Source organism: Saccharopolyspora sp. NPDC050389 (genome assembly GCF_040655595.1).
Lineage (GTDB): Bacteria > Actinomycetota > Actinomycetes > Mycobacteriales > Pseudonocardiaceae > Saccharopolyspora.
Window position 1 is genome coordinate 1 of record NZ_JBFAKG010000057.1, and the last position, 57,084, is coordinate 57,084.

General features: G+C 68.5%; 53 protein-coding genes (1 of these 53 only partly in view). 30 read left to right on the top strand and 23 right to left on the bottom strand.

Annotation, left to right across the window (positions count from 1 at the left end; translation table 11 throughout):
* Nucleotides 1-178 precede the first annotated feature (178 nt).
* Complete coding sequence (locus tag AB0I53_RS31250; RefSeq protein WP_358610898.1) at nt 179-823, bottom strand: CoA transferase subunit B; 645 nt, start codon at nt 821-823, stop codon at nt 179-181.
* A gap of 9 nt (nt 824-832) precedes the next feature.
* Nucleotides 833-1,546 carry a CoA transferase subunit A gene (locus AB0I53_RS31255; RefSeq protein ID WP_358610900.1) on the bottom strand — a complete coding sequence of 238 codons (714 nt, stop codon included), beginning with the start codon at nt 1,544-1,546 and terminating at the stop codon, nt 833-835.
* Nucleotides 1,547-1,702: 156 nt separating this feature from the next.
* On the opposite strand from AB0I53_RS31255, the gene AB0I53_RS31260 reads away from it, so the two are divergent.
* On the top strand, nt 1,703-2,488 hold the full coding sequence (locus AB0I53_RS31260; RefSeq protein ID WP_358610903.1) for an IclR family transcriptional regulator: 786 nt from the start codon (nt 1,703-1,705) through the stop codon (nt 2,486-2,488).
* Between the two features lie 135 nt (nt 2,489-2,623).
* Here AB0I53_RS31260 and AB0I53_RS31265 read toward each other — a convergent pair whose 3' ends face one another.
* Nucleotides 2,624-3,106, bottom strand: a complete 483-nt coding sequence (locus AB0I53_RS31265; RefSeq protein WP_358610906.1) for a MarR family transcriptional regulator — start codon at nt 3,104-3,106, stop codon at nt 2,624-2,626.
* A 134-nt stretch (nt 3,107-3,240) separates the two neighbouring features.
* Between AB0I53_RS31265 and AB0I53_RS31270 the strand changes: the two genes are divergently transcribed.
* Both AB0I53_RS31270 and AB0I53_RS31275 read left to right on the top strand, forming a co-directional pair.
* Nucleotides 3,241-4,479, top strand: a complete 1,239-nt coding sequence (locus tag AB0I53_RS31270) for a glycosyltransferase (protein ID WP_358610909.1) — start codon at nt 3,241-3,243, stop codon at nt 4,477-4,479.
* 169 nt (nt 4,480-4,648) lie between these two features.
* Nucleotides 4,649-5,431 carry a MerR family transcriptional regulator gene (locus tag AB0I53_RS31275; RefSeq protein ID WP_358610912.1) on the top strand — a complete coding sequence of 261 codons (783 nt, stop codon included), beginning with the start codon at nt 4,649-4,651 and terminating at the stop codon, nt 5,429-5,431.
* A 145-nt stretch (nt 5,432-5,576) separates the two neighbouring features.
* On the opposite strand, the gene AB0I53_RS31280 is transcribed toward AB0I53_RS31275, so the two are convergent.
* Both AB0I53_RS31280 and AB0I53_RS31285 read right to left on the bottom strand, forming a co-directional pair.
* The gene (locus AB0I53_RS31280; RefSeq protein ID WP_358610915.1) at nt 5,577-6,182 is read right to left on the bottom strand and encodes an IS5 family transposase; all 606 of its coding nucleotides are present in this window, start codon (nt 6,180-6,182) and stop codon (nt 5,577-5,579) included.
* Between the two features lie 212 nt (nt 6,183-6,394).
* Complete coding sequence (locus AB0I53_RS31285) at nt 6,395-6,829, bottom strand: MarR family transcriptional regulator (RefSeq protein ID WP_358610918.1); 435 nt, start codon at nt 6,827-6,829, stop codon at nt 6,395-6,397.
* 101 nt (nt 6,830-6,930) lie between these two features.
* Here AB0I53_RS31285 and couN point away from each other — a divergent pair, with 101 nt between their 5' ends.
* From couN to AB0I53_RS31340, 11 genes are all read left to right on the top strand, one after another.
* On the top strand, nt 6,931-7,842 hold the full coding sequence (gene couN / locus AB0I53_RS31290; RefSeq protein WP_358610921.1) for a 4-hydroxyphenyl-beta-hydroxyacyl-CoA dehydrogenase: 912 nt from the start codon (nt 6,931-6,933) through the stop codon (nt 7,840-7,842).
* Entirely contained in the window at nt 7,839-8,735 is an 897-nt protein-coding gene (gene couO / locus AB0I53_RS31295; RefSeq protein ID WP_358610924.1) for a 4-hydroxyphenyl-beta-ketoacyl-CoA hydrolase, read from the top strand. Before couN ends, couO begins: the two co-directional genes overlap by 4 nt.
* Nucleotides 8,736-8,763: 28 nt before the next feature.
* Nucleotides 8,764-9,228: a p-hydroxycinnamoyl-CoA hydratase gene (gene couM / locus AB0I53_RS31300; protein ID WP_358610927.1), complete on the top strand. Its 465-nt coding sequence runs from the start codon at nt 8,764-8,766 to the stop codon at nt 9,226-9,228.
* Nucleotides 9,229-9,259: 31 nt separating this feature from the next.
* The gene (locus AB0I53_RS31305) at nt 9,260-10,483 is read left to right on the top strand and encodes a lipase family protein (protein ID WP_358610930.1); all 1,224 of its coding nucleotides are present in this window, start codon (nt 9,260-9,262) and stop codon (nt 10,481-10,483) included.
* Between the two features lie 46 nt (nt 10,484-10,529).
* Complete coding sequence (locus AB0I53_RS31310; RefSeq protein ID WP_358610933.1) at nt 10,530-12,038, top strand: long-chain fatty acid--CoA ligase; 1,509 nt, start codon at nt 10,530-10,532, stop codon at nt 12,036-12,038.
* 54 nt (nt 12,039-12,092) lie between these two features.
* On the top strand, nt 12,093-13,409 hold the full coding sequence (locus AB0I53_RS31315) for an MFS transporter (protein WP_358610936.1): 1,317 nt from the start codon (nt 12,093-12,095) through the stop codon (nt 13,407-13,409).
* A gap of 478 nt (nt 13,410-13,887) precedes the next feature.
* Nucleotides 13,888-15,099 (top strand): amidohydrolase family protein, encoded by a 1,212-nt coding sequence (locus AB0I53_RS31320; RefSeq protein WP_358610939.1) that lies wholly within the window; start codon nt 13,888-13,890, stop codon nt 15,097-15,099.
* 171 nt (nt 15,100-15,270) lie between these two features.
* Nucleotides 15,271-16,680, top strand: coding sequence for an MFS transporter (locus AB0I53_RS31325; RefSeq protein ID WP_358610942.1), 1,410 nt, complete (start codon nt 15,271-15,273; stop codon nt 16,678-16,680).
* Nucleotides 16,673-18,475: a M24 family metallopeptidase gene (locus AB0I53_RS31330; protein WP_358610945.1), complete on the top strand. Its 1,803-nt coding sequence runs from the start codon at nt 16,673-16,675 to the stop codon at nt 18,473-18,475. The genes AB0I53_RS31325 and AB0I53_RS31330 overlap by 8 nt, the downstream gene beginning before the upstream one ends.
* Nucleotides 18,476-18,521: 46 nt before the next feature.
* Nucleotides 18,522-19,544, top strand: a complete 1,023-nt coding sequence (locus tag AB0I53_RS31335) for a proline racemase family protein (protein ID WP_358610948.1) — start codon at nt 18,522-18,524, stop codon at nt 19,542-19,544.
* A gap of 348 nt (nt 19,545-19,892) precedes the next feature.
* Complete coding sequence (locus AB0I53_RS31340; RefSeq protein WP_358610951.1) at nt 19,893-20,570, top strand: hypothetical protein; 678 nt, start codon at nt 19,893-19,895, stop codon at nt 20,568-20,570.
* A gap of 132 nt (nt 20,571-20,702) precedes the next feature.
* Here the strand turns inward: AB0I53_RS31340 and AB0I53_RS31345 are convergent, their stop codons facing one another.
* Together AB0I53_RS31345 and AB0I53_RS31350 are read right to left on the bottom strand one after the other, a co-directional pair.
* A complete protein-coding gene (locus tag AB0I53_RS31345; protein ID WP_358610954.1) occupies nt 20,703-22,118 on the bottom strand; it encodes an MFS transporter in 1,416 nt (471 codons plus the stop codon).
* Nucleotides 22,115-22,984 (bottom strand): alpha/beta fold hydrolase, encoded by an 870-nt coding sequence (locus AB0I53_RS31350; protein ID WP_358610957.1) that lies wholly within the window; start codon nt 22,982-22,984, stop codon nt 22,115-22,117. The genes AB0I53_RS31345 and AB0I53_RS31350 overlap by 4 nt, the downstream gene beginning before the upstream one ends.
* Before the next feature lie 119 nt (nt 22,985-23,103).
* On the opposite strand from AB0I53_RS31350, the gene AB0I53_RS31355 reads away from it, so the two are divergent.
* Together AB0I53_RS31355 and AB0I53_RS31360 are read left to right on the top strand one after the other, a co-directional pair.
* Entirely contained in the window at nt 23,104-24,051 is a 948-nt protein-coding gene (locus AB0I53_RS31355) for a LysR family transcriptional regulator (RefSeq protein WP_358610960.1), read from the top strand.
* A 56-nt stretch (nt 24,052-24,107) separates the two neighbouring features.
* On the top strand, nt 24,108-24,992 hold the full coding sequence (locus tag AB0I53_RS31360) for an alpha/beta hydrolase (protein WP_358610963.1): 885 nt from the start codon (nt 24,108-24,110) through the stop codon (nt 24,990-24,992).
* Nucleotides 24,993-25,146: 154 nt separating this feature from the next.
* Here AB0I53_RS31360 and AB0I53_RS31365 read toward each other — a convergent pair whose 3' ends face one another.
* Nucleotides 25,147-26,238: a hypothetical protein gene (locus tag AB0I53_RS31365; RefSeq protein ID WP_358610966.1), complete on the bottom strand. Its 1,092-nt coding sequence runs from the start codon at nt 26,236-26,238 to the stop codon at nt 25,147-25,149.
* Between the two features lie 68 nt (nt 26,239-26,306).
* Between AB0I53_RS31365 and AB0I53_RS31370 the strand changes: the two genes are divergently transcribed.
* Both AB0I53_RS31370 and AB0I53_RS31375 read left to right on the top strand, forming a co-directional pair.
* Complete coding sequence (locus AB0I53_RS31370; RefSeq protein WP_358610969.1) at nt 26,307-27,137, top strand: FMN-binding negative transcriptional regulator; 831 nt, start codon at nt 26,307-26,309, stop codon at nt 27,135-27,137.
* On the top strand, nt 27,065-28,636 hold the full coding sequence (locus AB0I53_RS31375; protein ID WP_358610972.1) for an MFS transporter: 1,572 nt from the start codon (nt 27,065-27,067) through the stop codon (nt 28,634-28,636). The genes AB0I53_RS31370 and AB0I53_RS31375 overlap by 73 nt, the downstream gene beginning before the upstream one ends.
* A gap of 129 nt (nt 28,637-28,765) precedes the next feature.
* On the opposite strand, the gene uvrA is transcribed toward AB0I53_RS31375, so the two are convergent.
* Nucleotides 28,766-31,189: an excinuclease ABC subunit UvrA gene (uvrA, locus tag AB0I53_RS31380; RefSeq protein WP_358610975.1), complete on the bottom strand. Its 2,424-nt coding sequence runs from the start codon at nt 31,187-31,189 to the stop codon at nt 28,766-28,768.
* A 55-nt stretch (nt 31,190-31,244) separates the two neighbouring features.
* The gene (locus AB0I53_RS31385; protein WP_358610978.1) at nt 31,245-31,370 is read right to left on the bottom strand and encodes a hypothetical protein; all 126 of its coding nucleotides are present in this window, start codon (nt 31,368-31,370) and stop codon (nt 31,245-31,247) included.
* A 565-nt stretch (nt 31,371-31,935) separates the two neighbouring features.
* Here AB0I53_RS31385 and AB0I53_RS31390 point away from each other — a divergent pair.
* From AB0I53_RS31390 to AB0I53_RS31405, 4 genes are all read left to right on the top strand, one after another.
* The gene (locus tag AB0I53_RS31390; protein WP_358610981.1) at nt 31,936-33,081 is read left to right on the top strand and encodes an MFS transporter; all 1,146 of its coding nucleotides are present in this window, start codon (nt 31,936-31,938) and stop codon (nt 33,079-33,081) included.
* A 47-nt stretch (nt 33,082-33,128) separates the two neighbouring features.
* Complete coding sequence (locus AB0I53_RS31395) at nt 33,129-33,425, top strand: hypothetical protein (RefSeq protein WP_358610984.1); 297 nt, start codon at nt 33,129-33,131, stop codon at nt 33,423-33,425.
* A 64-nt stretch (nt 33,426-33,489) separates the two neighbouring features.
* Nucleotides 33,490-33,876 (top strand): Lrp/AsnC family transcriptional regulator, encoded by a 387-nt coding sequence (locus tag AB0I53_RS31400; RefSeq protein WP_358610987.1) that lies wholly within the window; start codon nt 33,490-33,492, stop codon nt 33,874-33,876.
* A complete protein-coding gene (locus AB0I53_RS31405; RefSeq protein ID WP_358610990.1) occupies nt 33,813-34,058 on the top strand; it encodes an Lrp/AsnC ligand binding domain-containing protein in 246 nt (81 codons plus the stop codon). The genes AB0I53_RS31400 and AB0I53_RS31405 overlap by 64 nt, the downstream gene beginning before the upstream one ends.
* A gap of 234 nt (nt 34,059-34,292) precedes the next feature.
* Here AB0I53_RS31405 and AB0I53_RS31410 read toward each other — a convergent pair whose 3' ends face one another.
* The 3 genes from AB0I53_RS31410 to AB0I53_RS31420 form a co-directional block, all read right to left on the bottom strand.
* The gene (locus AB0I53_RS31410) at nt 34,293-34,634 is read right to left on the bottom strand and encodes a LysM peptidoglycan-binding domain-containing protein (protein ID WP_358610993.1); all 342 of its coding nucleotides are present in this window, start codon (nt 34,632-34,634) and stop codon (nt 34,293-34,295) included.
* A 167-nt stretch (nt 34,635-34,801) separates the two neighbouring features.
* Entirely contained in the window at nt 34,802-34,978 is a 177-nt protein-coding gene (locus AB0I53_RS31415; RefSeq protein ID WP_358610996.1) for a hypothetical protein, read from the bottom strand.
* A 48-nt stretch (nt 34,979-35,026) separates the two neighbouring features.
* Nucleotides 35,027-35,983, bottom strand: a complete 957-nt coding sequence (locus AB0I53_RS31420) for a leishmanolysin-related zinc metalloendopeptidase (RefSeq protein ID WP_358610999.1) — start codon at nt 35,981-35,983, stop codon at nt 35,027-35,029.
* A 287-nt stretch (nt 35,984-36,270) separates the two neighbouring features.
* Between AB0I53_RS31420 and AB0I53_RS31425 the strand changes: the two genes are divergently transcribed.
* The 6 genes from AB0I53_RS31425 (at nt 36,271) to AB0I53_RS31450 (ending at nt 42,669) form a co-directional block, all read left to right on the top strand.
* Nucleotides 36,271-36,987 carry a response regulator transcription factor gene (locus tag AB0I53_RS31425; RefSeq protein WP_358611001.1) on the top strand — a complete coding sequence of 239 codons (717 nt, stop codon included), beginning with the start codon at nt 36,271-36,273 and terminating at the stop codon, nt 36,985-36,987.
* A gap of 73 nt (nt 36,988-37,060) precedes the next feature.
* Nucleotides 37,061-38,131 carry a serine protease gene (locus tag AB0I53_RS31430; RefSeq protein ID WP_358611004.1) on the top strand — a complete coding sequence of 357 codons (1,071 nt, stop codon included), beginning with the start codon at nt 37,061-37,063 and terminating at the stop codon, nt 38,129-38,131.
* Between the two features lie 41 nt (nt 38,132-38,172).
* A complete protein-coding gene (locus AB0I53_RS31435) occupies nt 38,173-39,147 on the top strand; it encodes a DNA/RNA non-specific endonuclease (protein WP_358611007.1) in 975 nt (324 codons plus the stop codon).
* Nucleotides 39,148-39,314: 167 nt separating this feature from the next.
* Complete coding sequence (locus tag AB0I53_RS31440; protein WP_358611009.1) at nt 39,315-40,079, top strand: hypothetical protein; 765 nt, start codon at nt 39,315-39,317, stop codon at nt 40,077-40,079.
* A 143-nt stretch (nt 40,080-40,222) separates the two neighbouring features.
* Nucleotides 40,223-41,542, top strand: a complete 1,320-nt coding sequence (locus tag AB0I53_RS31445; protein ID WP_358611011.1) for a hypothetical protein — start codon at nt 40,223-40,225, stop codon at nt 41,540-41,542.
* A 116-nt stretch (nt 41,543-41,658) separates the two neighbouring features.
* Nucleotides 41,659-42,669, top strand: coding sequence for a hypothetical protein (locus tag AB0I53_RS31450; RefSeq protein WP_358611013.1), 1,011 nt, complete (start codon nt 41,659-41,661; stop codon nt 42,667-42,669).
* A 95-nt stretch (nt 42,670-42,764) separates the two neighbouring features.
* Here the strand turns inward: AB0I53_RS31450 and AB0I53_RS31455 are convergent, their stop codons facing one another.
* From AB0I53_RS31455 to AB0I53_RS31495, 9 genes are all read right to left on the bottom strand, one after another.
* Nucleotides 42,765-43,445: a TetR/AcrR family transcriptional regulator gene (locus tag AB0I53_RS31455; RefSeq protein WP_358611016.1), complete on the bottom strand. Its 681-nt coding sequence runs from the start codon at nt 43,443-43,445 to the stop codon at nt 42,765-42,767.
* A gap of 111 nt (nt 43,446-43,556) precedes the next feature.
* Nucleotides 43,557-44,783, bottom strand: a complete 1,227-nt coding sequence (locus tag AB0I53_RS31460; RefSeq protein ID WP_358611068.1) for an acyl-CoA dehydrogenase family protein — start codon at nt 44,781-44,783, stop codon at nt 43,557-43,559.
* A gap of 142 nt (nt 44,784-44,925) precedes the next feature.
* Nucleotides 44,926-46,422, bottom strand: a complete 1,497-nt coding sequence (locus AB0I53_RS31465; RefSeq protein ID WP_358611019.1) for a long-chain fatty acid--CoA ligase — start codon at nt 46,420-46,422, stop codon at nt 44,926-44,928.
* Nucleotides 46,423-46,660: 238 nt separating this feature from the next.
* A complete protein-coding gene (locus AB0I53_RS31470; protein ID WP_358611022.1) occupies nt 46,661-47,644 on the bottom strand; it encodes an NADPH:quinone oxidoreductase family protein in 984 nt (327 codons plus the stop codon).
* A gap of 231 nt (nt 47,645-47,875) precedes the next feature.
* Nucleotides 47,876-49,042, bottom strand: a complete 1,167-nt coding sequence (locus AB0I53_RS31475) for an alpha-hydroxy-acid oxidizing protein (RefSeq protein WP_358611025.1) — start codon at nt 49,040-49,042, stop codon at nt 47,876-47,878.
* Nucleotides 49,043-49,091: 49 nt separating this feature from the next.
* Entirely contained in the window at nt 49,092-50,744 is a 1,653-nt protein-coding gene (locus AB0I53_RS31480) for an amidohydrolase (RefSeq protein WP_358611028.1), read from the bottom strand.
* A 4-nt stretch (nt 50,745-50,748) separates the two neighbouring features.
* Entirely contained in the window at nt 50,749-52,041 is a 1,293-nt protein-coding gene (locus AB0I53_RS31485) for an amidohydrolase (protein WP_358611031.1), read from the bottom strand.
* Nucleotides 52,038-53,399 (bottom strand): MFS transporter, encoded by a 1,362-nt coding sequence (locus AB0I53_RS31490; RefSeq protein ID WP_358611034.1) that lies wholly within the window; start codon nt 53,397-53,399, stop codon nt 52,038-52,040. The genes AB0I53_RS31485 and AB0I53_RS31490 overlap by 4 nt, the downstream gene beginning before the upstream one ends.
* Nucleotides 53,400-53,418: 19 nt before the next feature.
* Nucleotides 53,419-54,225, bottom strand: coding sequence for a class II aldolase/adducin family protein (locus AB0I53_RS31495; RefSeq protein ID WP_358611037.1), 807 nt, complete (start codon nt 54,223-54,225; stop codon nt 53,419-53,421).
* Between the two features lie 126 nt (nt 54,226-54,351).
* On the opposite strand from AB0I53_RS31495, the gene AB0I53_RS31500 reads away from it, so the two are divergent.
* On the top strand, nt 54,352-54,981 hold the full coding sequence (locus tag AB0I53_RS31500) for a TetR/AcrR family transcriptional regulator (RefSeq protein WP_358611040.1): 630 nt from the start codon (nt 54,352-54,354) through the stop codon (nt 54,979-54,981).
* 111 nt (nt 54,982-55,092) lie between these two features.
* Nucleotides 55,093-55,719 (top strand): maleylpyruvate isomerase family mycothiol-dependent enzyme, encoded by a 627-nt coding sequence (locus AB0I53_RS31505; protein ID WP_358611042.1) that lies wholly within the window; start codon nt 55,093-55,095, stop codon nt 55,717-55,719.
* Nucleotides 55,720-55,929: 210 nt separating this feature from the next.
* Here AB0I53_RS31505 and AB0I53_RS31510 read toward each other — a convergent pair whose 3' ends face one another.
* Nucleotides 55,930-57,084, bottom strand: partial view of an SLC13 family permease gene (locus AB0I53_RS31510; RefSeq protein ID WP_358611044.1) — the 3' portion only. The gene runs 195 nt beyond the window's last position; only the last 1,155 of its 1,350 coding nucleotides appear in the window; the start codon falls outside the window, past its right edge — the gene reads right to left on this strand; its stop codon occupies nt 55,930-55,932.

Below are 57,084 nucleotides of genomic sequence, written 5' to 3' on the forward strand. Positions count from 1 at the left end.
GATCGCGACCCCACCAAGCTGAGCACCGGAGAAGTCCTTGAGCGAGCCGAGCAACCGCCCCATCGGGGTCCGCGCTCCCGCCACGATCACAGAACCGCTGCCGCTCCGTGCACTGTTCACCGCTCTACTCCCCAATTCCGTCCACCGCGGCCAAGAACTGCTATGCCTGCCCGGAAAGTCACGCTGTCGCGACCGGCTGCTGGATCGGTGCCGCCGTCTTTTCCCGGACCTCGTCTTCGGTGACACCCGGGGCCACCGAGACCAGGCGGAGGCCGTCCGCGGTCACGTCGAGCACCGCCAGGTCCGTGACGATCCGGTCGACCACGCCCGCACCGGTCAGCGGCAGCGTGCACTGCTCGACGATCTTCGGGGTGCCGTCCTTGGCCACGTGGTCGGTGAGCACGACGATCTTGCGGGCACCGACGACCAGGTCCATGGCGCCGCCCATGCCCTTCACCAGGGCACCGGGGATCGTCCAGTTCGCCAGGTCACCGCCCTCGCTCACCTGGAGCGCGCCCAGGACGGCGATGTCGATGTGCCCGCCGCGCATCATCGCGAACGAGTCCGCCGAATCGAAGTAGCTCGCCCCGGGATTGATCGTGACGGTCTGCTTCCCGGCGTTGATGAGGTCGGCGTCTTCCTCGCCTTCGAAGGGGAACGGCCCCAGGCCCAGGATGCCGTTCTCGCTCTGCAGCGTCACCTGCACGCCGTCCGGGATGTGGTTGGCGACCAGCGTCGGGATGCCGATCCCGAGGTTGACGTAGTCGCCGTCGCGGAGTTCGGCGGCGGCGAGCGCCGCCATCTCGTCGCGAGTCCAGGTCATGGGTTGCTCCTAGTCGGCCGAGGCGGTGACGCGGGGACGCACCGTGCGCTTCTCGATGTCCTTGATGCGGGGCCGGGCGAGGACCAGGCGGTCGACGTAGATGCCCGGCGTCACCACCCGTTCCGGGTCGAGGTACTCCTCGCTCAGGTGCTCGGCCTCGACCGCCGTGACCTTCGCGCAGGTCGCGACGACCGGGTTGAAGTTCCGCGCGCTCGCCCGGTAGACGAGGTTGCCCGCGGGGTCCGCGGTGTGGGCGTGCACGAGCGCGAGGTCGGCGACGATCCCCCGCTCCTGGACGTAGGTCTGCCCGTCGAACTCCGCCAACGGCTTGCCATCGGCCACGGGAGTGCCGACGCCCGCGCGGGTGTAGAACGCGGCGATTCCCGCGCCGCCGGCCCGCATCCGCTCGGACAGCGTCCCCTGCGGCGCGAACTCCACGACGAGTTCCTTGTCCAGGTACTGCTGGGCGAACAGCTTGTTCTCGCCCACGTAGGACGCGATCACCTTGGCGACCTGGCGGTTTTCGAGCAGCAGCCCGAGCCCCTTGCCGTCAACACCCATGTTGTTGGAGACCAACGTCAGACCGGTGACCCCGCTGTCGCGGACGACCTCGATCAGGTCGCTCGGGATTCCGCACAGGCCGAAGCCGCCGACGGCGATCGTCATCCCGTCTTCGAGCACATCGGCCAGTGCCTCCGCCGCACTCGGGCGCAGCTTTGACAACTCATCACCTCTTCATCGGTCCGCTGGACGAACAGCAGCAGTAAAGAAGCAACCTCCTGTTCACCGCAACAAACAACGGCGAACGACCGCCGAAACGTTCATCGGGTGACCACCGCTCGACTCAGGCGTTCACTCAGTGGACGCTAGGATGTGGGCATGAGCGCCAGCCCGAACGCCCATTTGATCGGCCGGGTCGGCTCCGTGCTCCGGGCGCTGTCCGCCGCCAACGAGGCGGGGGCGGCCACCAGCGACCTCGCCCGGGCCACCGACCTCCCCCGGCCGACCGTGCACCGCCTGCTCAGCTCCCTGGCCGACGAGGGGTTCGTCGACCGCGACCGGCGCACCGGCCGGTGGTTCCTCGGCCCCGAGCTGTACCTGCTGGGGCAGACCGCCGCCACCCGCTACGACGTCACGCACCACGCCCGCGCGAGCGTGCACCGGCTGGCGGCCAAGACCGGCGAGAGCGCGTTCTTCTCGGCCCTGCGGGGCGAGGAAACGGTGTGCCTGCTCCGCGAGGACGGCGACTTCCCGATCCGGTCCTTCGTGCTCTACGAGGGTGCCCGGTTCCCGCTCGGCGTCGTCTCCGCCGGCCTGGTCATCCTCTCCTTCTTCGACGACGCTGAGATCGACGCCTACCTGGAGCGAACCGACCTGACCGGCCGGTGGGGCGAGGCGCACTCCCCCGAGGCGGTGCGCGCCCGCATCGCCCGGACCCGGCGCGACGGCTACGCCGTCAACCCCGGCCTGGTGGTCGAGGGCAGCTGGGGCATGGCGGCGGCGGTGTTCGACCGCGCCGGCCGACCCGCGTGGGCCCTGACGCTGACCGGCATCGAGACCCGATTCCGCCCGGACCGGCGACCGGAACTCGGCGCCCTCCTCCTGCACGAAGCCCACGCCCTCACCCGCACCCTGGACACCACCGACCGCAGCGCGGGGCTCTGATCAGAGCCTGCACCCTCAGCGACGTCCACATGAGACGATCACCGGCGAAAAACAGGGGACAGCAGGACAATCCGGCGACGAGGGCCGACTGCGCCAGACATCGTCGGCGCATGCGGCGAAGCGCCACTGGACGGCTTACCGACGGGAGTCGGGCGCGGCGGCTCGGAGCCTGGTGAGTTCGTCCGCGGTGTTGTCGCGGACGAGGTGGATGAAGCGCAGCACGACGTCGAGCTCCGCGTCGGTGAAGTCGGCGAGCTCGTCGCGGGTGCAGGCGGCCAGGCCGGCGTAATAGGCGCGGATGCGGTCGAGCCCCTCGGCGGTGGGCTCGATGAGGACCTTCCGCCGGTCTCCGGGATCGCGGACCCGCTCGATGCAGCCGGCCGCGTCGAGCCGGTCGATCATGCGCGATACCGAACCCGACGTCAGCCCCACGTGCTTGGCCAGCGCGGCCGCGGTCGCCGATCCGTGCTGGTTGAGCGCATGCAAGCAATCCAGATCGCTGAGCGCTACCCCCATCCGCCTGGCGACCTCGGCGTTGAGCTGGGACGTGACGTTTCCCCAGTCCGGCAGCGCCGCCAGCACCCTGTCGGTCGCCGTTTCGCCATCCACACCGGCCACCCCCTCTCCCTGCTTGCGCCCCGGACGCTAGCACCAGTAGCCTGCGCCACACAATTACTGTGTCACGCAGTCATTTTGCGGCACAGTGATTCTTTCGATGCCGGCTCGAGACGTCCGGGAAGCGGGGAGTTCAGGTGCGCGTGTTGCTGTCGACGATCGGGTCGCGAGGCGAAGTCCAGCCGGTGACGGCACTGGCGTTGCGGTTGAAGGCCTCCGATCAGGAAGTCCGCGTGTGCGTGCCCCCTGACTTCTGCGACTGGATCGAGGGCCTGGGGATCCCGGCGATACCCATCGGGCCGCGCATGCGCCCCACTTCGCCGAGCAGCTCGGGCAGGTGGAACCTGTCCTCGCCCGAGGGCCGACGTCAGGCGGCCGAGGACGCTGTCGGCGCGCAGTTCGCCACGCTCCCGGACGCCGCCCGGGGTTGCGACGTCGTGGTGGCGTGCGGGGCCGTGCAAGTCGCCGCGCGCTCGGTGGCCGAACTGCTGGGGATCGGTCACGTCCACGCCGAGTTCTGCCCGGCCGCCCTGCCGTCCCCGCACCACAATCCGGCCCCGTGGCCGGGCTGGCCGCAGGACGAGACGGGCGGCAGTCGCGAGTTGTGGATGGCCGACGCGCAGCGCTGGAACGACGTTTGGGGCGCCACGCTCAATGGCCACCGCGCCGCTGCGGGCCTGGCCCCGATCGAGGACGTGCGAAGCCACGTCCTCACCGATCGCGCTTGGCTGGCCGCGGACCCCGCGTTGGCGCCCTGGCCGCAGCCCGACGACCCGAACGTGATCCAGACGGGCGCGTGGATCCTGCCGGATGAACGCCCGCTCCCGGCCGAACTGGAATCCTTTCTCGACGCCGCCGAGCCTCCCGTCTACTTTGGACTGGGCAGTTACTCCGGCTTGGGCAACATGAGCCCGTCCGGAGAAAGCGTCAGCCAGGTGATGGTGGCGGCGGCCCGCGCGCTCGGTCGCCGCGCGATCATCTCCCGCGGGTGGGCCGACCTGGCGCTGGCAGACGACGGGGCCGACTGCATCTCGATCGGAGAGACCAACCACCGGGCGCTGTTCGGCCGGGTCGCCGCCATCGTGCACCACGGCGGCGCGGGCACCACCACGGCGGCCGCGCGAGCCGGAGTCCCCCAGGTCGTGCTCCCCCAGCAGTACGACCAGCGCTACTGGGCCCGGCGCGTCGACCAGCTAGGCATCGGGGTCACGCACCCTCGGCGCATAGCCGCCGACTCGCTGACCACCTCGCTCAGCCGTGCCCTGGAACCCACCGTCGCCAACCTCGCCCGCAGCCTCGCCACCACGATCCGCACCGACGGCACGCTCACCGCCGCACGACACCTGATGGACCCGGCCCGGTTGGTGTCGTTGTAGAACACCGCCAGCCGGCTGGCGACGAGGTTGGCGAGAGAAGCCTTGTCCTTCCTCGTCGCCTTCGCCGCTCTGGGCGCAGCTTGACTGTGCCCTTGGGGCATGGTGTGGACTGAGTAACGGACGCGTGGCGTGGGGCACCTGCGGCTGCAGACGACGGGGGAGGCAGAGAATGGCGTGGAGCACTCGGCAACTTGCCGATCTTGCGGGCTCGACGGTGAAGGCCATTCGGCATTACCACGAGATCGGGTTGCTGGATGTGCCCGAGCGCGCGGCCAACGGGTACAAGCAGTACAAGGTTCAGCATCTGATCCGACTGATGCAGATCAAGAGGTTGAGCGACTTGGGGGTGCCGCTGTCGCAGGTCGCAGCGATGGGACGGGCCGACGAGGAGCCGGACGAGGCGATCCGCGTGCTCGATGCCGAGTTGGAGGCGACGGTCGAACGAATCAACCGCGTGCGCGCGGAGCTGGCTGTCATCCTGCGTCATCGCGCACCGATGCATGTGCCACCCGAATTCGCTCCCCTCTCTCGAAAACTCTCCGACACGCAACAGTCCTTGCTCATGGTCTACTCGACGGTTTTCAGCGAGGAGGGCATGGAGGAATTCCGTCAGATGATCGCCGCGCGCGACGACACCGATGACGAGTTCGATGCCCTTCCCCCGGAAGCCGACGATGCCGCGGTCGACCGGCTTGCCGAGCGAATGCTGCCAGTGGTCCGCAGGCTCCGGGAAAAGCACCCGTGGGCGAAAGACCCGGCGGCGGATTCGCCACGAGGAGCGGAGCTGGCCGAAAACACGATGGCACACGCGGTGGCTGAGTTCTACAACCCAGCACAGCTACGAGTCCTGCAGCGCCTGAACATCCTCCTCGAACAGACAGCGGACACGAACGACGACACGCTCCGACACGGCGCTGCCTGCGACTCGCGCGCAGACGTGGACGAACAATGATGACCGGGACGGCTGGAACCTCGCTCGTCACCGAGGACGTGCCGTTGATGCTGTTCGACCCCGGAAACGGGCCCGCGAGCAGTGGGGTTCCCGCTCTGAGAGGGCATCTGATCCAGATTTGGGCGGTAATGTTCGATTTGGGTAATTAGATTCGCCAGGTTTGGGTGGATTCGACGACCAGGGCGCGACTCATTATGTTATTCATCGCCCAGTGGGCCATCGTGCGCGAACGCTGGGGCAGCGCCTCGTAGTCGCGCACGATCCGGCGGTGCGGCATCAGCCAACCTAGCGTGCGCTCCACCACCCATCGACGGGGCAACACGTGGAATCCCTTGGCGGTGGGGCGTTTGACGACTTCGGCCTGGACGCCCTGCTGAGCTCCATGGCGGACGACCGTGCCGTTGTAGCCACCATCCACCCACGCCATGGACACGCCCGGATGCGAAGCGGCGAGTTGATCCAGAACCTCTTGCCCACCAACGGAATCCTGCACCGATGCCGCAGTCACGATCACCACCAGCAGGCCCAACACGTCGGTAGCGATGTGCCGCTTGCGGCCCTTGATCTTCTTACCCGCGTCGATTCCTTGACTGGATTCACTGACGTTGCAGGAGGTTTTCACGCTCTGCGAGTCGCTGATCGCAGCTGCCGGAGTCGCCGCACGACCTCTCGCCGCACGAACCCGGTCACGCAGCAATTCATGCAACGCCTCGGTCGTGCCGTCGACCTCCCACTTTGGCGTAGTAGTCATACACCGTCTTACCGGGCGGGAAGTCGCCCACAGCCGTCTTTCGCCCAGCAGCCGAGTTCCCCGCAGCAGTGCGAAAGCACGGAAGTCAGCCGACGGATCCGGCTAGCGCCTGACGGTCGTTTCGCAATGGCTCCGCCAGGCTCATCCGACGGTGTCCGGCACCGCGGACGGCCACGTCCCAGACGTGCCCGCGCACCGCTCTGAAACGCCCGCTAAGGGAAGACGATCCGCCCCAGCGTTTCCCGCAGCTGTGCGACGACCTCGGCGGGCAGGTCTCCGAAGTACGCGCTGTGCACCTGGTCCACCAGCTCCTGCGCCTCGTCGCGCACCCGGTGCCCTTCCTCGGTGGCGGCGATCAGCCTGTTGCGGCGGTCCGCCGGGTCCGGCGTGCGCGCGACGAGGTCGCGCTCCTCCAGCTCGTCGATCAGTCCGACGATCTGGCTGGGGTCGAGCCCCATCGTCGCTGCGACGCTGCGCTGGTTGACGCCCGTCGACTGTTCGCAGGCCAGCACGAGCACCGAGTAGGAGCGCACCTTCAGGCCGAGCGGGACCAGCGCCTTGTTCACCGCGCCGAGCACCATTCCTCCTGCTCGGGAGAGCAGGAACCCGATGTCGTCCGCCAGCAACCGCGCCTGGGTCTCTGCCATGCGCCCTCCTCCGTGTCGCGCCGCAAGAGTAGCAGATCTCAATCATTGACTTTTTCAATGATGGATGCTTGCCTGTGATCCACCCGACAGGAGGAGCACCGATGGATCTGAGCGGCAAGGTCGCGATCGTCACCGGCAGCGGGCGGGGACTCGGACTCGCATACGGCGAAGAGCTCGCCCGCAACGGCGCCGCGGTGGTGATCAACGACGTCGACGAGGCCGCCGCGCACGCGGCCGTCGCCGGGATCGTCGCGGCGGGTGGCCGGGCCACGGCCGTCGTCGCCCCGGTCGGCACGGCCGAAACCGCCCGCAAGCTCGTGGCCGGCGCGGTCGAAGCGTTCGGCCGGCTGGACGTCCTGGTCACCAACGCCGGCATCTTGCGCGACAAGGTGCTGTGGAAGATGACCGACGAGGACTTCGACGCGGTGATCGACGTGCACCTTCGCGGCACCTTCACCTGCGTGCGTGAGGCCGTGCTGCGCTTCCGCGAGCAGGGCGGGAGCGGCCGGATCATCTGCATCGGCTCCCCCGCCGGCCAGCGGGGCAACTTCGGCCAGACCAACTACTCGGCGGCCAAGGCCGCCATCGTCGGCATGGTCCGCACCTGGGCCATGGAACTGCAGCGCGCCGGCATCACCGTCAACGCGGTCTGCCCGGTCGCGGCGACCGCGATGACCGAGACGATCCCGTTCCTCGCGCCGCACATCGAGTCGATGAAGCGCGGCGAGCCGCTGCCCGCCGTGATCCGCCGCGAGGTCGGCATGGGAACGCCCGAGGACGCCGCCGGGATCGTCTCCTTCCTCGCCTCCGAAGCCGCCGCCGGGATCACCGGCCAGGCGCTGTCGGTCGGCGGGGACCGGCTGGCGCTGTGGTCGCACCCACAGCTGACCGCCACCGCCTTCCACGACGGCGGGTGGTCCGCCGACGACATCGCCGGGTCGTGGGGCGAGGCGTTCGCGGGCTCGGTCGAGTCGGTCGGCGAGGAGTTCCCGGCGGAGCTGGTGGCGAAATGAGCCCGATCCGCTACGAGTGCCGCGTCGACTTCGACGCGGTCGAGGCCATCGACATCCACACCCACGTCGAGATCGACGCCTGCGGGCATCGATCGCTGGACGACGAGCTGATGGCCGCGTCCGAGAAGTACTTCAAATCCGGCGAGGAACGCACGCCCCGCATCGAATCCATCGCCGAGCACTACCGCGAGCGCGACATGGCCGCCGTCGTGTTCACCGTCGACGCCACCTCGGCCACCGGGCACGGACCGAACTCCGTCGAAGAGATCGCGGAGCTGGCCGCCGCCCACAACGACGTGCTGATCCCATTTGGCTCGGTCGATCCGTGGCGCGGCAAGGCGGCCGTCGACCGGGCTCGCGCGCTGGTCGAGGACTACGGCGTGCGGGGCTTCAAGTTCCATCCGAGCCTGCAGGGCTTCGATCCCGACGACCGGCGGTTCTACCCGCTGTACGAGGCCATCGCGGCGGCCGGCGTGCCCGCACTGTTCCACACTGGACAGACCGGCATCGGCGCCGGGCTGCCGGGAGGGCGCGGCATCAAGCTCCGCCGCTCCGACCCGATGCTCCTCGACGACGTCGCCGCCGACTTCCCGGACCTGACGATCGTCATGGCCCACCCGGCGGTGCCGTGGGTCGACGCGCAGATCTCCATCGCGACCCACAAGGCCAACGTCTACCTCGACCTGTCCGGCTGGTCCCCGAAGTACTTCCCGCCCCAGCTCGTCAGGGCGGCGAACTCGGTGCTGCGCGAGAAGGTGCTCTTCGGCTCCGACTTCCCGGTGATCCAGGTCGACCGCTGGCGCAGGGATTTCACCGCGCTCGACATCAAGCCCGAAGTGGCGCCGCTGATCTTCAAGGAGAACGCGCTGCGCGTCCTGGGCATCAAGCGCTGACCGTCCGCACCACATCGACAGGAGACCCATGTCCACCACTCGCGTCGCAACCCTCGCCGACCTCAAGCCCCTGGCGGGCAAGCCGCTGGGAACCAGCTCGTGGATCGAGGTGCCGCAGGAGCGGATCAGCACCTTCGCCGACGCCACCGACGACCACCAGTGGATCCACGTCGACCCCGAGCGCGCCCGGGCGGAAAGCCCGTTCGGCGGGCCGATCGCGCACGGATACCTGACGCTGGCGCTGATCATCCCGATGTGGGCCGAGGTGCTCGCGGTCGACAGCGTGACCATGGCGGTGAACTACGGGCTGAACAAGGTCCGGTTCACCAGCCCCGTGCCCGCCGGCGGCCGGGTGCGGCTGAACGCCGCGCTGAAGGAGGTCGAGGACCTGCCGAAGGGCGGCGTGCAGCTGACCGTCGACGGCCGGATCGAACTCGAAGGCGCCGAGCGGCCCGCCGTGGTGGCCGAGCCAGTCTACCGCTTCTTCGAATAGGGCCCCATCCCCGAGGAATAGGGAGAGAACCGTGCCATTCACACAACGGCGCATCGCCCAGGCGGCTATCGCGACCTCGTTGGCGGCGCTGGCCTTCACCGCGTGCATCAGCGCCGGCAGCGCGGCGCCGAAGGCGGATTCGCCATCGGCCAGGCCCGGGCCGGACGGGACCACCTTCTGGGACGTCTACGAGCAGCCTCCGGAAACGGCGAAGCCCGGCGACATCTACTGGATCCAGCCGCGGTCCGACGCGCCGAGCGGGGCCCGGGGCTGGAACGTCGTCTACGTCTCGGAGATCCAGCCCGGCGTCAAGAAGTACGTGTCCGGCGAGATCTACGTGCCGACGGGCGCGAGCAACGCCCCGCGCGACATGGTGCTCTGGAACCACGAGACGACCGGGTTGGCCGACAACTGCGCACCGTCCCGCCGGAGCCTGGGCGAGGGCGACCGGTCCCGAGTCCCGGCGATCCAGGACCTGCTCGGCCAAGGCCACGTCGTCGCGATGAGCGACTACCCCGGGCAGGCGCTGCCCGGCCCCTCGCACTACATGGCGGGCCAGGTCAACGCGCGGACGTCCCTGGACGTGCTGCGCGCCGTGCGGAACCTCCCCGAGCTCAACGCCTCCAACCGGTTCGTCGAGTACGGCTGGTCGCAGGGCGGCCAGACGACCATGCACGTCGAATCGATCGCGCGGACCTACGCCCCGGAGTTCGAGGGCCTGGGCGCCGCGCTCATCGCGCCCGCCGTCCGGATCCGCGAGCTGACCGGCAATTCCATGCAGCACCCGGAACTGGCCGGCTACGTCATCTCGACGCTGCCCGGGATCAAGGCCGCCTACCCGCACCTGCGCTACGGCGACTTCCTCACCTCCGAAGCCATGGAGCAGCTACCGGTGCTCGCCGACGGCTGCTTCGACATCTGGGACAGCGCGAGCACCTTGCGCGACCCGTACCAGCCGGGCGCGATGTCCCCCGACGGCCCCTGGTGGAAGGCCCTCACCGCGGTGGACGACTTCCGGCCCGCGGGCACGATGCCGTTCGCCGTCTACCAGGGATCGGCCGACACGACGACGCCCGCCGAGCTGACCGCCCGCGAACGCACGGCCCTGTGCCAGGCGGGGTCCTCAGTGGACTACCACGAGTTCGACGGGCTCGACCACGAATCCGTCGTCCCGGAGGCGGCCGCGAGTTTCCCGGGCTGGGCCGCGGACCGGTTCACCGGCGCGGCGGCACCGAGCAACTGTCCCCAGGGCTGATCCGCCGCGCCCGGTCCACGACAGCGACCCGAAGGAGACCCACCGCATGCGCAACGAAGGCACCGGCACCTGGCCGCACCGCCGCGCCCGTCTCTCCTCCGACAAGACCGCGATCACCTTCCGCGGGCGCGCCACGACCTACCGCGAACTCGACGACCGGGTCACCCGCCTGGCGCACGCGCTGCGCTCGCTCGGGGTCGACCGCGGCGACCGGGTCGCGCTGTTGAGCACGAACCACCCCGCCTACCTCGAGGCGCTGTTCGCCTCCGGCCTGATCGGCGCGATATTCGTGCCGCTCAACGCCCGGCTGACCGCGCCCGAAGTGGACTACGCGATGCGGGATTCGGGCGCCGCCGTGCTCGTCCATTCCCGGGAACTCGGCGAGATCGCGCGGTCGGCCGCCGGCGACGCGACCCGGGTCGTGCTCGACGGCCCTGGCCGGGACGCCCCCGGCTACGACGAGCTGATCGCGGCCGCCGACCCGTCCCGCATCGACGAGCCGGTCTCCCACGACGATCCGTGCTTCATCATGTACACCTCCGGCACCACCGGCCGTCCGAAGGGCGTGGTCCTCACCCACGGCAACATCGTGTTCTCCGTGATGAACGCCGTCATCGACCTCGACCTGGACAGCCACGAGGCGGCGCTGGTGTGCGCGCCGCTGTTTCACACCGCCGCCCTGGACGTCGTCGCATTGCCGACGCTGCTCAAGGGCGGCAACGTGGTCGTCGAGGAGGGCTTCGAGCCGGGCCGGATCCTCCAGGTGCTCGAACGCGAGCGGATCACTTACACCTTCGGCGTGCCGACGATGTTCGACGCACTCAGCACCCATCCCGATTGGGAGACGACCGATCTGAGCGCGATCCGGCGGGTGGTCGTCGCCGCGGCCCCCGTCCCGCCGCGCACCCTGCGCACCTACACCGAGCGCGGGATCAAGATCTGCCAGGGCTACGGCCTGACCGAGACCGGCCCGGGCGCGCTGATCCTCACCCCGGATGACGTCGAGCGGAAGCTCGGCACCGCGGGTGTTCCGCACTTCTTCACCGATGTCCGGATCGTCGACGCCGACGGCCGCGAGGTGGCGCCCGGCGAGCGCGGCGAGATCCAGATCTGCGGCCCGAACGTCATGCGCGGGTACTGGAACCGGCCGGACGCCACCGCCGACACCTTCACCGACGGGCGGTGGCTGCGCTCCGGCGACATCGGGGTCGCCGACGCCGACGGGTTCGTCGCCGTCGTGGACCGCCTCAAGGACCTGATCATCTCCGGCGGCGAGAACATCTACCCGGCCGAGGTCGAGGCGGCGATCCTCGAAATGCCGGGAGTCGCCGGCTGCGCGGTCTTCGGCGTGCCGCACGAGAAGTGGGGCGAGGTGGGCTGCGCCGCGGTCGCGCTGGAGGACGGCCACGAGCTCGACCACGCCCGGCTCGTCGAGTTCCTCGCGCCCCGGCTGGCCAAGTACAAGATCCCGCGGTCGCTCGTCGTGGTCGACGAGATCCCCCGCAACTCCACCGGGAAGATCCGCAAGGACCTCCTCCGGCGCCAGTTCGCCTGAACTCCCCCGCGCGACCCGAGATCCGTCACCGACGGACCTGACCGAAGGAACCCCATGCCTTCCCCTGCTGCGGCCGAGCACCTCTCGGCGCCCGAACGGGCGACGGAGGCGCGCCGGGTCGTGCTGTCGAGTTACCTCGGCAGCACCCTCGAGTACTACGACTTCCTGCTCTACGGAACCGCGGCCTCGCTCGTGTTCGGGCCGGTGTTCTTCTCCGGACTCCCGCCCGTCGTCGGCACGATCGCCTCGCTCGGCACGTTCGCGGCCGGCTACCTGGCCCGGCCCATCGGCGGTGTCCTCTTCGGACACTTCGGCGACCGGGCGGGCCGCAAGGCGATGCTCGTCCTGGCCATGACCGTCATGGGCGTGGCATCGGTCCTGATCGGCCTCGTGCCGCCCGCGTCGGTCATCGGCCCGTGGGGCGCGATCATCCTCGTCGCCCTGCGGGTGCTCCAGGGCATCGCCATCGGCGGCGAATGGGGCGGGGCCGCGCTGATGGCCCTCGAACACGCCGATCCGAGGCGCCGGGGCTACATGGCCGCGTTCACCAACGCCGGCGCCCCCACCGGCGCCGTGCTCGGCACGCTCGTGATGACGCTGTTCGCGCTGCTGCCCGAAGACGAGTTCATGTGGTGGGGCTGGCGAATCCCGTTCCTGCTCTCGGCCATCATGCTCGCGATCGGCCTCTTCGTGCGCACCAAGGTCTCGGAGAGCCCGATCTTCCGGGCCGCGGCCGAGCAGACCGGGAACGAGCCGGGCGTCCCGCCGATCGTCGAGGTGCTGCGGCGGCCAAAGGTCGTGGTGGTGGCAGCGTTCGCGTGCTTGTCCGGATTCGCCCTGCAGACCGCGTTCACCACCTTCGGCATCACCTACGCCGTCGAAAACGGCACGCCGCGGCCGGATGCCCTGTTCGGCTTCGCGATCGGCCAGTTCTTCGCCATCTTCTTCATCCTCGGCTACGCCCGGCTGTCCGACCGATTCGGCCGGCGCCCGGTGATGCTCTTCGGACTCGCGGCGATGATCGTCCTGGTGTTCCCGATCCTCGGACTGCTCGCGACGGGGAACTTCCCAGCCGTGGCCGCCGCCTTCACGCTGTACACGTTCTGCCACGGCGCCATGTACGGACCGATGGCGGCGTACATCTCCGAGCAGTTCGGCACCCGCACCCGCTACACGGGCGCCTCCCTCGGCTACCAGCTGGCAACCCTGCTCGGCGGCGGATTCACGCCGGTCATCCTGGCGACCCTGGCGGCGTCCACCGGCAACTCGATAGTCCCGGTGGGAGGGTTCATCATCGCCCTCGGAGCCCTCAGCGGCGTCACGCTGCTCATGACCCGCGAGACCAAGGACAACGACCTGACCGCGGTCTAGTCGAGCAACCGCCCTTGTGCTCGATGCCCGGTAAGAGCCGGGAGCCGGCTGCGGTGCCCGAGCACCGCCATCACGGACGGCGCCCGGCGTCGACGCGCATCCCACCCCATGTTCCGTCCATTAAAACGAACGACCGACCCCAGGCCGGGCGCACTCGCGACCACCTTGACACGGCGACCAAGGCCTGTTGAATCTCCAATAACTAGAAGACAAGACGTAAATCCATCGAGACCGTCCCGCCCGTCGATTGACATCCGGAAGACCGCGCCCTAACGTGAGATCGTTCACTTTGCCGAACGATCGAGGTTCGGCGCCGAACCGGATCCTTCGCGCTCGGCGCGATTCCCGTCGTCCCGGCCGCGCCAGCCGATCAGTCGACCGGATTCAGATCGCTCGGCGATTCGCCGCACGACCGCCTCGCCGCACCGGCGCGGCCTCAGCCGATGGATTACGGGGTAGATCAGCAGGGGGAGACTCGATGCCCAGCTCAGCACGGGACCTAACGTTCGAGAACGCCGTCATCTTCGATGGCTGGTCCGCCGACCTGGTCGAAGGTTCGATCCGGGTCGCCGACGGTGCCATCGCGGAGATCGGGCCGCGGGTGAGCCGGGCCGACCGGGTCATCGACGCCAAGGGCTCGACGGTGGTACCGGGCCTGATCGATGCGCACTTCCACGCCTACGGGGTATCCCTGAACAACCTGGAGTTCGAAAGCGGTCCGCTGAGTTTCCTCGCGCTGGTCGGAGCGCGCAGGCTGGAGGCGGCGCTGCGGCGCGGATTCACCACGGTTCGCGACGTCGCCGGTGGCGACATCGGGCTGGCCATGGCGATCGGCGCCGGGTTCGTCGCCGCGCCGCGCTACCTCTACACCGGGCCCGCGCTGAGCCAAACCGGCGGTCATGGCGACTGCCGACCGGCCGAACTCGACATCTGCATCCACGGTGGACACATGAGCGAGGTCGTCGACGGTGTGACGCCGCTGCGCGCTGCCGTTCGAGAACGGTTCCGGCAAGGCGCCCACGCCATCAAGATGATGACCTCAGGTGGCGTGGTCTCCCCCGCTGATCCGCTGCTGCCCGCGCAGTACTCCGCCGAGGAGATCGCGGCAGTGGCCGATGAGGCGGCCCGGCGGGGCAGTTACGTCGCGGCACACGCCTACTCGTCCGAGGCCGTCCGGCATTCCGTGGTCAACGGTGTGCGCTCGGTCGAGCACGGCAACCTGCTCGACGAGCCGACCGCATCGCTGATGGCCGAGCACGGGGCCTTCCTGGTGCCGACGCTGATCGCCTACGACGCGATGGCTCGTCGCGGTGCAGAGGTCGGCATCGCCGAGGTCGCCGTGGAGAAGAACCGGATGGTGCTCGAAGCCGGCGGCCTGGCGATCGAGCGTGCGCTCGCCGCCGGAGTTCCGGTCGGCTTCGGTTCCGACCTGATGGGTGCCCTGGAGGACGAGCAATTGCTGGGTCTGCGCCTCCAGATCGAGGTCGCCGGAGTGCTCGCCTGCCTCCGATCCGCTACTTCGGTCAACGCCGCGCTCATCCGGCGCGCCGATCTGGGCCGGATCACGGTCGGTGCCCGGGCAGATCTCCTGCTGTTGGACGGGGATCCGTTCGCCGACCCCGCCGCGCTCTGGGACCAGCAGCGGCCGCGGCTGGTCGTGAAGGGAGGCGCACCGCTGGACAGCACATGACCTCCCGGCAAGGGCACCCGTCTCTCCAGCCGGGCCTGCTGGATGCGCGGCCCCGATCCCATCGCCCGAGCGCGAACACCTGCTTGCACTCGTGCCGTGTCGTCGCGGTAGCACTCGCCAGCGACCAGGTGTGCCCGCGGCAACCGCTTCAACGACCGCTTGGAGCAAGCCATGGACCCTTCAACAGCCGCAAGACCGCCGCGCCGCTCCGGGAAGCGGATTCTGGCCGCATGCGCCAGCGGGAACTTCGTGGAATGGCTGGACTTCTCGCTCTACGGCTTCTCCGCAACGGTGATCGCGCAGACCTTCTTCCCCGCGGACAGCGGCGTCGTGGCGCTGCTCGGCACGTTCGCGATCTACGGCGTCGCGTTCGTCGCCCGGCCCGCCGGCGGTATCGTCTTCAGCCGCATCGGAGACCGGCTCGGCCGACGTGCCGCGCTGTCGGCATCGATCGTCATGATGGGACTGGCGACCGTTGCGATCGGGCTGCTGCCGAGCTACGAGACGGCCGGGATCGGTGCTCCGATCTTGCTCCTGGTCTGCCGGCTCGCGCAAGGATTCTCCGCCGGCGGCGAGTACACCGGGGCGGCGACGTTCACCCTCGAGCACGCGCCACCGGGCCGACGAGCGCTGTGGACGACATTCGTGCACAGCTTCTCCCTGGCCGGCACGCTGGCCGGAATCCTGGTCATCCTGCTGTTCAGGTTCGCCGCTCCGGAGGCCTACAGCAGCGGCGGGTGGCGCTGGACCTTCGTGGCCGTCGGTCTGCTGGCAGGCTTCGGCCTGTACCTGCGGTTGCGGCTGGACGAGACACCGGTGTACCGGGAGCTCAGGGCGGACGGGACAGCCAGGATCCGACCGTTGAAGGACGTCGTGCGCCAGCACGCCCGCCAGATGGTGGTGCTGTTCGCCTACTACGCGTACGTCGGCGTGCTCACCTACCTGATCACGGGTTACATGCCGACCTACCTGACCAAGGTGGTCGGATTCGAATCGACGACGGCGCTGGTCCTGCAGGCCGCCGTCGTGGTCTTCCAGATCTGCCTGTTCTTGGTGCTCGCGCGCCTGATCGACAGCGGTCGGGCACCTCGACGGCGGCTGGTGATCATCGGCAGCGCCTCCGGCGTGGTGCTCGCCGTACCGGCTTTCCTGCTGATCACCACGGGGACGGTGTGGGCCGGATTCCTCGGGATGTCGTTGCTGTCGGTGCCGATCATCCTCACCACGTCCGGTGCCATGCTCATAGCGATGGAGATGCTGCCGACCGACGCACGCTTCACCGGCGTCGCGTTGCCGTACAACCTCGCCTACGCGCTCTTCGCCGGCACCGCTCCCCTGGTGAGCGAGCTGTTGGTGACCGCTACCGGGAACAGCATCATGCCGGCGGTCTACGCGACCTCGATCGCAGTGGTAGCACTGCCGGTCCTCTTCTTCGGCATGCCGGAGACGAAGGACTTCCACTTGGGCACCGGCACGGCAGAGCCGTCGCGGTCGGCGCTCGGACGCGGGAACGACTCCTCCCGCGAGCCGAACGGCCGACCCGAGCTGCACCGCACGACAGGAGGAGATCATCTTGCGTGAAGCCGACCACCGCGACCGGGTTGCCCGCCTGCGCTCGGAGATGTCTCGACACGATCTGACGGGCTACCTGATCCCGCACGAAGACGGCTACCTCAACGAGTGGACGCCGACCGCCGACTGCCGGTTGGAATGGCTGACCGGATTCCGCGGCTCGGCCGGCATCGCGGTCGTGCTGCGAGATCGAGCGGCGGTGCTCACCGACGCCCGCTACACCAGGCAAGCAGCCCAGCAGTGCGCCCAGGACCTCTTCGAGGTCCACGACCTGGTCGATCTCCCGTGGCAGGACTACGTCGCTCGGCATGCCGCCGGCGGCGCGATCGGGTTCGATCCCGCCTTGCACTCCATCGCCTCGCTCGCCGTGCTGCGCGCGTTGAGCCGATCAGCGTCCTTCGAAACCGTTGCGGTGCCGGAGAACCTGGTCGACGGGATCTGGCAGGACCGGCCGGCCATCGAGGTGCTGCCCGCCCACGTGCATCCGGTTCGCCTGGCCGGCGAAAGCTCCGCCTCGAAGCGGACTCGGCTCGCCGGGGAACTCGGCGACGGATGCTCGGCGGCGGTGATCGCGACCTGCGACAACACGGCGTGGCTGGTGAACATCCGTGGTGGTGGCCTGCCCTACCTCCCGGCCCCGCCCGGCCGGGCCTTGCTGCACGCCGATGCAAGCGTGGACCTGTTCGTAGCACCGGAGTCGGTGGACGACCGAACGCGCGAGCAACTCGGCGACGACATCCGGATCCACCCACCGGCGATGTTCGCCGATCACCTCAATGCCTTGGCGGGCTCCCGGGTGCTGGTGGATCCGGCGACCACCCCGGTCGCGATCGAAACCCAGCTGCACGACGCCGGTGTGCAGGTCGTGCGCGGCAGCGATCCGTGCCACCTGGCCAAGGCGGTGAAGAACGAGCAGGAGATCGCCGGCGCGCGCGACGTGCACCGGCGCGACGGTGCGATCCTGGTCCAGCTGCTGCACTGGATCGACACCCACGGCCCGACCGGGAGCGTGGACGAACTCGCCGTCGCCCGGCGGTATCGCGAGCTGCACGAGGCCGACGAACGCTACTGGGGGCTGGGCTTTCCGGTGGCGGCCTGCGTCGGGGCGCACTCGTCGTACCCGCACTACGCACCGACCAGCGAGAGCAACGTCCCGCTGGAACCGGGCGAGGTGTTCCTGATCGACGCGGGCGCCCAGTACCACGACGGAACTACCGATATCACCCGCACGGTGCCGATCGGCGCGCCTCGCCCGGAGCACGTCCAGGCGCACACCCTCGCCCTCAAGGCCCACATCGCGCACGCCGTGCTGCGCTTCCCGCCCGGAATCGGCGCCATGCACATCGACGCGGTGGCCCGCCAGTACTTCTGGCGGGCCGGCCTCGACTACGGTCCCGGCACGGCACACCTCATCGGCTCCTTCCTGAAGGTGCACGAGGGCCCGATGTACATGCACTGGAAACGGGGGAACGAGGTTCCGCTGCTGCCCGGAATGATCATCGAGCACGAACCCGGTTACTACCGCCCTGACGAGTTCGGCGTGCGGGTGGAGAACACCTTCCTCATCGGGGAACCGGCCGTACCGCCGGGGGGCGAGCTCCCGATGTGCGGGTTCGAGGTCATCTCGCTCGCCCCCGTCGACCGGCGGCTGATCGATCTCGACGCCCTCTCCGACGAGGAGATCCGCTGGATCGACGAGTACCACGAGGTGGTCGAGTACGAACTCCGGAACCTGCTGCCACCGGAGGTCGCCTCCTGGCTGCACGAGATGACGCGCCCGCTGCGGCCGGCGGCACTCCCCTGATCTGGCTGGTAACCAGCAGCGACGTCCACTTCGGAAGGAGATACCTGTGATCGGGTCGCCGAAGATGATCAGCACCGTGGACTACCATACCGCCGGTGAGCCGTTCCGGATCGTGCTGGGCGGCGTCCAGCCCCCTCGTGGCTCGACCATCCTCGACAAGCGGGACGACGCGATGGTTCGTCTCAACGACACGCGCGCGATGCTCACCCTCGAACCGCGCGGCCACGCCGACATGTACGGCTGCTTCGTCACCGAACCCGACGACGATGGCGCCGACCTCGGCCTGATCTTCTTCCACCGCGACGGCTTCAGCACCGCCTGCGGACACGGTTCCATCGCGGCCGCCGTCTGGGCCTGCACCACGGGGTACGTCACCCCGCGCGACGGCGACAAGATCGTCCTCGACGTACCTTCTGGGCGCGTGACCTGCCATCTCCGAGACGAGGGCGGCCACCCGTCCGTGCGCTTCGTCAACATCGCCTCCTACACCCACGCGCTGGACGTGGAAGTGCCCACGTCCAGCGGAACCGTCCGAGCCGACATCGCCTACGGGGGCGCCTTCTACGCCGTGGTCGAAGCAGACCGGCTCGGAATGGTCGTGTCCCCCTCGAACCTGTCCCGGCTCATCGAGCTGAGCGCCGAGATCAAGGCGGAAATCCTCGCTCGCCACGACCTGACCAACGCCGGTGACGAGCGGATCAACGGCCTGTACGGCGTGATCTTCTACGACCGCCTCTCCAGCGCGCAGGGCCGCATCGAAGAGCGCAACGTGACCGTCTTCGCGGACGGCCAAGTCGACCGTTCGCCCTGCGGTAGCGGCACCTGCGCCCGCCTCGCCGTCCTGGCTGCGCGCGACGAGCTCGACGCCACCGGAGAACTCGTGAACCGCAGCATCATCGACACGACCTTCACCGGCAGGATCGCGGGCACCACCTCGGTGCAGGGCCGACCGGCGATCATCCCCGAAGTGGCGGGCACGGCCTACCTGACCGGGTACAACACCCTCGTGGTGGACCCGAACGACGATCTCGCCCGAGGTTTCCTGCTACCCACGACGGGAAAGGGCTGAGCAACAGCACCATCCACAGTGGATAATGAGTCGCACCCTGACCGTCGAATCCACCCAAACCTGGCGAATCTAATTACCCAAATCGAACATTACCGCCCAAATCTAGATCAGATGCCCTCTCAGACCACCTCAGAATGTGATGCTCCCCTAGTGCCCCCTGGGAGTTGGCCGTGAGCGGCTTGACCTTGCCCCAAGGGCAGCCCTTGTACTGGGTGCCGGCGCCGGTCGTGAGTGGTTCACGGGCCGAATGCGCGATGCGTTTTCAGCCGTGCCGGGCTGACGCAGCCTGAAGGGAGCAAGGTCGATGAATGTGCGACCGCGCGCAAGCACAACGCGAGAGGGAGCAACATGGTCAAGAAGTTCAGGCGGCGCTGGCAACTCGGCAAGGTCAGGCCCGGCGACGGGAGCGCACTCGGCGAGTACCGTCTCTGGCAGGCCTTCTCTCGTTCGCTGTTCTTCCTCGAACTCGCAGAACCTTCGGGAAACAGCCACGTCTTCGCGGTCGACGTTCGGTACCTCACTGACGCGAAATCCAAAAAGCAGCACGACGACGCAATCGGGAAGAGCCCTGCCGCGCTCTACCGTGACGGTGTTCAAGTCCATCGCTCCAACCTTCCGACGACATTTCCTGTGCCCGGCGGCGTCATCGAGGTTGCCACCAGCGTCTTCGGACTGAAGCGCATGCACTTCGTTTCCGAAGACGGCAGCGAACACACGCTGTGCCCGCACCGTCGTTCGCAGGAAGGACTGCGGGCGAGGTTTGCCCAGCGGTTTCCCCGTACTAGCGCCGTCATCGGCGCAGCGGCCGTCGTCGTCCTCCTGACAGTGCTCGGCGTCGGCCTTCTCCACGGCATGGAAATCCTCACCCGGATCGATGTCGTTGCCGAGCACGCCGGCACGTTCATCTCGCCGCTGCGCCTCCCCGCGTGGGCGACCACCACCCTGTTCATCGCAGGGCTCCTCGCCGCTGTCGAACGCGCCTTGAGACTCCGATATCACTGGCTGATCGACTCCGTCGCATCCTGATCAGCCCCTGCCCAACCACTGGGAGACCGTCAGCCGTGCAGGTCCGGCCCGGCGGCGGCCAAAAGAGGACAGCAGCGCGATCGAGGTGCCCAGTTCGTAGATGGCCGCCGCCCTACTGGGCTCTCCATCCGGCTACGCCGCGTTGGCGGTGGGTTGCCGGTGGTGGACGGTCTCGTGGCGGCGGCCGACCAGGCGGACCGCGAAGGCCGCGGCCAGGGCGAACACCACGGCCTCGTACGTCATCGCGTGCCACAGCGCGTCGCCGGTGCTCGTGGCGGGCGCCGAGTAGGCCATGCCCGCGAGCGTGACGCCCAGCGTTCCGCCCAGCTGCTGCGCGGTCGGCAGCAGCCCCGAGACCGAGACCGCGGCCTCGGCGCGGACCCTGGCGATGATCTGGGTGAATGCCGAGGCGGTGAACATCCCGAAGGCGATTCCGCCCAGGCAGAGCACGAGCCAAAGCACCCACCGGGCGTCCGGGTCGTGAATGGTCGCCGCGACGGCGATGGACGCGAACCCCATCGTGACGGCGGAAGCTGCGAGGATCCAGGCCCCGAAACGCCTCCCCAGGAGGTTCGCGACACCGCTGCCGCCGAGCGCCCCGACTGCGTACGGCGTGATGGTCAGCGCCGTATGCATCGGGCTCCAGCCCTGCGCGCCCTGCAGGTGCATCGACAGCAGCAGGGTGAAGGAGGGAACTCCGGCGTTGAAGACGAGGACGATCCCCAGCCCCCATCTCGTCGACGGATCGGCCAACGTGGCCGGATGAACGAGCGGATCCGCCACTCTTCGCTGGGAAATCGCGAATCCGGTCAGCAGCGCCACCGCCGAAGCCAGGCTCACCCACGTCCACATCGGCCAGCCGGCGTCTCGCCCCACCGTCAGGGGCAGCACCAGCAGAGCCAATCCCGCGAGGCTCAGGCCCGCCCCGATCGGATCGACGCGCTTCCCCGCCTCGTGTCCAGTTTGGACTGTTGGGAGCGAGGGCGAGAGCAGGAGAGCGACGAGCCCGACGGGAACGGTCAGGAGCATCGCGGCCCGCCAGCCCAATCCCAGCGGATCGAGCTGGAGCAGGACACCGCCCAGCAGCGGGCCGGCCAGCGACGCCGCCGCCATGGTCGCGCCATAGGCGCTCAACGCGGCGGGCCGGCGGGTCGCGGGCAGCGCCGACTGGATGATCGACAAGATCTGCGGCGCCATGATCCCGCTGCCGACACCTTGCACCAGACGGCCCGCGATCAGCAGCCAGGCCTCGGGCGCGGCGGCCGACCCGATCGCCGCACCGGTGAACACCGCCATCCCGGCGACGAACATCCGCCGGTAGCCGTACCGGTCTCCCAGCCGTGCCGAGAGGATCAGCGAGCAGGCGTAGGTGAGGGTGTAGCCGGCCAGAACGAGCTGGCTCTCGCCCGGGCCGGCGCCGAGATCCCGCTGCACGTCGAGCACGGCCACCTGCATGACGGTCACGCTGACGAGCTGGACGAAGACTCCGGACAGGATGATCGGCAGGACGAATCGTCCAGCCGGTGCGCCGGAACGCGGGTCCGTCATCGAGCGACCGGCTGCAAGGCGATGGTGGTGAGCAACGTCGCGAGCTCCGCGGGCCGTGTCATGAACGGCGAGTGGCCGCCCGGCAGCGAGCACACCTGCATCGGCCGATCCGGCACCACCTGATCGGCTTCCGCGATCATCAGGTCCTGGGTGACCAGCGGCAGGGCCAGGTCGTCGGTCAGCCGGATGAAGGTGCGCGCGATTCGCCCCCAGCGCTCGGGCGAGACCGGGACCGCCGTGGTGGCGTTGGCGAACGGAAGATCCGGGTGCAGGAACTGCCGCCAGGAATCCGGCGCCGTTGCGGGGAGATCGTTCAGGAAGGCCCGGCGGATGACGTCGATCTCGGCCGGATCGGCGGAAAGCGGATTGATCCGGATGGCACCCAACTCGGCCGGATCGCCGACCGGCGGGATCTTAACGGCGCCCGCGTTCTCCTCGGCCTCGATGTAGTCGGCGAACCGGGGGCGACCGGCGGGGACGAACGAGGACAGGTACACGACGTGGTCGACGAGCTCGGGAACCTGCTCCGCGGCCGCGGAGACAGGGCCGCCGCCCGCGCTGTGGGCGACCAGGACCACGTTCCGGAATCGCGTGCGGACGTCGACCAGGGCATCGAGCACGACATCGGTGCTCTGCTGCATCGTGACGTCGCTCAGGGCCGACTTCTCGCTGGTGAGCCCGGGCTGGCCGGGCAGGAGGAAGCCGAGCGGGACGGGAGCGTCGAGCCCGCTGCCGGGGAGGTCGATCGCAACGCTGGCGAGGCCGTGGCGCGCGAGGGCGCGCTGCGTCGCCGCCCAGTGCACGGCGGAGTGCCAGGCACCGTGGACGAGCACGACGACGGTCTCGGAGGAGGACGGACGGGTCACTTCGGGGCCCTTCTGGAGCGGTGATCATCGACCTCACCAGGTCACACCGCACTCCCCGGTCTCATCCACCGCGATATCTCACAAGGCCTTCCGCAATATTCGAGAAGTATCGTGTGCTCATGGAAGCCCGCCACCTCCGCTACGCGCTCGCGCTCGCCGAGCACCAGCACTTCGGCCGCGCGGCGGCGTCCTTGGGGATCGCCCAGCCTCCCCTGTCGACCCAGATCGCGGCGCTGGAGCGGGAGGTCGGTGAGCGGCTCTTCGATCGCACCTCTCGTGGCGTCCTACCGACCGCGGCCGGCGAAGCGTTCCTCACCCGGGCGGGCGCAGCTCTCGCCGAGATGAGGCTCGCCCTCGTCGACGCGGGCCGGGCGGCGCGCGGGGAGACCGGGAGGCTGCGGATCGGGTTCACCGGATCCGCGCTGCTCGACCCGCTGCCGGGGGTGCTCGGCAGGTTCCGCCGCACCCACCCCGCCGTCCGGCTCACGCTGCAGGAACTGGACAGCCCGACCGCGGCGGCGGAGCTCCTCGCCGGCGAACTGGACGTCGCGGTGGGCAGAGGGAGCCCTCGCGGCGCCGGGGCCGAGGACCTGGTCACCGTGCCGATCGGGGCCGATCACCTGGTGGCCGTCGTCTCCGTGACGCATCCGTACGCCGGGCGCCCGTCCATCGACCTCGAACAACTGGCCCAAGAGCACCTCATCGCCAGCCCGGACGCGGTGAGCTCCTACCTGAGACCGGCGTTCGGGACGGACCCGGCGCCCATCGACGGCGCCACGCTGGCGCGCGACGTCCACACGATCGCCGGCCTCGCCGCCTGCTGCGCCGGGGTCGGGCTCGGCCCCGACCGCATGCGGCTGATCGCCCGCAACGACATCTGGTTCTGCGATGTCACGCCCCGATTCCGGCTGCCGGACCTGCAGATGTCGTTCCGGGTGACCGACCGGTCGCCGGTGCTCGCGTCATTCCTGTCCGTCGTGCGCCGGAACTGCGCGAATGTCGGTTCACGGCTCGACGAACTGCTCGCCCGGCACCCGTCGGCCGTTGCCGACGCGGCAGAGGGCTGATGTCCGCCGCCGGGAGCGGCGCGATCCGGAAAACGCTGATGCAGCAAGGGAGAAACATGCTTCGGGACAACGTCGAGTCGGTACGCCTGGACGAAGTGGAGTTGGCCTACCGGGTCGTCGGCGACGGCCCGGAGCTCGTCGTGCTGCTCCACGGATGGCCCCAGACCGGTGCCTGCTGGCGCCACGTCATGGAGCCGCTCAGCCGCGACCGCACCGTCGTCGCCCCGGATCTGCGCGGTTACGGTGCCTCGGGGCTGGCCCGTTCGGGATATGACAAGCGTTCCACCGCCGCCGACCTGAGCGGCCTGATCCGCCATCTCGGACATGAATCGGCGGTGGTGATCGGCCATGACCGCGGCGCCCGCGTGGCGCACCGGTGGGCCCTCGACCGACCCGCGGAGGTGGATGCGCTGGTGCTGCTGGACATCCTGCCGACCAGGGTCGTCATGCGCTCGTTCGACATTGACTCGGCGAGCGCGATGTGGCACTGGTTCTTCCACCGGCAGCCCGAGCTGGCGGAGAAGCTGATCTCGGGGAACGTCGAGGCGTACCTCGGCCACTTCTTCGCTCGCGTCCTCGACTCCGGTGCCGTTGACAAGGAAACGTTCGAGCACTACGTCGCCGCGTTCAGCGATCCCGGGCACCTGCGCGCGTCCTTTGAGGACTATCGCACGGGCTTCACGACCGATCTCGAACTCGACGAGGCGGACCACGACCGCGGGCTGCGGCTGCAGCCGCCGTTGCTCGCCCTGTGGGGCGCCGAGGGCGGCCTCGCCCGCCGTGATGTCGTGCGCGTCTGGCAGGAGCACCACGCCGATCCGGCGGCCGTGAGCGGTCATGCCGTCCCCGGCGGCCACTACGTTCCGGAAGAAGCACCAGGCGAGCTCGTGCACGCCGTCGAGTCGTTCCTTAGCCCGTCACGTGAGGCGCGCCGATCATGAATCTGCGGCTCCTCGATTCCCATCCATGTCCTAAGAGGACGATAACCTGGGGAAACCGAGGAGCCGCAGCACAAAACGCATGCATTCACGACGGTTCGAGGTAGCTCGACGCTACTTCGGCACGCCCCGCTCCTCCCGGCCGACCGGCCGCGCGTCAGCTGTTCCGCACGGCCGCCCACGGCTGGGGGGCCGTCGAGTCGTCGAAGCTGCCAGTGCCGACCAAGCGGCCATCCGGAAGCTCGGCACCATTGCGGAGGGGACCTTCCTGCGGCCCGTCGACCTGTTGCCATGAGGTGCCGTCGTACCGCAGCAGCGCGTCGGCACCGAGGCTCCACAGCGCGCCTCCGGCATTCACGAGCTTCCCGGCACCGCCGGTCGGCGCGGGGGCCTGCTCGCGACTCCACTGGGTGCCGTCCCAGTGCATCAGGATCGTTTGGCCGGCACCGGGGGCGTCGTAGGGCTTCTGGATCGCCGAGATCCAGACGTCATCCGGCTGGTAGGCCGCGACACCGTAAACAGTGACGAAGTCCGAGTCCGTCGTGTCCAGCGGCGGGACCTCCACGTGGCTCCACTGCGCGCCGTCCCAGTGCATCGAAACGATCTGCTGCGGCCGCGCAACGGTCGTGCCGGCCATCCAGAGGTCGTCCGGCGCGGCGCCGCCGACGCTGGAGAAGTTCTGCTCGTGGGCGGCGGGCGGCAGCGGAACCCCTTGCCATCCGCCGTCGACCCAACGCGCCGCGAAGCTCCGCGACAGCGGGTCCTCGCCGTCGCGGTACGCATTCCCCACGGTCCAGACGTCGGCCTCGACAGCCGTGACGTCGTGGGGCGAGATCCGGGGAGCGTCGGGCACCTCCAGCGGTACCTCGGTCCACGCGCTGCCGTCCCAGTGCATCGTCGCGCCCCAGCTCATCTTGGTGAACTGGCTGACCGCCCAGGCGTTGTCCGGGCCGGTCACCGCGGAGGCGACGATCTGGCCGATGTCCGGCACCGGCGCCTCCACCCAGCGGCCGGTCTCCTCGCGGCGGAACGCCTGCGCGGTGGTCGACGTCGGCGCGCCGGGCCGGCTGTAGCTGCCGAACGCCCAGGTCGCGCCGCCACCGCTGGACACGGTGCTCACATAGGACGCCATCTCGGGCCTGCCCGGGAACTCCTCACGAGTCCACGTGTCCTGCGCCAACGCCGTGCCCGCCGTGCCCACGACCACGGCCAGGGCCGTGACCACGGTCGTTCCGGTTCTCCTCGACATCGCTGCCTCTCAGCCGGTGAACTCCTACGTTCAACAGACGCACACCGGGTACCGCAGGTTGCCAGCCGGTGGTCGTCCCGAGCGACTCGGCACCGACCGAACTCGTCGGCACCACGCTGTTCGGCCACCTGGCGCGGGTGAACCCGCACTGGACGTCGTTCGGCGACGGCCGCGAGGTCCTGCTGATCTTCGCCGGCCCGCACGGTTACGTCTCGCCGACGGTCTACGGCTACGAACCCGCCGTGCCCACCTGGAACTACGCGGCGGTGCACCTCACCGGCACCGTCGAGGTGACCGACGACGCGGCCGACACCCTGCACATCGTGTCGGAAACCGTGCGCGGGCTGGAAGGTCTGCGACAGCCGGAATGGGACATGACCGCGTCGTTGGAGACCTTCGCGGGGCTCGTCGAGCACGTCGTGGCGTTCCGGATCCGGGTCACATCGGCCAAGAGCAACTTCAAGCTCAGCCAGGACATGCCTGCCGACGTCCGCGACGCGGGTCCGCCACGACTTCCGCGCCACCGGCAACCCGGACCTCGCCGCCCTCATGGAGCAGGTGGCTCCGTAGCCGCGGGCATGCCGGCAGCGCCGTGGTGCCGAGTTTTCCGGTCGGGGCCGGGGAAAGCGCCTCCAGGTCGACGAACCTCGGCGCGCAGCTCACGAGGCTGGAGATCAGCACCGCCCCGCGCATCGTGCCGGGCCGAGCGGCCGCGCCATCTCGACAGATTGTTTTACGCGCATATTTGCATATATCTGTTAGGTGAGGCTAGCCTCCGATGGAAAGATCGCGACTGTCCGCGATCGTCTCACCACTGGAGGGATTCGTGGCTCCGACGACGGAGACCGACGCCGGGCCGTCGGCCGCCCGGTCACGCGCCTTGCTCGCACTGGTCGTGATCGCCACGGCCCTGGTGGTCATCGACATGACCATCGTGACCATCGGGCTGGCCGACATTCAGGCCGATCTCGGCGGCACCCTGGCCGACATCCAATGGGTCGTCGTCGCCTACATGATCACGATGGGCGCGGTCACCCAGGTGACCGGGACGCTGTCGGACCGGCTGGGCCGCCGCGGCGTCTACCTCACCGGCATCGCGCTGTTCACCCTCGCCTCGCTGGCCTGCGGAATGGCACCGAACGCGCTGGTGCTCGACTTCGCCCGGGCGGTGCAGGGCATCGGCGGCGCGATCCTGATGTCCAACGCGCTCCCGCTGCTCTCGCACGCCTACGACGGCCAGCAGCGCAACATGGCCATCGCGACCTGGAGCACGATGTCCACCGCGGCCGGCCTCATCGCGCCGCTGCTGGGCGGCACGCTCATCGACGTCCTGGACTGGCGCGCGATCTTCCTGATCAACCTGCCGTTCGGGATCGTCGCCTTCGCCATCGGGCTGCGGGCCCTGCCTCGCGACGCCGGCGGCGGAGGCAAGATCGGCTCGCTGGACTGGGGCGGCACCGTGCTGCTGATCGCCGGGCTGGCCCTGCTCAACTTCGCGCTGCTGCGCGGCGAACAGCAGGGCTGGACCGCACCGTCGACGCTGATCCAGCTCGCCGTGGCCGTGGTGCTGCTCGCCGCGTTCCTGGTCGTGCAGCGCAGGGTCAGCAACCCGACGCTGGACCTGCAGCTGTTCACCAAGCCGGCGTTCACCGGCGCGGCCTTCACCATCTTCATGTCCCGGGTGCTCACCATCGGCGGCACGGTGTACTTCGTGCAGTACTTCCAGAACTCGCTGCACCTGTCCCCCACCGCCAGCGGCGCCCTGCTCGCGCCGGTGTTCATCGCCCAGATGGCGGCCGGAATGCTCGGCGGCAAGATGCAGGCCTGGCTGCCGTCCGGCTACGTGATCGCCACCGGCTACGCCTGCAAGGCCATCGGCGCCGCCTGGATGGCACTGGCCTTCAGCCCCACCACGCAACCCTGGTCGCTGGTGTTCCCGCTGCTGCTGTGGGGCACCGGCGGCGGCATCGCGGGCGCCCCGATCTTCGCCGTCGCGATGAACGTGACCGACAAGCAGCGGTCCGGAATGGTCGCCGGCACGATGACCAGCCTGGCCTCCATCGGCGCCGGAATCGGCACCGCCGTACTCGGCGTGCTCTACAAGGCCAAGCTCGCCGGCGTCGTCGCGACCGCCGACCTACCCGCAACCCAGCACGACGCCATCGCGGCGGCGGCCGCCCAAGGCGACGCGCAGCGCGCGCTGGAACTCGCACCACCGGAAGCCCGCGACGACCTGCAGCGAGTCTTCGAGCAGGCCTTCGCCGCGGGCGCATCGGCCGTGCTGTTCGCCTCGGCGGCCCTGGCCGTCATCACGATGGGCGTCGCGCTCGTGCTGATCAGCAAGCGGAATCTGCCGAAGCCGCAGCAGGAAGCAAAGCCGAAGGTGCGGGAGGGCTGATCGACCGCCGGAGTGACCCGCCGCGAAACGCCTTGCGCGGCGGGGCCTCGCCGCCGCATCCACACAGGACGGTGCAGTACGCCCGTTCTCCCGCGCACGCCATCAAAGCCCTGCGGCAAAACCCGCGAATCAGCCCGACTTCCCGGTCGAGAGCACCTCGCGCAGGTACGGTGCGGTACGGCTGGCACGTGCGCGGGCCACGTCGGCGGGAGCGCCGACGGCCACCACAGAGCCGCCCTCGTCGCCGCCACCGGGGCCGAGATCGATCACGTGGTCCGAGCCCGCGGCGACGGTCATGTCGTGCTCGATCACCACGACCGTGTTGCCCACGTCGACCAGCGCGTGCAGCAAGCGCATCAGAACCTCGACGTCGGCCGGGTGCAAGCCCGTGGTGGGTTCGTCGAGGACGAACAGGGTGTGGCCGCGGCGCGTTCGCTGCAGCTCGGAAGCGAGTTTGATCCGCTGCGCCTCACCACCGGAGAGCTCGGTGGCGGGCTGGCCGAGCGCGAGGTACGACAGCCCGACGTCGTGGAGGGTGTCAAGGCTGCGCGCGACCGCAGGCACGTCCGCGAAGAAGTCGCGGGCCTCGTCGACGGTCAGGGCGAGCACGTCGGCGATCGACTTGCCCCGGTAGAGGATCTCGAGGGTCTCCGGGTTGTAGCGGGCGCCATGGCAGGCCGGGCACGGCGAGTAGCTGCTGGGCAGGAACAGCAGTTCGACGGCGACAGCCCCTTCGCCCTGGCAGGTTTCACAGCGCCCACCGTCCACATTGAACGAGAACCGGCCCGCCGAGTACTTCCGCCGACGGGCTTCGCCGGTGGCGGCGAACAGCTTGCGCACACCGTCGAACAGGCCGGTGTAGGTCGCGAGATTCGACCGCGGCGTGCGTCCGATCGGACGCTGATCGACCTCGACCAGCCTGTTGATCGCTTCCAGGCCGACGATGCTGCGAACGTGGCGGGACGTGTCGGCCTCCGGCTCCTCGTCGTCGCCCGCGTGGTTGCGGGACGCACCGAGGTGGTCCCGGATGGCAGCGGCCAAGATGCCGGTGACCAACGTCGTCTTGCCCGACCCGGACACGCCGGTGACGGCGGTGAAGACGCCGAGCGGGAAGTCGACGTCGGTCTCGACCAGGTTGTGCCGGCTCACGCCGCGCAGCTCGATCTTCCCGGTCGGGGTGCGGTTCTTGCTGGTCGGCGCGGGCGGATCGAAGAGATGAGCGCGCGTGACGGATTCCGCGGACCTCGCCAGCCCGTCCTGCGGGCCGCTGTACAGCACGCGCCCGCCGTGCTCGCCGGCCCCGGGACCGACGTCGATCAGCCAGTCGGAGTGGCGGATGATCTCCGGCTCGTGCTCGACGACGAGCAGCGAATTGCCGGCCGCCCGGATCCGGTCGAGCACGCGCAGCAGCGCCTGGGTGTCGTCGGGATGCAACCCGGCCGACGGCTCGTCGAGCACGTAGATGACGCCGAAGAGCGTGGAACGCAGCGTCGCCGCCAGTCGCAGCCGCTGCAGCTCACCGGCCGAGAGGGTCGGGGTGGCGCGGTCCATGGCGAGGTAACCCAGGCCGAGTTCGACCAGCGCCTCGATGCGGGCCAGGAGATCCGCGACTACGACCCGCGCGACGTCATCGCCCTGTTCGGTGCGAAGTTTGGCCGCGAGCACGGTGAGCGGAAGCGCGGCGAGATCGGCGACGTTGGCGCCGGCGAACGTCACGGCCAGCGCTTCGGGCCGCAATCCCGAGCCACCGCAGTCCGGGCACGGAAGCACCTCCACGTACTGCAGCGCCCGGTTGCGGAGTGTCGTGCTCTGAGTGGTCGCCAGCGTGTGCAGCACGTATCGGCGAGCGCTCTGATAAGTGCCCTGGTACGGGCGCTGGATGCGTTCAGCCGTGCGCTCGGGGTGCACCGTGACGACGGGCTGCTCGTCGGTGAACAGGATCCACTCCCGCTCGGCCTGAGGCAGCTCGCGCCACGGCCGGTCGACGTCGTAGCCGAGCACGGCCAGGATGTCGCGGTAGTTCTTGCCCTGCCAGGCACCCGGCCACGCGGCGATCGCCTTCTCCCGGATGGACAGTCCCGGATCCGGCACGAGCGAAGCCTCGCTGACCTCGTGGATCCGGCCGAGGCCGTGACACCGCGGGCACGCTCCGGCCGGCGTGTTCGGCGAGAAAGCATCCGAGTCCAGCCGCTCGGCACCATCGGGATAGGTGCCCGCGCGGGAGAACAGCAGCCGCAAGGAATTCGACAGCACGGTCACGGTGCCCACCGTGGAACGGGCCTGAGCCACGCCTCGGGCCTGCTGGAACGCGACAGCCGGCGGCAACCCCGTGATCTCGCGGGCATCGGGCGTGCCGGCCTGATCGATGAGCCGCCGCGCGTACGGCGCGACCGACTCGAGGTACCGAGCCTGGGCCTCGGCGTAGACGGTTCCGAACGCCAGCGACGACTTGCCCGACCCCGAGACGCCGGTGACGGCGACCAACGCGTCGCGCGGGAAATCGACGTCGACCCCGCGCAAGTTGTGCACCCGCACCCCGCGCAAACGCACCATCGAGCTCTCGTGGTCAGGCACTATTGCGTCCTCACAAATCGAAAAACATGGCGGTTCAGCACACGCTACCGAGGAGGAGCCGGAGCCCGGTCATGCCCTCGACCTCCGACGCCGTGGGCGAGTTCACGTGGGCGTAGCTGAGGGTGGAGCGCCAGGTACCGCAGGTGCCAGATGCCCTCATCGAGATCCATGATGCGATCTGAGCGCGGCGATGCCCGTTGCGCAGCTGGAAACGTTGCGACCAGAGTCACTTTCAACGCGGGACCGGGCACGAACCAGTTGGCGCTCGACCATGAGCAGCAGCCGGCTTCCCCGGTGCCGCAGGAGGATCTTCGGCGCCAGGTGGTTGCTGCGGGCGAATCGGCGCAGAACCGGATGGAGTTCGCGGAGACGTTCGACATGAGCAGAGACCCGCCGGAGAGACCGCGATCACATTCTGGCGCGATCGCCAGCCGGCCGGAATGGTGGCGCGGCGAGGTCTCCACAGTGGAGGGTTGGGCCGGGGCGGAGCCTCGCGCGGACGGCCTTATGATGATCTTCAGTCGAGAGCTCAGCATCTCGTCCTCATCGCACCCGGCGCAGCGAACTCCTCGCGCCGGCACGTCCAGCCATCAGCCTAGGCACAGGGGCGCATGTTCTCCTCCTCTTCCACCGTGTCCGCCAACGAGCGGACGCTGCCGATCCCCACCGTCGTCATACCTGCGGTGCGCCCGATGTGGTGGCGAGTCCTGACAGTCGGGGCACTCGTGCTGGCCGCGTTCAACGCTCGCACCGCAGTGACCGCGGTCGGCGCGGCATTGCCCGAGATCCGCGCGACACTGGGCCTCAGCACGACAGCGGTGGCCATCCTCACGGCAATGCCCTGCCTCTGCATCGCCGCGACAACACTCCTCGTGCCGCCCCTTCGCCGTCGCAGCGGCACGCAGACGAGCATTGTGGTGTTCCTCGGTGTTCTGCTTGCCGGCCAAGCAGTGCGCATCACCGATGGCCAGTGCCTGTTGCTCGCAGGAACCGTCCTGGCTTGCTGCTCGATCGGCGGGCTGCAAGTCCTCTTACCCGCCGTCTGCCAGCAGATCGGTGGCCTGCACACCGTCGCGCTCACGACATTGTCGGCGAGCATGATCGGAGCCGGAGCAGCCACCGCGACCGCGATCACCCCCTGGCTGACCGCCCTCCGCGGATGGCGCACGGGACTGGGAATCTGGATCCTCCCCGTCGCGGCCGCGCTCTTCCTGTGGATACCGCTGTCACTGGCCCGCACGACACGCGCCGCATCCCCACCACGCATGCCCCGCCCGCGCCGCTCTCTCCTCAGAAGCGCTCAAGCCTGGTACCTGACCCTGTTCATGGGTTTGCAGTCGCTGCAAGCACTGTCCCTGCTGTCCTGGCAGCCGGTCCTCCTACAAGCCACCGGAGCCAGTCCCGTCCAGGCCAGCGCGCTCAGCGCCGGCACCCTCGTGGTCAGCATCGTCGCCTCCGTGGTCATCACCGCCTCCTGCTACCGCAGCACCACGCGCATCGGCATGTGGATGGTGCTGACCACCTGCAGTGGAGGCCTCGGACTGCTGGGACTCCTCGTCGCACCGGCCACGGCCCCGATCCTGTGGGCGGCGCTGCTCGGCGTGGGAATGGCCGCCCTCGCCCCCGCCCTCGCAGCCATCCCCGCACACACCACCAGCGATGACGAAACGACCCGGCTGTCCGCGATGGCCCAAGGCTATGGCTATCTGCTCGCTGCGGTCGGCCCCGCCCTCACCGCGACCCTCCGCGACACCACCGGCACCGTTCATTGGGCACTCGCGGCCCTCCTGCTCTTCTGCCTCCTGCAGCTCCTGTTCTCCGTCCTCGCGGCTCGCCGCCCCTACGACCTCGACGCCACGGCGACCGTCTGACCGCGCGAGCCGACGCCACTCCTCCCACAGCACCTCCGGAGGGGGAAGTGGAAGGCGGCCTGTTAGGAGTGGTCCTGGATGGTGACCAGGTCCAGGCCGAGGTGTTCGGCGGCGCGGACTTGGCCTTGCCTCCGCAGCCGCGCAATGCATCCGACGAGACCGAGCTGGCCGCCGAAGGTTTAACGGGCAACGGTCACCGTGCGACGGCGGTGCTGCGCATCGCCCGTCACCCCGTGCAAGGGTCATTCACCTTCTGTCGCGGTGTCGGCGTGGCGCCGCAGTTCGCTCTCCACGGTGGAAGCCTTCGTCCCCTGTTCACCAGGAGTCGGTTTCCTGATGTCTGATTGCTGCTGCGGTCCCTCCGCCGGTTCGGAGGAGTGTTCCCGTGGTGTCTGTTTTCCTTGCGTCATGACATCCGCCTTCGGACACGGTGCAACGGTCGGACGATGGAGCATCCGTCCACCTTTCTCATTCCCCCGCGGCCGGTACGGCAAACGTTGGCGATCGTGTGCAGCTGACTCGCCTCGTGCAAGTATCCGGCGCACGGACGCGACTGATCGCGGAATCTTGCAAGAGTTGCGTGCTTGCGCCCGGACCTCGTTCGAACTTCTTGCGCAGGTTTCCGGCCTCGCCGCATCCTCTGTCAAACGTCACATCGGGCGGCTCGAGGCGTCGGGAGTGATCCGTGGGCACACCTTTCAGGCCGATCGACGGGCATCGGTCTGGGGTCGGTGGCCCTGCTCGGAGCCTCCGCGGCGCCAGGCACCTCCCGTGAGGAGTCGACCGATTCGCTGACTGCGCAGGAGGAAATCGTGCGGGCATGGACCACCGCTGGCAGCGCCGACGCATTCGCCCTGATCCACGCGCGGGACACCGACCACCTGGCGGAGATCATCCTTCGGCTGCAACGCATCCCGGCCATCGCGCACACCCGGCCCCAGATCCTGTTCGGCGAACTGGTCAACCGCAGCGGGTGACGCGTCGGCGGCGGCATACGCCCCGACCGGCACCCCACGGCATGCAGGGCCGCATCCGGCCCCGTGCTCGATCACCCTGCGCCGAACCTCGGCGCGCCCAGAACCCGGTAGCGGAGGCCGGTCGTGCGCCGGGTGTCGTGCAGATGCCGCACGAGTCGCACCACTGGCTCGAACGCACACGCGCACACTGCCCAATGTGGACAAATTCTAATCGGCTGACGAGGTTGCGGCCGTTCACTCCGCTTCGGTCGTCGATGCGCCTCGCGGGAGCGGAATGCAGATCGTCTGCCCGATGTGGATGACGTCCGGGTTGGCGATGCGGTTGTAGTACCCCAGGCGCTGCCACTTCACGTTGTGCCGCTCACCGATCTCGGAGAGCGTGTCCCCGTCCCGCACGGTGTAGGTCTTGCACACGTTCGCGTTCTTCGACAGGCGCAGCACTTGGCCGGGGAAGATGAGGTTCGGGTTTTCTATGTTGTTGATGCGCTGGAGTTCCTTCCATGGAACGTGGAACCATTCGCCGACCTCGGAGAGCGTGTCGCCCTCCTGCACCGTGTAAGTGTTGCAGTTCGTCATTGCTCAGCCTCCTCTTGATTAGTTGCGCTCACGGCGCGCAGGCGCCCCGTGTCCATGTAAGGCGCAGCCCGCATGCTGCGGCAATGAGCAGCGGGATCCATTGAGGATCCATCTGGCCACGAACATGATCGGCATGCTGCGCGCGCAGCCGACGAGCCGAGCATTGCTCAACGTGTTGGCAACGGCTCGGCTGCATCGATGCTTTTCCGCACGTCGTTCAGGAAATTCTCGTCGTTGCCGGCCAACGCCCTGCCGCCATCGACGAGTCCTCTCTGCAACGCCATGACCCCGGCGAGCCCGAAGATCGCAGCAGTCGATGTGATCCACCCCTTCGAGGCGAGCATCGACCGGATTTCCTCCCTGCGGTCGGCCAGGATCCGAACCGAAGGTCGTTACCGCCGAAGGCTTTCGGTCGGCAGTTCTATCGGGACCGTGGGAAGCATGATGCCCGAGTCGACTGGGGCGGCGTGCGAGACCAGCGTCCCCTCCTCGGCGAGCTCTAGCAGGTTCGGGAGGGTGTAGTGCTCTGCGGCGTCCATGTCCACCTCGTAGCCGAGGTCTTGCAGGCTGGCTACCGTGACTCTGCTGAGCGGATTGTTCTTTGCCGCGACGAACCCCGACATGAGTTCGTTGCGGAAGATGGTCTCGCGCCAGTGACTGCCACGAGTGCCGGCTCCGCCGGTGTTCTCCACCGGAACAGCCCGCGGTTGGCCGTCGCGCAAACGGCCGTATTCCCGCTTTGCGGCCGGGCCGGTGAACGTGGGGTTGCCGCCGTCCTCGTCGGCAAGCAGTTCCTTGCGTGACCACAGCTGGCCGCCGACGCCTAGCACATGGCCCATCTCGTGGGTGATCACGTCGTTGAGCGTGTCCTCGTCTTCCATCTTCGCCAGGTCAGCGGTGTCGAACGACATCGCGCCCTTCGCGGGCAGGAAGGCCGAGGCGCCTGCGCCGGCCGTCCGGATATGCGTCGGGCCGGCCTGGCCGAGGATCCTGCCGGGACCGTCGATGCGCGCTCCTTGAGCGAGGATGAGGACGTCATCGATGACGTCACCATCGAGTTCGACCTCCGGCAGATCACCCACGATGACGCGAACCCACCGGTCCGCGGCCTGGGTGAACGCGGCCTGCTGCACCTCGGTCAGTCCGCCGAGGAACCGGACCTCGATGGTGAACGGAGACTCGGTTGCGGCAATCGCCTTCGCTTGCACCGCATCGGCACGGGCGGTGTAGACCGTACGAGTACCCGTCGCGCTTTTCGTCATGGCGAAAACATCCTCCGCGAATAGGAAAATTGACAAAGATCTGGAATATTCCCTTCCAGCCCAGATGCGTTTCGAACATGGCACCACTTCCAGTGCCGGCGCAACGGTCGAAGGTCCCAGCCCATTTACGTGAAATCCCTTGCAAAATAAGGAGAAAATCGTCCTGATCTACGACAGATCGAGCGGCCGTGGGGCCGAGCAGCTGCGGCTGCCCTGCGGCCTCGCGGCGACGAACGAGGACTAATTGCCGTAGCCGCAACAGGCGTCGGCTCGGTAGCGTGAATCCGAGCCGGGCGTGCGATGTCTGGCGACCAGCTAAAGGCGAAACGAGTTCTTGGCCAAGTGCCGGTGGCGCGGTGCCAGGGTGGTTCACAATGATCGAGCTCATCATCGTTGCCGCGACGAGGTTCTACCGGGAGGGGTTGGCTCTTGTCCTACAGAACGTCGCCGGCCTCGTGGTCCTCTCCACCCATGCGCGGCCGGAGGAACTAGAACCGGATCTGACCGCGCGCAAGCACGCAGTGGTACTGCTTGATATCGCCGACTTGCCAGACGGTCCCGGTGTCGTGATCTCCTTGCTGGCAAGGAATCCCGGACTGCGGATCATCGTCTTGGGCGTGTCCGGCCAGGAATATGACATTCTTGCGTATGCCGAGTTGGGGGCGGCCGGTTACCTGACACGGGAACATTCGATCTCCGAACTGGTTCGGACGATCGAGAGCGTTGCCAATGGGGAGTTGCGTTGCTCGCCGCGCGTTGCCGCTGCCCTGTGCCGCAGGGTGGCCGAACTGTCGGCGGAGTTGCAGCCCAGTCCGAACGCGGGAGTCCTGAGCCGCAGGGAAGCAGAGGTCGCTGTGCTGCTGGAGCGGGGTTTGTCCAATCAGGAGATCTCCCGGCAGTTGTGCATCGCCTTGGCGACCGTGAAGAACCACGTGCACAACATCCTGGACAAACTGGGATTGCAGGGCCGTGCCGCGGCCGCTGCTTGGGCCCGGCAGCAACGCCTGGATCACTCCGTCCTTGTTCGTTCCACGCTGCACCAGGCCTTTCCGCCCAACAACAGACCGCACTCCGACTGCCGCCCGGATTAGCCCTCGGGAGGTAATTTCATGGAGCAGCTGGTTACCGTCGGACCACGGATGTTGGCTGATACCAGGGGGAATCATGTCCGGTCATGATGTCGTCGCCGAAGCACTGCGCCACGAACGCGATTTACCACGGATCGAGGAAGAGTTGAACGACGACGACGCAGTCGTCGTCCGCAAGATCGCGCCCGGGCGCTCGCAGTACATGACCAAGCCAGTTGTCGGTGCCGAGCCGGGCAAGCTTCCACGGGTCGAGGCGGAGTCGCGCGGTCACCTGGAGGAGTTGGTCCCGGCCGGACGCGCCGCTGTCCGGAAGCTTCTGCGCGATGGCGCCCACGCCGACGTCGACGCGGACGAGTGCGCGGCTCTAGAGGCGATCGTCCTGCTCATGGCCAGGCCCGCGATCCTGGTGCAGGACGGTCGGTTCTTCCCGGCGCCACAACCCTGGACCGACGAACTCGAACAACACCGGGCCGCCATCGAGGACGTCTTGCCCCGTGTCGGACGGATCGAGGTCGAGGGGCATCCGGCCATCGATTGGGTGGGGACGGGTTGGTTGGCGGCAGCGGACGTCGTGATGACGAACCGGCACGTCGCATCCGAGTTCGCCGACAACGATGGTCGTGCGTGGTCGTTCGCCCCCGGCATGACGGGACGGGTGGATTACAACGAGGAACTGTCGGCTTCGCAGCCCCGGGAGCTGCAGCTGACCGAGATCATCGGCGTGCACGACACAGTTGACCTGGCCTTGCTGCGGTGCACGTCGGACGGCCCAGGAGGAGCACCTCGCATGGACCCCCTGCGCATCGCCCGCGCCCCCGGTGTTCGCAGCGGGACCAAGGTGTACGTCGTCGGTTATCCGGCCGCTGACTCCAGGCGCAACGATCCGGAGGAGATGCAGCGGATCTTCGCCGGCATCTACAACGTCAAGCGACTGCAGCCGGGCGAGGTTCGTTCCGCATCAGGCAGCGTCATCCACGACTGCTCGACCCTCGGCGGCAATTCGGGATCATGTCTGCTCGACCTTGAAACGTCGATGGTCATCGGCCTGCACTTCGGAGGTCGATACCTCCAGGGCAACGAGGCGGTGCCGCTGTGGCGACTTGCGGGCGATCCGCTCCTCCAGCAGGCCGGGGTGGAATTTTCCTGAGGAGCACCCGACGAGTCGACTACGACACGAAAGGCCTGATCATGCAATCTCCTCGACACAAGCTGTCCGTTCCGCTCAACATCACGGTAGAAGTAGGGGAATCGGCCACTGCCGAAACTGCTCAGGTCGCGTACCTCGATGGCGCGCCGCTCGAACTCGCTCGCCCCCGCTCCTACTACGAGGGCTACACCGGGTACGACCCAGAATTCCTCGGGCCCGAACTACCGCTGCCGGAACTCTCCGACGAACAGCGGCGCAATGCCGCGAAGATCAATGACGCCCCGCTCGGCAAAGATCCCACCGTCCTCCCGTACACGCACTTCAGCATCGTCGTGAATCGGCGCCGCCAACTCGCCTACTACACGGTGGTGAACATCGACGGCAGCAAGAGCGTCGATTTCGAACGGCAGGCGGACAAGTGGTACTTCGACTCCCGCATCGCGGAATCAGAGCAGATCGGCGAGTCCCTCTACCGGCGCAACGCGCTGGACCGGGGGCATCTCGTCCGGCGGCTCGATCCGGTCTGGGGAGACGACCTGGCACGAGCGAACAACGACACGTTCCACTTCACGAACTGCGCGCCGCAGCACGAGAAGTTCAACCAGGGGAACGAGCTCTGGCTGGGTCTTGAGAACTTCCTCCTCGACAACGCCGACCTCACGGACAAGAAGATGACCGTGTTCACCGGCCCGGTCATGGCCGATGACGACCCGCTGTACAAGGGCGCCCGGCTTCCCCTGGCGTTCTGGAAGGTCATCGGCTACTGCAAGCCCGGTGGTGCGCTTTCCGTCTCCGCGTACATGCTCGAGCAAACGCAACTCATCGAAGACATGCTCCCCTTCGAGGCCGTCTTCGATGCCGGAACGTACCGCATCTCGCTGGAACAATTGCGAGAACGTGCGGGTCTTGATTTCCAGTACCTCGAACCGCACGAAACCCCCTTGACGTCCGACGGGCTCGAAGCGCGAGTGGACAGAGTGCCTTTGAAGGACGACTACTCCAACTTGGTGCTCTAGCTCGAGCGACGGGCGCCGACTGGCTCGCCGCGCCGAGGTGGGTGAACACGCTTGGATCCTGTTTGGATCGATGTGCTCATTGCTGTTGCCCTGCGCGTCCCGGCTTACTGGTTGTGTCTGCCCGCGTTCCGGCGAACGGGCAGCTATGCAGCGCGAGTGGAGGAACCATGCGGTACCGCCCGATCGATCGAGATCCAGATGACGCGCGCCTGGGGCGTTTTCTCCCCGACGATTGGCGCCACGTCGAGAACTACCCGTTGACCGCCGCGAGCCGACCCGCAGATGTGCCGGTGGTGATCGGTGTCAACTGGTACGCCGAATTCGACCGTCCCCAAGCCGGCCAGGATGGTGTTCAGTTCGTGGCCCGGGAGGGGGCGAAGTCGCTCACCAGGATTCGGGGCGGACACGCCGTGTGCCTGGAACCCGGAGGAGAACCGGACCGCGAGCAGTGGTGGAAGTTCTACGACCAGGGAAGCGAGGGGGCCTGCGTCGGATTCGCCTGGTCCCGGTGCATGACGATCCTCAACGACGAGTTGTACACGGCCTGGTGGCTGTGGGATCGGGCCAAGGACCGCGATCAGTGGCCCGAGACCAACCCGGGCGATTCCAACGGAACGTCCTGTCGCGCCGCGGCCGAGGTCTTGGCCTCGGCAGGGCACGTCGACTGGAAGAACCCCTTCGCCAACGACGACCACACCGGGCGCGCCAACTACGTCGCCGACGCGGACGACGGTATCAAGGTGTTCCGCTGGGCGGAGTCGGTTGATGAGGTGCATGCCGTACTCGGCAACACCCGCGCGGACGAGCTCGGCGCCGTACCGATCCTGAACTCCTGGGGCACCGACTACCCGCACCGGGTGTGGATGCCGGATGAGGTCCTGGATCGGCTGATGCGGGAGGACGGCGAAATCGCTGTACCGACCGACCGCTAGCCCGCCGGGCCTAGCCCTTGCGGCGGGACGTCCGGCGCGAGCCATCAGCCGCGTTGTGAACCTGCTGGATCCGCTTTGGTCCCTTCGGAATCGTTTAGCGGTCAGCCAGGTGTGCCGTCGCCTGCGACTCGGGAGGTGGAGAGATGGAGTCACATGTCGGCGATGTGCCGTACTGGGAGGTCGAGTTCGACGCGAAGGGCGTGCTCCGCCAGGGTGGAAATCTGCCCGAGACCACCGCAACCGCGGGGCTGCGCGAGCTCTTCGTCTTCAGCCATGGCTGGAACAGCTCCTTCGGCGGCGCACGTGACCTGTACTCGACGATGTTCGGACTCATCGCGGGGATGCTCTCGGCCGAGCAGAGGGCGAATACGGGGTTCGTCGGCGTGCTGTGGCCTGCGTTGCTGTTCCCCGAGGATGCCCCGGCCAACACCGGCCTACCGGTCCCGCGGTCATCGGCGACGCAGGACCTGGGGGCTCTGGCGTCCCCACAGCCCACCGGAGAGATGTCCACCGGTGCCGACCTCGCGAAATCGCTCGCCCCTGCCTTTCCGAACCAGGAGGAGCGGCTGGAGCAGATCGGCCAGCTGCTCGACCGGCAGCCGCAGGACCGGGACCGGCTCTTGGAGTTCCTCCGCCTGGCGAGAGGACTCGTGACCACTTCCAGCAACGCCCCGGAGGACGCGGGAGAAGCAGCGATGATGAACGCACCACCGGGACGGGTGTTCGACGCGATGGCGGCCCTCGCACCCGTCGACGGTGGAAGTGAGCAGGCGTTCAATCCGTTCGGGCGGATGTGGCGGGGAGCGCGAGAGGCGTTGCGGGTCCTCAGCTACTACGAGATGAAGGAACGCGCCGGGGTGGTCGGGCGCGACGGCCTCGGCCCCCTGCTCGGACAGGTGGCGCACACCATCCCCGGCGTGCGCGTGCACCTCCTCGGCCACAGCTTCGGCGCCCGGCTCGTTTCGTTCGCCCTCAGGGGGCTTCCGCCTGAGCAGCGTGGTGCGAACAGCCCGGTCAAATCCCTGTACCTGTTGCAGGCCGCTTTCAGCCACTTCGCGTTCGCACCGCGAGCTCCGGTGCGGGACGGCGCCGGCGTGCTGGCCGATTGCGCCGACCGGGTCGACGGCCCGCTCGTGTGCACGTTCAGCGAGGCCGACCGCGCGGTCGGCTGGTGGTATCCCAACGCCAGCAGGCTGGCCTGGCAGGACGCCGAGTTGGTGGACCGGATCAACTACCGCTGGGGAGCGATGGGCTACGACGGCTACCAGCAGAGCGGCGCCCAGACCGTCACGATGGCCCAGCAAGGCACGGACTACGGGTTCCAGCCGGGCGTGTTCTACCGCCTCGACGCCAACGACGTCATCAAGCGGAACCTGTCATGGTTCGCCCAGGCTCACTGCGACATCCGGCATCCGGAGGTGGCGTGGGCTGCGGTCTCGGCCGCTCGGTCGTTGTGCAGGTGAGAGCCGTGAACGCCGCGCGAAACACCGATCAGGACGCCGTTTCACGACGAGGCTCTGATCGGCGATGGCCTTGGGGGTTCAGAGCGCTCGCCCGCATAGACGAGCTGAGGGCATTCGTGGACTGGGCGGAGAACTGCTCCGCGCCGAGTGAGCTGTGCACCGAGAAGTTGGCGGCCCATGCCCGCGCCCACCTGGAGTGCGCTCAGAGAGATGTCCGCGGCACTCGGTGGCCGCGGCGGGCTCACGGGGTGGACAGCGCGCTCGCCCACATCCACGCGGCCCACGTCCTCATGCTCCAGATCGTTTCGCTCGAAGATCTCCACAGCATGCTGGCCGACCTCCTCATGCTGATCGAGGCGAACCTGCCGCCCGAGGACAGACGCCGATTGTCCGTCGAGAGGATCTTCAAGAGCTCCGAGGGCGGAAGACTTACCCAGTCGCAGCGGCAGGCGGTGATCGATGCCGTGCGCGAGGCGTACCGGGTTCAGCGGCGTGAGGTCGTCCGCGAGCGCAGTTTCTCGCAACTCGTGTGGTGTTGGGCCATCGGCCTGCTGGGCATGGCCATCACGATCGCGTTCTTCACCGCCTTCATTCCGGCGCTGCTGCCGATCTGCTTCGGGCCCACTCCCAACGTGCCGTCAGCAGAAATAGTCGAGCCACCCCGCGGACTGATAGTCGTGTGTCCTCTCGGCCAACATCCGTTCAACGGAAATCTGGACTTGAGCTCGGGATCAGCCGCGTCGAGTGGCGACTACGTAGTCGTCGAAACAGTCGGGTTCGTTGCGGCGGCGGTGACCGCTGCCGCATCGCTGCACCAGCTCAGGGGCAGCCCGACCGCGTCCAACGTGCCGCTCGCGCTCGCGTGCCTCAAGCTTCCCGCCGGTGCCTTGACAGCCGTGCTCGGGCTCCTGCTCATGCGCGGCGAATTCGTACCCGGGTTGACGTCCCTCGATTCGTCGGCGCAGATCATCGGCTGGGCCGTCATCCTCGGAGCCGCACAGCACCTGTTCACGAAGGTCGTCGACGCCCGAGGCCGGGAAGTCATGGAGGCGGCGCCAAGTCCGCAGCCCGCGACCGCACCCCAAGGGGCACCGGCGCAGCGGGAATCTCTCCACGGCCGCGCGTGAACCACGCCCGCCGCCGGCCGAATCCATCACCCCCACAGCGGACCCGATCAACCAAAGCTGAGCGCATCACCGTGGTCTCGTCCGGCTGGGGTCTGTCAGTCCTCGGCGCGCAGGTTCAGTGCGTTGATCCACAGCTTCGTGGCGGTTTCCACGAGCGCATCGAGAGGGTAGTTCTCCCCCAGCGCGAAGGAGTAGTGGGCCAGCCGGCTGACCATGCCGGACAGCGCCCGTGCCGTCATCTTGGGGTCGAGGCTGTCGTCGGCAAGTCCGCGGTCCTGCAAGTCCTTGATCGCGCGGGCGTTGCGATCCGCGAACGCCTGGCTGCGCCTGCGGCGAAGCTCTCGGAACTTCGGGTCGGTCGCCGCGACCTGGTCGAGGATCAGCATCAGCTTCGCGTTGCGCCGATACGCCTCGAAGTAGGCGCGGTTGCTGGCCTCGATGATGGCCGCAGGAACGCTGTCCTCGGGGTCGAGGTGTGGCATCCCCGGGTGCAGCATGTCGTGCTGCACCTCCTCGATGACGGCCTGGAAGATCTCCTCCTTGCTGGTGAAGTAGGTGTAGAAGCTCCCGACCGAGCAGTTCGCCTCAGCAGTGATGTCGGTGAGGCGTGAGTCGAGGTAGCCGTCCCGTTCGAAGACGATCCGGGCGGCGGTGACCAAGGCAGCACGGGTGCGTGCACCACGGGCAGTGCTGGGCGGCTCGCGAAGCGACGAGGTGTCGACGAGGGAAGGGATCTCCTCACCACGCGAGCCACGACCGCGGGCGCTCTTGGCCATGGGTACTCCTCTCCGTGCGGCATCAGATGCTGCCACAAGATTCCCCCGTGGTGCCGCGCCCTTCGCGCCCGGCCCCTCCCCTCAGCCGGACACAACGGGGCAGCAGCCGGGTCAGCGCTTCCGGCCCCAGGCGGGGTCACGCCGCCGGCACTCCAGCTGGGCCAGCGTGCGCTTGTGCACCTCGTCCGGACCGTCGGCCAGGCGCAGGGTGCGCAGGTGGGCGTAGAACGAGGCCAGCGGAAAGTCATCCGAAACACCGCCGCCACCGTGCACCTGGATGGCGCGGTCGACGACCTTGAGCGCCACGGCGGGGGCGGCGACCTTGATCGCCGCGATCTCGGTGCGGGCTTGCTGGTTGCCGACCGTGTCCATGAGGTACGCCGCTTTGAGCGTCAGCAGGCGGGCCATCTCGATCTCGACCCGCGACTCCGCGATCCAGTCCTGGATGTTGGCCCGCTTGGCGAGCGGCTCGCCGAACGTCGTGCGCGACTGGGCGCGGTCGATCATCAGGTCCAGCGACCGCTCGGCCACACCGATGCTGCGCATGCAGTGGTGGATGCGGCCCGGACCGAGGCGCGCTTGGCTGATCATGAAGCCGTCCCCCTCACCGGCCAAGAGGGCGGTGTCCGGAACCCGCACGTCCTCGAAGAGCACCTCGGCGTGCCCCTCGCGGTCGTGGTAGCCGAACACGGGCAGGTTGCGCAGGACGGTCACGCCAGGGGTGTTGACGGGGACGACCATCATGCTCTGCTGGCGGTGCTTCGGCGCGTCCGGGTCGGTTTTGCCCATGACGATGAGCACTTTGCAGTTCTTGTGCAGCGCGTTCGACGTCCACCACTTGCGACCGTTGAGGACGTACTCGTTTCCGTCCCGCTCCATCCGCAGCTCGATGTTCGTGGCATCCGAACTCGCGACCCCTGGCTCAGTCATCGCGAACGCCGACGCGATCTCACCGGCGAGCAGCGGCCTGAGCCATTTTTCCTTGTGCTCCTCAGTACCGAAGAGCGTCAGCACCTCCATGTTGCCCGTGTCCGGGGCGTTGCAGTTGATCGCCTCCGGCGCGATGTGCAGGCTGCGGCCGGTGATCTCGGCCAGCGGGGCGTACTCGAGATTCGTCAGTCCGGGGCCCCATTCCGGGTGGGGGTGGAAGAGGTTCCACAGGCCCTGGCCGCGCGCCTCGGCCTTGAGATCTTCGAGGATGGGTGGGTGGAAGTGCGGATCGCCGGACTCGGCCATCTGGGCCTCGTAGACCGGCTCGGCCGGGTAGACGTGCTTGTCCATGAACTCCAGCAACTTCGCCTGGTAATCCTTGGCCTTGTCGGACAGCTCGAACACGATGCTCCTCACGTCGAATGGTCCTGTGGTGAATTTGCCGGTGCGGTGCGGCGGCACGGCCTGAGAATTCGCGTCGCACGACGGCTCAGAGCGACGATCTCGTTCGTCGCCGCCGAACTCCGCGGAGTTGACTGCTGTGCCGCCGTCAGCCGCTCGCGGTGGTCAGCGCCTTCCAGTCCAGGGCGCGTTTCTGGATCTTGCCGGTGGCGCCTTTGGGCAGGGCGTCGACGAATCGGATCAGGTGCGGCACCTTGTACGCGGACAGCTGCTCCTTCGCCCAGGCGCGGAGCTCCTCGGGGGCGATCTCCGCACCGGGGCGTGCGGTGATGACGGCAGCGACCTCCTCGCCGTACCTCTCGTCGGGCACGCCGATGACGGCCACCTCGACGATGTCCGGGTGCTGGTAGAGCACCTCCTCGACCTCGCGCGGGTAGACGTTGTAGCCACCGCGGATGATGAGGTCCTTGGCGCGGTCGACGATGTAGAGGTAGCCGTCCCCGTCGAGCCGGCCGAGATCACCGGTCTGCAACCACCCGTCCGCGAGGTCGGCGGCCGTCTCCTCGGGGCGGTTCCAGTACCCCTTCATCACACTCGGCCCGCGGAGGTACACCTCCCCCACCTCACCTGCCGGGAGCACAGCCCCCTCCGGGTCGCGGACCTCCACCGCGATGCCGGGAAGCGGCCTGCCCACCGATCCGACGCGCTGCTGATCCGGGGAGCTGTACGTCGCGGCGGCAGTGGATTCGGTCAGTCCGTAGCCTTCGAGGATGGTGCAGCCGAACCGTTCCGAGAACGCGCTGAGCACCTCACCGGGGAGGGACGCGCCACCGGACGACGCCAGCCGCAGGTCGGCGAAGTCATCCGGACCGAAATCGCCGGCGACGTGCAGCATGGCGTTCCACATCGTCGGCACACCAGCGACCAAGGTGAGCCGGTCGCGCCGGATCATCTCAAGCATGGCCACCGGCTCGAAGGGCGAGAGCAGCGAAATCGAGCAACCGGCCGCCAGCGCGGAGTTGAGGCAGGCCGCCTGGCCGAACACGTGGAACAGCGGCAAACCGGTCCCGCAGCGATCGCCGGCCGTGAGGTGCAGCTGTTCGACGAAAGTCCGCGCCGTGTCAAGGACGTTGGCCACGGTGAGCTCGACACCCTTTGGCCGACCGGTAGTTCCGGAGGTGTAGAGCAGGACCGCCGTGTCCTGGCGGTCCCGGTCGACGGGGACGCTGACCGGCTCGCCCTCGCCCGCCACCGCTTCCGGCCCGAGAACCCGCAGAGGCAGAGCACGCTCGTCGGCAACGCGCTGCGCGGCCCGTTGTGCCTCGTGCCAGACGACCAGGAGACGGGTGCCGGAGTCCCCGACGACGTAGTCGATCTCCGGTGCGGTGGCCATGGTGTTCATCGTGATGACCACGGCCCCGATCAGGTGCGCGCCGAGGTAGGCGACGACGAAGTCGGGTCCGGTGGGCGCCACCAGCAGCACCCGGTCTCCTGCTCGCACGCCGCGCGCCCGCAGCTCCCCACCGAAAGCAGCGGAGGCATCGCGCAGCCGCGCATAGCTCCAGACATCCCCACCAGCCCTGAGCGCCACGGCCTCGGGCGTTGCAGCGGCGTGGGCCCACGTCGAGCCGACGACGTTCGGCATGGTTCCTCCTCGGACCAGGCGATCACAGCGATCGTTCGCGTGAATCGGGTTTCGGGTTCAATGCGCTGACGCGTTCAGGCGGCCCGGCCGGCACGGCTCGGTGACGCCTCGGAAGACCGAACCGTGGTCTCCCGGCGCCAAGCCGCCACCTGTGCAGGAGTGCCTCGCCCACCGATGGGTCCGTCGAGAAATGCGAACACCGTCACGGCGTGCCCTCGATGTCCTCCGAGGCCAGGGCTCACTGGACGTACACCACCCTGCCGACGGTGTCGCCGTCGGCGAGGCGCTGGACGCCGACGGCAACGGCGTCCAGGGCGAGCTTCTCGCTGACCAGCGGGCGTACGACGCCCCGGTCGGCCAGCGCGGTCAGCTCTTCATGGCACTCCCGGACCGCTGCCGGGTCGTGCGTGTTGTAGAGCCCCCAGTGCAGCCCCAGGATCGAATAGTTCTTGACCAGCGCGTGGTTCAGCGCCGCGCTCTGGATCTCACCCCCGGCGAAGCCGACGACCACGATGCGCCCCTCGAAGGCGATGCACTTGGTGGACCGCTGGTAGGTGTCGCCGCCGACCGGGTCGTACACGACGTCGGCCCCTCGACCGCCGGTCTCGGCCTTGACCACCTCGACGAAGTCCTCCCGGTGCCGGTCGACGACGACGTCGACACCGAGGCTGCGGGCGTACTCGGCCTTCTCCGGCCCGCCGACGACGCCGATGACCCGTGCCCCCACCGCCTTGCCCAACTGGATCGCCGCGCTGCCGACACCACCTGCCGCAGCGTGCACCAGCAGGGTCTCCCCCGCCCGCAATCCGGCCCTGCGGTGCAAGCCGAACCAACCGGTCTGGTACCCGACGAACAGGGACGCCGCCTGGGCGTCGTCGAGCGATTCCGGTGCGGCGAAAGTGGTTTCCGCGGCCATCAGCGCCTTCTCCGCGAACCCACCGCGCGGGAGCGCGGACCCGCCGAGCACGCGCTGCCCGACCGCGATGCCATCGACATCGGCGCCGACCGACACCACCTCGCCGCAGAGTTCCACGCCAGGCGTGAACGGCAGCGGAGGACGCACCTGGTAGCGGCCTCGGCACATCAGGACGTCGGGGAAGTTGGCCGCTGCCGCGAGAACTCGCACCGAGACCTGCCCGGGACCCGGTTCCGGTTCGGGAACGTCAACGAGCCGCATGACTTCCTTCGGCTCGCCGAGCTCGGCGACCTGCCACGTCTTCATCTCATTCACCATCCACCGCTTGAGCTTGACCCCGGGGGAAACCCGTTGAATCGACGGGAAAATGCCAACAACACGATCGATCCACCCATGGATCTATCAATTTTCTTGCAAGAAAAGGAAACCAAGCCCTCTCGTGGATCATGCGGTTCACCGCGTCCGTCCACAATGGCATGTTCGGCGAACTTGCGTTTCTTCGTCAGGTGGCGCCCTGTTCAGGGACTAGAACATCGATCACGTGATGCGCTGGAGTGCGTCGGGCACGAGATCGGCGAGGGACGGGTAGCCGTCAACCGCCATGATCAGGTCGGCCTCGGCCAGCAGCGCGCGCAGGACGTGGACGACTCCGCCGGTGCCGCCCAGGGCGAGCCCGTACGCATACGGGCGTCCGACACCGACAGCGGTGGCCCCCAGCGCGATCGCCTTGACGATGTCGGCACCGTCGCGAACACCGGAATCGAAGAGCACCGGAATCCCATCCGCAGCCGCCACGACTCCCGGCAGTGCGTCGAGGGCTGGCAAGCCGCCGTTGGCCTGGCGGCCACCGTGGTTGGAGCAGTAGACGCCGTCCACCCCCAGGTCCTTGGCACGTCGCACGTCGTCCGGGTGGCACAGGCCCTTCACGACCAGCGGGAGCGTGGTGATCGACCGCAGCCACGGCAGGTCGTCCCAGGTGAGCGGATTGCCGAAGATCCGGGTCCACGCGAGGGCAGCGGCCTGCGGGTCCTCCTCCGGCGCGCGGTCCAGCAGCGCCCGGAAAACCGGGTCGCTGGTGTAGTTGGCCAGGCAGTGCCCGCGCAACTGGGGGAAGTTGCCGGTCGCCAGATCGCGCGGCCGCCAACCGGTGATCCAGGTGTCGAGCGTGACCACGATGGCCTTGAAGCCGGCCCGCTCCGCCCGGTGCACGAGGCTTTCGGCCAGCTCCCGGTTCGTCGGGGTGTACAGCTGGAAGAAGCCGGGCGTTGCGCCGAATTCCGCGGCAACGGCCTCCAGAGGATCGGCGGACAGGGTCGAGGCGATCATCGGGACGCCCGTGCGCGCCGCGGCGCGTGCGGTCGCGAGGTCGCCGTGCCCGTCCTGAGCGCAGATGCCGATAACACCGACCGGCGCCATGAACAGCGGGGACGGCAGGGTCATCCCGAACAGGTCGACGGACAGGTCGCGCTGCGAGGCACCGACGAACATCCGGGGAATCAGACCCCAGCGCTGGAAAGCGGTGCTGTTGGCCCGCTGCGTGTGCTCGTCACCGGCGCCTCCGGCGACGTACGACCACACCGACGGCGGCATCGCCGCCTGCGCCTTGGCTTCCAGTTCGGCGTGGGCCATCGGGTACTCCGGCACGATGCCGGCGAGGCCGTTGAGGTAGATCTCGTTCTGGTAGGAGCCGAAGTCCTGGCTCATGGAGCAGCCTTTCTCGGACGGATGTGTCGCGTGCTTGGGCGGAGCGGGGTCACAGCGGCCAGGTTCGTCGACCGCTCAGGTAGGTGGCCGACACCGCGACCGCTTCGCGGAAGTGCTCGGCGGACACCGCGCGCGGGTCTCGGTTCAGGACCACGAGGTCGGCTCGCATCCCGGTGCGCAGCATGCCGATCTCGCCCTCCAGGTGCAGCTGCCACGCAGGGTTGGTCGTCACCGCGCACAAGGCTTCGTCGACGGTCAGGCGCTGGCTCTCCCCGTGGATGCGGCCGCTGGGGTGCGACTGGCGCGTGAGCGCAGTGGCGACGCTGGACAGCGGGTCGGTGGGCGAGCAGACACCGTCGTTGTGCAGGGAGACGCGGTGCCCCGCGTCCCAGGCCGACCGCGCGGACATCCAGCGGTCGGCCACCTCGGGGCCGAAGAGGTCATCCGCCAGGACATCTCCCCACCAGCGGACGTGGTCCATGAACAGGCTGACGGTGGCACCCATGTCCGCGGCGCGGCGGAACTGGTCGGCTGTGACAACTCCGCAATGCTCCAGCCGCGGCCGCAGCGCACGCAGCGCCTCCGGATCATCGGCGCCGACTTTGGCGTACGCGTCGAGGACGGCTTCGCAGGTGACGTCCCCGTGGACGTGACAGGCGAGCGGGAAGCCCTGTGCTGCGAAAGCGGTGGCCAGATCGGCGAGTTGGTCCGGGCTGTAGTTCATGGGACCGTGCGTGCAGTGGTCCAGGCCGATGCGCAGGGTCGCGTCGTTGTCCTTGAACGGGAAGCTGGTGGCGACGCTGCCCTGCCACGGGGTGCCGTCGGCCCACAGCTTCATGCCGGAGACACCGAACATCTCCCGTGCCGGCGCGTGACCGGAGAAGCGCCGGCCCGGCTCTGCGGCCAACTCGGGGGTGCCGATGAGGTACGAACGGATCCGCAGAGCGCCGTCGGGGTGCTCGGCGGCGGTGCGCAGCACCCGAAGGTTCCGGGGATCGGTCGCCATGTCGGTCGCCGTGGTGATCCCGGCTCGGGCGTGCTCGGCGAACGCCCAGTCCAGCGCGGCGGAGACCTGCGCGTCGTCGCGGAAGTCCCCCAGCGCCTCGAAGAGAACCAGGAGGGCGGCCGTTTCCTGGGCCTCGCCGGTGGGTTCGCCGGCGGTGTCGCGGACGAACCGGGCTCCCACCGGGTCGGGGGTGTCGGCCGTGATCTCGGCCGCGCGCAAGGCGGCGGTGTTGCCGTAGGCGGCGTGGCCGCTGTTGGAGACCACCACGAGAGGAGCGTCGGGGCACAGCTCGTCGAGCAGTTCGCGGGTGGGCAGGGCCAGATCTCGTTGCAGCAGCAGGTCGATCCCGTAGGCGCCCACCGGCTTTCCCGGGGCGGCGGCCACGGCCGCTTTGATCCGCTCGTAGACCTCCGCTCCGGTGGGCACGGTGAACGGGCGGACGTCGATCGCGGGTGGGGCGAGGGTCAGGGCCATCGTCGAGGGATGTCCGTGTGCCTCGACGAAGCCGGGCAGCAGTGCACGCCCGTCGAGGTCGACCACCCGCGTGCCGGGGCCGCGCAACGCCAGGACGTCGGCTGATCTCCCCACAGCGGTGATCACGCCGTCTCGGACGGCGAGGGCTTCGGCTTCCGGAGCCGCCTCGTCCATGGTGAGGACCGGGCCTCCGGTGAAGATCAGCTCTGCTGGGTCGGGCACGATCTCAGTTCCCTCCTGGGACACTGGGATGTCCCTGTTGGACAGTCAGCCACGGTGCGGCTGCGGTGAGCAGGTAGCGCACGCCCAGCCCGATGGCCGGATCGGGAACCGGGGCGAACAGCGCCGAGTGGTTGCTCGGGATGTGCGGCGGAATGCCGTTCTCCAGCAACGCCTTCCGGTCGACGTCGCCGAACGCGGCGTGGTCGATGCCGCCGAAGAGCCAGTACACCGACGGTGCGTCGAGAGCGGCGCCGAAAGCGCCGAAATCCTCGCTGCCCGTGATGGCCTGCGGCAGGGTGAACACCAGCTCCTCGCCGAAGGTCTCGGTGAACGCACCGAGCACCGTCCCGGTCGCTGCCGGCTCGTTGACGGTCACCGGAAAGCCCTCGGTGATCGTGACTTCCGGATCCCGGTCGGCTCCGGACGCGATGGCTTCGCCACGGATGATCCGACGCACGGCCGCCAGCACCTGCTCGCGGATCGCAGTGGTCTGGCTGCGAACGCTGATCTGCAGCTCGGCGGTGGACGGGATGATGTTCGCCTTGGTCCCGGCGTGGATCGAACCCACGGTCACCACGGCCTGCCGATCCGCCCCGACCTCCCGAGCCACCACCGTCTGCAAGCGCGTCACGATCGCCGCCGCCAGCACCACCAGATCCACGGTCGTCTCCGGCCTGGACCCGTGCCCGCCGCGGCCGAACAGCCGGACCCGCACGGTGTCGGACGCGGCCATCATCGGGCCGGACCGGGTTCCGACAGCTCCCACCGGGGCCGGGCTGACGTGCTGGCCGAGGCACACTTCGGCGCGCGGGAACCGCTCCGCGAACCCGTCCTCGATCATCGCCGCAGCACCACCGACCTCCTCCGCGGGCTGGAAAACCGCCACCACCGTGCCCCGCCAAGCGTCCCGGTTCCTGGCCAGCAGCGCGGTGGCACCCAGCAGGCACGTGACGTGCATGTCGTGGCCGCATGCATGCATCACCGGCACCTCGTTGCCGTCCGCGTCCACCGCGGTCCGGGTGGAGGCGTAGGGCAGGCCGGTCTCCTCCAGCACCGGAAGCGCGTCCATGTCGGCCCGCAGCAGCGCCACCGGCCCGTCGCCGGAGCCCAGCACGCCGACCACGCCGGTGCCCCCGACCCCCTCGGTGACCGCCCACCCCTGCTCACGCAGCCGGGAGGCGACGATCCGGGCCGTGCGCACCTCCTGGAACGACAGCTCCGGGTGGGCGTGCAGATCCCGGTACAACTCGTGCAACGCCGGTAGTTGGTCGTCCAGACCGGCGAACAGGGCAGTCATGAGGTCTCCGTTTCCAATCGAACTGGCGGCAAGGGCGATGACTCGGACTCGCTACGCGGCAACCGCACCAGCAGCGTCAGCAGTGCGGCGAAGACGAGGACCCCGGCCAGCAGCAAGAAAGCCGGACCGAGCGATCCGGTGCTCTCCTTGAGGGCACCGACGAGAGTCGGGCCGACCAGTCCACCGAGCTGCCCGATGCTGTTGATCATCGCGATACCGCCCGCCGCTGCCCGACCGGTGAGCAGCCGCGCGGGCAACTCCCAGAAAACGGGCAGCAGGCCGCTGGCCCCGAAGGAGGCCGCCGCGACGGCGACCAAGCTGAGCCCAGGCGGGAGCACCGCCGCGGCGGAGAGCCCGACTATGCCGATGAGCAGGCCGACGAGCAGGAGACCGCGACTGTTGGCCGTGCGACCCGCATAACGGCCGAAGAACAGCAGGCCGATCGCGGCCACCAGGGTCGGGATCATGATCAGCACGCTGAACAGGGCCGTGCTGAGCTGGCCGAGCTGGCCGACGAGCGCCGCCAGCCAGAAGGTCACCCCGTTGGACACGAGGCTGTAGCACAGGTAGATCGCCGCCAGCAGCAGGACGCGGCGGTCCCGCAGGGCCCTCCCGAGGGAGAGCCGTTCCCGGCCCCGCATGGCCGCCGCTTCTTCCGCGATGGCGGCCCGCATGGCCTGCGCGGTCTCGGCGTCGAGCCACTCGGCCTCTCCCGGATGGTTGGGCAACCGCCAAGCCGCCCACAGCCCGACGACGACGGCGGGCAGCCCTTCGACCAGGAAAAGCCACTGCCAGCCGTGCAGCCCGGCCACCCCGTCGAGCCCAAGCAGGAGACCCGCCAACGGTCCACCCATGACCCCGGCGATCAGCGGCCCGGCAAACAGCAGCGCGGTGGCGCGCCCCCGCTCCCGTTTGGGGAACCACTGCGTGAGCAGGAACAGGACGCCGGGGAGGAAGCCAGCTTCGGCGATGCCCAGCAGCACGCGGAAGACGATCAGGGAGGTGGCGTCCCAGGACAGCGCGGAGAGCATGCTCACCGCGCCCCAGGTGATCATGATCCGCGTGAGCCACTTGCGCGCTCCGACGCGGTAGAGGATGAGGTTGCTCGGCACCTCCAGGAGCGCGTAGCCGAGGAAGAAGGCTCCTGCCGCGAAGCCGAACACCGTCGCGCTCAGTTCGAGCGTGCGCGAGATCGAGGGTTCGGCGTAGCTCAGATTCAGCCGGTCCAGGTACGAAAAGACGTACATCAGGACCAGCACCGGTATCAGCCGCCGCCTGGCCAGCGCGACACCCCTGTCGATCAAGGACTCGTCCAGGGGTGCCGGCCGGGCAGGCTCGGGGACGGAAGCAGAGCTCATGTCGTCCTCTCCGAGCCGATCAGTCGAACAGGTCCGGTTGCTCCTCGATGATCCGATCCCACATCGGCCGGAACTGGAACCATCCGGACAGCGGGCTGCCGATCTGCTCGCGCACCTGCAGCGCCGTCTCGCGGTCGATCTCGTGCGGCTGACCAGCAGCCATGGCCAGCAGCTGCGCCTGGCAGGAACGTTCCATGGTGACGAACCACCAGGCCGCCTCCGCCACGGTCTGCCCGACCGTCAGCAGGCCGTGGTTGGCCAGGACGACCGCTTTGTGGCCGCCGAGCGCGACACCGATCCGCCGGCCCTCCTCGGTGTCGTTGACCACCCCGCGGAAGTCCTCGTACAGGCCGTGGTCCTCGAAGAACGCGCAGGCGTCCTGGGTGATCGGCGAAAGGCGCCGGCGCAATGCGGCGAAAGCCTTGCCGTGCAAGGAATGCGCATGTGCCGCGGCGACGGCGTCCGGGCGGGCCTTGTGCACCTCGGAGTGGATGCAGAACGCGGCGCGGTTCACCGGTCGACGCCCCTCCACCACGTTGCCATCGTGGTCGACCAGGATCAGGTCGGAGACCTTGATCTGGCTGAAGCTCATCCCGAAGGGATTGACCCAGAACCACTCTGGATTCTCCGGGTCGCGCGCCGTGATGTGCCCGGCCACCCCTTCCGAGAAGCCGAGCTTGCCGAACAGCCGGAACGCAGCGGCGAGTTCCTGCTTGCGGTGCAGCCGTTCCTCGGCCACCGAGTCGAAGGTGGGCGGGAGCATCGCCTGGAATCCGGCCGGGGTCGGCCCGAGTCCGGTGTGGACCGCGTCGGAAATCGTCTCCATCAGAAGCCTCCTGGATCAACACTGAAACCAGTACAGGTCTGTATGCGATACAGCCCTGTATCCCATACAGTGGTGTATCGTGAGTGACGTCACGCCGACCTGTCAATGCCCCACGGAGGAATCGCGTTGCCGAAGGGACCGACCAAACGTCGCCCGCAGACCACTGCGCGCCTGCTCGACGCGGCGCTCGAGACGTTCGCCGACCGCGGCTTCTACGGCACCTCGATCGAGGAGATCTGCGACCGGGCCGGCCTCACCCGCGGCGCGTTCTACTCCAACTACCGCAACAAGGAAGAGCTGTTCTTCGCGCTGTTCGACCTGCACGCCCAACGGGTCGTCGACCGGCTCAGCCAGGCGATCGAGGAGATGCGGGACACACCGGATCCGCTGCGCGCGTTGATCGCGCGCACCAGCGCGGTCGACGACACCGAGCGCCGCTGGTACCTGCTGTCCACGGAGTTCACCCTCCACGCCATCCGCAACCACGAGACAGCGCGCACCCTCGCCGAGCACGACCGCCGCCTGCGCGCCGAGATCGTGCGACTGCTGGGCACGCTGTTCGACCGCCTCGGCCGGAAACCCACCGTCGACCTGGACACGCTGGCCCGGCTCACCACCGCACTGCACGAAGGCGCCCTGACGCAAAGCCTCATCGAGCCGGACCAACTGGCGCCGGACGAGCTGGCAAGCGCCTTCCTGCCGCCACTCATCGACGCCATCTCCCAGACCAGCCGCAAGCGGAAACCCGGCGCCTGACCACGACGACGCGGTTACCCCGAGTCCCGATGGTTCCGCTCACCGGCGACGAGTTCGCGCCGCGCCGCGAGTCTCACTTGGCGGACACCGCGGTCGAGCGAAGGAGAAGCCGTGAAGGACGATGTGTGGTCGATGGTGCATGCGGAGCGCGCGGCGCTGATCGACGACCTCACGCACCTCGATGACGAGCAATGGGCGGAGCCGTCACTGTGCGAAGGGTGGACCGTGCACGACGTGGTCGCGCACCTGGTCGACACGGCGCGGACGACGCGTCTCGGATTCGTGGCCGGCCTCGTCCGGGCGCGGTTCGACTTCGACCGCCAGAACGCACGCGGCGTGGAGCGCGAGCGCGGCGCCACGCCGCAGGAGACGCTGGAACGGCTTCGTCAGGTGGCGTCGCGGACGTCGACCCCTCCGGCGCCTCTCGACAGCAGGCTCGTCGAGGAGGTCGTCCACGGCGAGGACATCCGCCGCCCCTTGGGACTCACCCGCCACTACCGACCGGAGGCCGTGGTCCGGTCGCTCCGCCTGCAGGCCCGCACACCGGCGTCCTTCGGCGGAGCCAAGGAGCTGATGTCCCGCATCCGCCTGACGGCGACGGACGCCGACGTGTCGATCGGAAGTGGCCCGGAAGCAACCGGAACCGCGCTTTCCCTGCTCCTGGCGATCTCCCGTCGCCGAACGGCGCTGGAAGACCTCGACGGACCAGGAGTCACCACGCTGACCACACCCACCTGACGATCCACCCGCAGCGGGGCAAACCTCTCGTTCCATCACTGTCCACAAGAGATAGTTACCAGCGAAGCATCTTAAACCACAGGGAAAACCGGGTCGCTTCCGTTCAGCGCAGTCCAACGCGGTTCCGGCCAACGCAATCCCCCATCGCCAACGTCAGAACAACCTGCTTCGACGCCACCCGGCGGGGTTCAGGACGGTGGTGCGCATCGGTCATAGGGTCCAGCCGAAGACGGTCCAGGCAAGGAGCGGGCCGAGGACGATCGAGCACAGCCCGTAGGTCATCAGGTGCTGGAAGAGGCGGGTGCGGTGTTCGGGCTCGGTGGATCCGAGCAGGAGCGCGCCCGTGATGCCGAGCGGGTTGACGTCGACGAGCACTGCGGAGAGCGCGACGGCGACGATCGCCGCCACCGGTGGCACGCCGGCGGTCACGAGCGGGGCGATGAGCGGAACGGCCGTCGCGATGACCGCGATCGACGAGGCGAAGAAGGAAGTCAGGCCGGCGATGAAGCAGATGACCAGCAGGGACAGCATCGGCGAACCGGTGATGCTCAGGGCGGCGGTGATCCGGTCGAACGCGCCGAGGTGCTCCATGAGTCCGACGTAGGTCAGCAGGCCGGCGATCAGGAGGATGATCTCCCAGGGCAGGCGGCGGATGATCGATGCCGGTTCGAGGCGCAGCAGGAGCTGGAGGGCGAACGCGAGGGTCAGCCCGAGCAGGCCCAGGTTCACCTTGAACACCACTCCGCCGGCGACGAGCACGACCAGTGCCGCGATCGAGCTCCACCGGGCGAGTCGGCCCGGCACGGACGGTTGAGTCACCGCGACGACGCGATCAGATTCGGTCAGGACGGCGGTGCCGACCGTTCCGGCGGTGCCCGCTGCGGGATCTGTTGCCTCGTGGCCCGGTGCGGCCGTGTCAGTCGAATGGCCCTGGAGGCCGGCGTCTCCTGCCGCGCGGATGGAGCGCCTTCCCAAGAGCATCGCGACGAGGCACAACAGAAAACCAGTGCCGAGCGCGGAAAGGAAGAACACGAGCGCGGCGTGGGAGGGCAGCTCGATGCCGGTCTTCGACATGAGCCGCGGGATGGTCGCGCCGAACACCGCGATCGGGGAGAACAACCCGCACATGACGCCGTTGAGCATGGTCAGGCAGAGCAGCAGCGGAGGTAACCCGCGCTTGGCTGCGATGCCGAGCGTTATCGGGGCCATGATCGCGATGACCGCCGCGGGCAGGGTTCCGATCGCGGTGATGAGCGCAGCTACGGTGAACAGCAGCAGCGGGATCAAAGCGGTTCGGTGCCCGATCGGCCGCAGCGCATGGGACAGGAGCCAGTCCGTGGTGCCGGTCATCTGGACGACCACGAA

Excerpts from the sequence above, each read along its gene's own strand:
- AB0I53_RS31250 (WP_358610898.1), bottom strand. The coding sequence starts at position 823 with ATGACCTGGACTCGCGACGAGATGGCGGCGCTCGCCGCCGCCGAACTC.
- AB0I53_RS31260 (WP_358610903.1), top strand. The coding sequence starts at position 1,703 with ATGAGCGCCAGCCCGAACGCCCATTTGATCGGCCGGGTCGGCTCCGTG.
- AB0I53_RS31275 (WP_358610912.1), top strand. The coding sequence starts at position 4,649 with ATGGCGTGGAGCACTCGGCAACTTGCCGATCTTGCGGGCTCGACGGTG.
- AB0I53_RS31280 (WP_358610915.1), bottom strand. The coding sequence starts at position 6,182 with ATGACTACTACGCCAAAGTGGGAGGTCGACGGCACGACCGAGGCGTTG.
- AB0I53_RS31285 (WP_358610918.1), bottom strand. The coding sequence starts at position 6,829 with ATGGCAGAGACCCAGGCGCGGTTGCTGGCGGACGACATCGGGTTCCTG.
- couN (WP_358610921.1), top strand. The coding sequence starts at position 6,931 with ATGGATCTGAGCGGCAAGGTCGCGATCGTCACCGGCAGCGGGCGGGGA.
- couO (WP_358610924.1), top strand. The coding sequence starts at position 7,839 with ATGAGCCCGATCCGCTACGAGTGCCGCGTCGACTTCGACGCGGTCGAG.
- couM (WP_358610927.1), top strand. The coding sequence starts at position 8,764 with ATGTCCACCACTCGCGTCGCAACCCTCGCCGACCTCAAGCCCCTGGCG.
- AB0I53_RS31310 (WP_358610933.1), top strand. The coding sequence starts at position 10,530 with ATGCGCAACGAAGGCACCGGCACCTGGCCGCACCGCCGCGCCCGTCTC.
- AB0I53_RS31315 (WP_358610936.1), top strand. The coding sequence starts at position 12,093 with ATGCCTTCCCCTGCTGCGGCCGAGCACCTCTCGGCGCCCGAACGGGCG.
- AB0I53_RS31320 (WP_358610939.1), top strand. The coding sequence starts at position 13,888 with ATGCCCAGCTCAGCACGGGACCTAACGTTCGAGAACGCCGTCATCTTC.
- AB0I53_RS31325 (WP_358610942.1), top strand. The coding sequence starts at position 15,271 with ATGGACCCTTCAACAGCCGCAAGACCGCCGCGCCGCTCCGGGAAGCGG.
- AB0I53_RS31340 (WP_358610951.1), top strand. The coding sequence starts at position 19,893 with ATGGTCAAGAAGTTCAGGCGGCGCTGGCAACTCGGCAAGGTCAGGCCC.
- AB0I53_RS31345 (WP_358610954.1), bottom strand. The coding sequence starts at position 22,118 with ATGACGGACCCGCGTTCCGGCGCACCGGCTGGACGATTCGTCCTGCCG.
- AB0I53_RS31355 (WP_358610960.1), top strand. The coding sequence starts at position 23,104 with ATGGAAGCCCGCCACCTCCGCTACGCGCTCGCGCTCGCCGAGCACCAG.
- AB0I53_RS31360 (WP_358610963.1), top strand. The coding sequence starts at position 24,108 with ATGCTTCGGGACAACGTCGAGTCGGTACGCCTGGACGAAGTGGAGTTG.
- AB0I53_RS31365 (WP_358610966.1), bottom strand. The coding sequence starts at position 26,238 with ATGTCGAGGAGAACCGGAACGACCGTGGTCACGGCCCTGGCCGTGGTC.
- uvrA (WP_358610975.1), bottom strand. The coding sequence starts at position 31,189 with ATGGTGCGTTTGCGCGGGGTGCGGGTGCACAACTTGCGCGGGGTCGAC.
- AB0I53_RS31385 (WP_358610978.1), bottom strand. The coding sequence starts at position 31,370 with ATGAGGGCATCTGGCACCTGCGGTACCTGGCGCTCCACCCTCAGCTAC.
- AB0I53_RS31400 (WP_358610987.1), top strand. The coding sequence starts at position 33,490 with ATGACATCCGCCTTCGGACACGGTGCAACGGTCGGACGATGGAGCATC.
- AB0I53_RS31410 (WP_358610993.1), bottom strand. The coding sequence starts at position 34,634 with ATGACGAACTGCAACACTTACACGGTGCAGGAGGGCGACACGCTCTCC.
- AB0I53_RS31415 (WP_358610996.1), bottom strand. The coding sequence starts at position 34,978 with ATGCTCGCCTCGAAGGGGTGGATCACATCGACTGCTGCGATCTTCGGG.
- AB0I53_RS31425 (WP_358611001.1), top strand. The coding sequence starts at position 36,271 with ATGATCGAGCTCATCATCGTTGCCGCGACGAGGTTCTACCGGGAGGGG.
- AB0I53_RS31430 (WP_358611004.1), top strand. The coding sequence starts at position 37,061 with ATGTCCGGTCATGATGTCGTCGCCGAAGCACTGCGCCACGAACGCGAT.
- AB0I53_RS31435 (WP_358611007.1), top strand. The coding sequence starts at position 38,173 with ATGCAATCTCCTCGACACAAGCTGTCCGTTCCGCTCAACATCACGGTA.
- AB0I53_RS31440 (WP_358611009.1), top strand. The coding sequence starts at position 39,315 with ATGCGGTACCGCCCGATCGATCGAGATCCAGATGACGCGCGCCTGGGG.
- AB0I53_RS31445 (WP_358611011.1), top strand. The coding sequence starts at position 40,223 with ATGGAGTCACATGTCGGCGATGTGCCGTACTGGGAGGTCGAGTTCGAC.
- AB0I53_RS31455 (WP_358611016.1), bottom strand. The coding sequence starts at position 43,445 with ATGGCCAAGAGCGCCCGCGGTCGTGGCTCGCGTGGTGAGGAGATCCCT.
- AB0I53_RS31465 (WP_358611019.1), bottom strand. The coding sequence starts at position 46,422 with ATGCCGAACGTCGTCGGCTCGACGTGGGCCCACGCCGCTGCAACGCCC.
- AB0I53_RS31470 (WP_358611022.1), bottom strand. The coding sequence starts at position 47,644 with ATGAAGACGTGGCAGGTCGCCGAGCTCGGCGAGCCGAAGGAAGTCATG.
- AB0I53_RS31475 (WP_358611025.1), bottom strand. The coding sequence starts at position 49,042 with ATGAGCCAGGACTTCGGCTCCTACCAGAACGAGATCTACCTCAACGGC.
- AB0I53_RS31485 (WP_358611031.1), bottom strand. The coding sequence starts at position 52,041 with ATGACTGCCCTGTTCGCCGGTCTGGACGACCAACTACCGGCGTTGCAC.
- AB0I53_RS31490 (WP_358611034.1), bottom strand. The coding sequence starts at position 53,399 with ATGAGCTCTGCTTCCGTCCCCGAGCCTGCCCGGCCGGCACCCCTGGAC.
- AB0I53_RS31495 (WP_358611037.1), bottom strand. The coding sequence starts at position 54,225 with ATGGAGACGATTTCCGACGCGGTCCACACCGGACTCGGGCCGACCCCG.